The 57,145-nt window shown below is 73.8% G+C and carries 49 protein-coding genes and 1 riboswitch (2 of these 50 cut by a window edge); of the genes, 35 read left to right on the forward strand and 14 right to left on the reverse strand.

All coding sequences use genetic code 11. The annotated features are described in order from the left end of the window. From rpe to SYYSPA8_RS19215, 9 genes are all read left to right on the forward strand, one after another. Window positions 1–302: the final stretch of a ribulose-phosphate 3-epimerase gene (gene rpe, locus SYYSPA8_RS19175; RefSeq protein ID WP_323448435.1), read on the forward strand. Its footprint begins 373 nt before the window's first position; 302 of the gene's 675 nt are visible here — the last part of the coding sequence; its start codon lies beyond the left edge, outside the window; the stop codon is at window positions 300–302. Between the two features lie 107 nt (window positions 303–409). Next, entirely contained in the window at window positions 410–1,444 is a 1,035-nt protein-coding gene (locus SYYSPA8_RS19180) for a sugar-binding transcriptional regulator (protein ID WP_323448518.1), read from the forward strand. Between the two features lie 628 nt (window positions 1,445–2,072). Further along, window positions 2,073–2,804 carry a helix-turn-helix transcriptional regulator gene (locus tag SYYSPA8_RS19185; protein ID WP_323448436.1) on the forward strand — a complete coding sequence of 244 codons (732 nt, stop codon included), beginning with the start codon at window positions 2,073–2,075 and terminating at the stop codon, window positions 2,802–2,804. A 62-nt stretch (window positions 2,805–2,866) separates the two neighbouring features. Continuing rightward, a complete protein-coding gene (locus tag SYYSPA8_RS19190; RefSeq protein ID WP_323448437.1) occupies window positions 2,867–3,373 on the forward strand; it encodes a hypothetical protein in 507 nt (168 codons plus the stop codon). Next, window positions 3,366–4,586, forward strand: coding sequence for an MAB_1171c family putative transporter (locus tag SYYSPA8_RS19195; protein WP_323448438.1), 1,221 nt, complete (start codon window positions 3,366–3,368; stop codon window positions 4,584–4,586). The genes SYYSPA8_RS19190 and SYYSPA8_RS19195 overlap by 8 nt, the downstream gene beginning before the upstream one ends. Before the next feature lie 81 nt (window positions 4,587–4,667). After that, window positions 4,668–5,462, forward strand: a complete 795-nt coding sequence (locus SYYSPA8_RS19200) for an oxygenase MpaB family protein (protein WP_323448439.1) — start codon at window positions 4,668–4,670, stop codon at window positions 5,460–5,462. A gap of 132 nt (window positions 5,463–5,594) precedes the next feature. Beyond that, the gene (locus tag SYYSPA8_RS19205) at window positions 5,595–7,040 is read left to right on the forward strand and encodes a GuaB1 family IMP dehydrogenase-related protein (RefSeq protein WP_323448440.1); all 1,446 of its coding nucleotides are present in this window, start codon (window positions 5,595–5,597) and stop codon (window positions 7,038–7,040) included. Between the two features lie 217 nt (window positions 7,041–7,257). Further along, a complete protein-coding gene (locus tag SYYSPA8_RS19210; RefSeq protein WP_407706029.1) occupies window positions 7,258–8,127 on the forward strand; it encodes an RNA polymerase sigma factor SigF in 870 nt (289 codons plus the stop codon). Between the two features lie 175 nt (window positions 8,128–8,302). Next, window positions 8,303–8,758 (forward strand): Lrp/AsnC family transcriptional regulator, encoded by a 456-nt coding sequence (locus tag SYYSPA8_RS19215; RefSeq protein WP_323448441.1) that lies wholly within the window; start codon window positions 8,303–8,305, stop codon window positions 8,756–8,758. Window positions 8,759–8,778: 20 nt separating this feature from the next. On the opposite strand, the gene SYYSPA8_RS19220 is transcribed toward SYYSPA8_RS19215, so the two are convergent. After that, entirely contained in the window at window positions 8,779–9,387 is a 609-nt protein-coding gene (locus tag SYYSPA8_RS19220) for a Repetin (protein WP_323448442.1), read from the reverse strand. A gap of 426 nt (window positions 9,388–9,813) precedes the next feature. Here SYYSPA8_RS19220 and SYYSPA8_RS19225 point away from each other — a divergent pair, with 426 nt between their 5' ends. Both SYYSPA8_RS19225 and SYYSPA8_RS19230 read left to right on the forward strand, forming a co-directional pair. Further along, window positions 9,814–10,611 (forward strand): carbon-nitrogen hydrolase family protein, encoded by a 798-nt coding sequence (locus SYYSPA8_RS19225; RefSeq protein ID WP_323448443.1) that lies wholly within the window; start codon window positions 9,814–9,816, stop codon window positions 10,609–10,611. A gap of 55 nt (window positions 10,612–10,666) precedes the next feature. Next, window positions 10,667–12,358: a flavin monoamine oxidase family protein gene (locus SYYSPA8_RS19230; protein WP_323448444.1), complete on the forward strand. Its 1,692-nt coding sequence runs from the start codon at window positions 10,667–10,669 to the stop codon at window positions 12,356–12,358. 87 nt (window positions 12,359–12,445) lie between these two features. On the opposite strand, the gene SYYSPA8_RS19235 is transcribed toward SYYSPA8_RS19230, so the two are convergent. Both SYYSPA8_RS19235 and SYYSPA8_RS19240 read right to left on the reverse strand, forming a co-directional pair. After that, window positions 12,446–13,096, reverse strand: coding sequence for a DUF5995 family protein (locus SYYSPA8_RS19235; RefSeq protein WP_323448445.1), 651 nt, complete (start codon window positions 13,094–13,096; stop codon window positions 12,446–12,448). Window positions 13,097–13,168: 72 nt separating this feature from the next. Further along, window positions 13,169–14,623: a uracil-xanthine permease family protein gene (locus tag SYYSPA8_RS19240; protein ID WP_323448446.1), complete on the reverse strand. Its 1,455-nt coding sequence runs from the start codon at window positions 14,621–14,623 to the stop codon at window positions 13,169–13,171. A 181-nt stretch (window positions 14,624–14,804) separates the two neighbouring features. Here SYYSPA8_RS19240 and SYYSPA8_RS19245 point away from each other — a divergent pair, with 181 nt between their 5' ends. Further along, window positions 14,805–16,103, forward strand: coding sequence for an alginate lyase family protein (locus tag SYYSPA8_RS19245; RefSeq protein WP_323448447.1), 1,299 nt, complete (start codon window positions 14,805–14,807; stop codon window positions 16,101–16,103). 1,060 nt (window positions 16,104–17,163) lie between these two features. Here the strand turns inward: SYYSPA8_RS19245 and SYYSPA8_RS19250 are convergent. Further along, window positions 17,164–18,372, reverse strand: coding sequence for an MFS transporter (locus tag SYYSPA8_RS19250; protein WP_323448448.1), 1,209 nt, complete (start codon window positions 18,370–18,372; stop codon window positions 17,164–17,166). 111 nt (window positions 18,373–18,483) lie between these two features. Here SYYSPA8_RS19250 and SYYSPA8_RS19255 point away from each other — a divergent pair, with 111 nt between their 5' ends. The 11 genes from SYYSPA8_RS19255 (at window position 18,484) to SYYSPA8_RS19305 (ending at window position 28,973) form a co-directional block, all read left to right on the forward strand. Beyond that, window positions 18,484–19,677 carry an ROK family transcriptional regulator gene (locus tag SYYSPA8_RS19255; protein WP_323448449.1) on the forward strand — a complete coding sequence of 398 codons (1,194 nt, stop codon included), beginning with the start codon at window positions 18,484–18,486 and terminating at the stop codon, window positions 19,675–19,677. Between the two features lie 237 nt (window positions 19,678–19,914). Further along, window positions 19,915–20,045: riboswitch (FMN riboswitch) on the forward strand. 172 nt (window positions 20,046–20,217) lie between these two features. Then, window positions 20,218–21,351 carry a bifunctional diaminohydroxyphosphoribosylaminopyrimidine deaminase/5-amino-6-(5-phosphoribosylamino)uracil reductase RibD gene (gene ribD, locus SYYSPA8_RS19260; protein ID WP_323448450.1) on the forward strand — a complete coding sequence of 378 codons (1,134 nt, stop codon included), beginning with the start codon at window positions 20,218–20,220 and terminating at the stop codon, window positions 21,349–21,351. Next, window positions 21,352–21,990, forward strand: a complete 639-nt coding sequence (locus tag SYYSPA8_RS19265) for a riboflavin synthase (protein ID WP_323448451.1) — start codon at window positions 21,352–21,354, stop codon at window positions 21,988–21,990. It begins immediately after the preceding gene. Next, window positions 21,987–22,631: a nicotinamide mononucleotide transporter family protein gene (locus tag SYYSPA8_RS19270; protein WP_323448452.1), complete on the forward strand. Its 645-nt coding sequence runs from the start codon at window positions 21,987–21,989 to the stop codon at window positions 22,629–22,631. The genes SYYSPA8_RS19265 and SYYSPA8_RS19270 overlap by 4 nt, the downstream gene beginning before the upstream one ends. A 41-nt stretch (window positions 22,632–22,672) precedes the next feature. Then, entirely contained in the window at window positions 22,673–23,977 is a 1,305-nt protein-coding gene (locus SYYSPA8_RS19275) for a bifunctional 3,4-dihydroxy-2-butanone-4-phosphate synthase/GTP cyclohydrolase II (protein ID WP_323448520.1), read from the forward strand. A gap of 53 nt (window positions 23,978–24,030) precedes the next feature. Continuing rightward, on the forward strand, window positions 24,031–24,516 hold the full coding sequence (gene ribH, locus SYYSPA8_RS19280) for a 6,7-dimethyl-8-ribityllumazine synthase (RefSeq protein ID WP_323448453.1): 486 nt from the start codon (window positions 24,031–24,033) through the stop codon (window positions 24,514–24,516). A gap of 34 nt (window positions 24,517–24,550) precedes the next feature. After that, window positions 24,551–24,823, forward strand: coding sequence for a phosphoribosyl-ATP diphosphatase (locus tag SYYSPA8_RS19285; RefSeq protein WP_323448454.1), 273 nt, complete (start codon window positions 24,551–24,553; stop codon window positions 24,821–24,823). Between the two features lie 71 nt (window positions 24,824–24,894). Then, entirely contained in the window at window positions 24,895–25,743 is an 849-nt protein-coding gene (hisG, locus tag SYYSPA8_RS19290; protein WP_323448455.1) for an ATP phosphoribosyltransferase, read from the forward strand. A 10-nt stretch (window positions 25,744–25,753) separates the two neighbouring features. After that, window positions 25,754–26,218, forward strand: coding sequence for a PH domain-containing protein (locus SYYSPA8_RS19295; protein ID WP_323448456.1), 465 nt, complete (start codon window positions 25,754–25,756; stop codon window positions 26,216–26,218). A gap of 263 nt (window positions 26,219–26,481) precedes the next feature. Beyond that, window positions 26,482–27,888, forward strand: coding sequence for a hemolysin family protein (locus tag SYYSPA8_RS19300; protein WP_323448457.1), 1,407 nt, complete (start codon window positions 26,482–26,484; stop codon window positions 27,886–27,888). Continuing rightward, a complete protein-coding gene (locus tag SYYSPA8_RS19305) occupies window positions 27,885–28,973 on the forward strand; it encodes a hemolysin family protein (protein WP_323448458.1) in 1,089 nt (362 codons plus the stop codon). The genes SYYSPA8_RS19300 and SYYSPA8_RS19305 overlap by 4 nt, the downstream gene beginning before the upstream one ends. 47 nt (window positions 28,974–29,020) lie before the next feature. Here the strand turns inward: SYYSPA8_RS19305 and SYYSPA8_RS19310 are convergent, their stop codons facing one another. Together SYYSPA8_RS19310 and SYYSPA8_RS19315 are read right to left on the reverse strand one after the other, a co-directional pair. Continuing rightward, complete coding sequence (locus SYYSPA8_RS19310; protein WP_323448459.1) at window positions 29,021–30,958, reverse strand: AAA family ATPase; 1,938 nt, start codon at window positions 30,956–30,958, stop codon at window positions 29,021–29,023. Window positions 30,959–31,386: 428 nt separating this feature from the next. Next, window positions 31,387–32,022, reverse strand: coding sequence for a hypothetical protein (locus SYYSPA8_RS19315; RefSeq protein WP_323448460.1), 636 nt, complete (start codon window positions 32,020–32,022; stop codon window positions 31,387–31,389). 371 nt (window positions 32,023–32,393) lie between these two features. Here SYYSPA8_RS19315 and SYYSPA8_RS19320 point away from each other — a divergent pair, with 371 nt between their 5' ends. The 4 genes from SYYSPA8_RS19320 (at window position 32,394) to SYYSPA8_RS19335 (ending at window position 36,433) form a co-directional block, all read left to right on the forward strand. Then, window positions 32,394–33,746, forward strand: coding sequence for a peptidase C39 family protein (locus SYYSPA8_RS19320; protein ID WP_323448461.1), 1,353 nt, complete (start codon window positions 32,394–32,396; stop codon window positions 33,744–33,746). Between the two features lie 173 nt (window positions 33,747–33,919). Then, window positions 33,920–34,069: an SCO1431 family membrane protein gene (locus tag SYYSPA8_RS19325; protein WP_323448462.1), complete on the forward strand. Its 150-nt coding sequence runs from the start codon at window positions 33,920–33,922 to the stop codon at window positions 34,067–34,069. A 104-nt stretch (window positions 34,070–34,173) separates the two neighbouring features. Continuing rightward, window positions 34,174–34,872, forward strand: a complete 699-nt coding sequence (locus tag SYYSPA8_RS19330; protein ID WP_407706030.1) for a TetR/AcrR family transcriptional regulator — start codon at window positions 34,174–34,176, stop codon at window positions 34,870–34,872. Window positions 34,873–35,260: 388 nt separating this feature from the next. Next, complete coding sequence (locus SYYSPA8_RS19335; RefSeq protein WP_323448463.1) at window positions 35,261–36,433, forward strand: acyl-CoA dehydrogenase family protein; 1,173 nt, start codon at window positions 35,261–35,263, stop codon at window positions 36,431–36,433. 370 nt (window positions 36,434–36,803) lie between these two features. Here SYYSPA8_RS19335 and SYYSPA8_RS19340 read toward each other — a convergent pair whose 3' ends face one another. After that, window positions 36,804–37,202: a hypothetical protein gene (locus tag SYYSPA8_RS19340; protein WP_323448464.1), complete on the reverse strand. Its 399-nt coding sequence runs from the start codon at window positions 37,200–37,202 to the stop codon at window positions 36,804–36,806. A 203-nt stretch (window positions 37,203–37,405) separates the two neighbouring features. Between SYYSPA8_RS19340 and SYYSPA8_RS19345 the strand changes: the two genes are divergently transcribed. The 4 genes from SYYSPA8_RS19345 (at window position 37,406) to fxsA (ending at window position 41,540) form a co-directional block, all read left to right on the forward strand. After that, the gene (locus SYYSPA8_RS19345) at window positions 37,406–37,846 is read left to right on the forward strand and encodes an Lrp/AsnC family transcriptional regulator (RefSeq protein ID WP_323448465.1); all 441 of its coding nucleotides are present in this window, start codon (window positions 37,406–37,408) and stop codon (window positions 37,844–37,846) included. A gap of 42 nt (window positions 37,847–37,888) precedes the next feature. Next, window positions 37,889–39,526 (forward strand): amidohydrolase, encoded by a 1,638-nt coding sequence (locus tag SYYSPA8_RS19350; protein WP_323448466.1) that lies wholly within the window; start codon window positions 37,889–37,891, stop codon window positions 39,524–39,526. A 593-nt stretch (window positions 39,527–40,119) separates the two neighbouring features. After that, window positions 40,120–40,908: a polyprenol monophosphomannose synthase gene (locus SYYSPA8_RS19355; RefSeq protein ID WP_323448467.1), complete on the forward strand. Its 789-nt coding sequence runs from the start codon at window positions 40,120–40,122 to the stop codon at window positions 40,906–40,908. Between the two features lie 35 nt (window positions 40,909–40,943). After that, on the forward strand, window positions 40,944–41,540 hold the full coding sequence (fxsA, locus tag SYYSPA8_RS19360; protein ID WP_323448468.1) for an FxsA family membrane protein: 597 nt from the start codon (window positions 40,944–40,946) through the stop codon (window positions 41,538–41,540). A 437-nt stretch (window positions 41,541–41,977) separates the two neighbouring features. Here the strand turns inward: fxsA and SYYSPA8_RS19365 are convergent, their stop codons facing one another. The 4 genes from SYYSPA8_RS19365 to yczE all read right to left on the reverse strand — a co-directional run bounded on the left by SYYSPA8_RS19365 (window position 41,978) and on the right by yczE (window position 45,671). Continuing rightward, the gene (locus SYYSPA8_RS19365) at window positions 41,978–42,352 is read right to left on the reverse strand and encodes an RNA polymerase-binding protein RbpA (RefSeq protein ID WP_003959706.1); all 375 of its coding nucleotides are present in this window, start codon (window positions 42,350–42,352) and stop codon (window positions 41,978–41,980) included. Window positions 42,353–42,618: 266 nt separating this feature from the next. Then, a complete protein-coding gene (locus SYYSPA8_RS19370; protein ID WP_323448469.1) occupies window positions 42,619–43,986 on the reverse strand; it encodes an MFS transporter in 1,368 nt (455 codons plus the stop codon). Window positions 43,987–44,052: 66 nt separating this feature from the next. Beyond that, window positions 44,053–44,817, reverse strand: coding sequence for a glycerophosphodiester phosphodiesterase family protein (locus SYYSPA8_RS19375; RefSeq protein ID WP_323448470.1), 765 nt, complete (start codon window positions 44,815–44,817; stop codon window positions 44,053–44,055). Next, on the reverse strand, window positions 44,814–45,671 hold the full coding sequence (gene yczE / locus SYYSPA8_RS19380) for a membrane protein YczE (protein WP_323448471.1): 858 nt from the start codon (window positions 45,669–45,671) through the stop codon (window positions 44,814–44,816). Before yczE ends, SYYSPA8_RS19375 begins: the two co-directional genes overlap by 4 nt. A 101-nt stretch (window positions 45,672–45,772) precedes the next feature. Between yczE and SYYSPA8_RS19385 the strand changes: the two genes are divergently transcribed. After that, window positions 45,773–47,272: an SCO1417 family PLP biosynthesis transcription factor gene (locus SYYSPA8_RS19385; protein ID WP_323448472.1), complete on the forward strand. Its 1,500-nt coding sequence runs from the start codon at window positions 45,773–45,775 to the stop codon at window positions 47,270–47,272. A 174-nt stretch (window positions 47,273–47,446) separates the two neighbouring features. Here SYYSPA8_RS19385 and SYYSPA8_RS19390 read toward each other — a convergent pair whose 3' ends face one another. Both SYYSPA8_RS19390 and SYYSPA8_RS19395 read right to left on the reverse strand, forming a co-directional pair. Further along, a complete protein-coding gene (locus tag SYYSPA8_RS19390; protein ID WP_407706031.1) occupies window positions 47,447–49,072 on the reverse strand; it encodes a hypothetical protein in 1,626 nt (541 codons plus the stop codon). A 138-nt stretch (window positions 49,073–49,210) separates the two neighbouring features. Continuing rightward, on the reverse strand, window positions 49,211–49,405 hold the full coding sequence (locus tag SYYSPA8_RS19395; RefSeq protein ID WP_323448473.1) for a hypothetical protein: 195 nt from the start codon (window positions 49,403–49,405) through the stop codon (window positions 49,211–49,213). 422 nt (window positions 49,406–49,827) lie between these two features. On the opposite strand from SYYSPA8_RS19395, the gene SYYSPA8_RS19400 reads away from it, so the two are divergent. The 3 genes from SYYSPA8_RS19400 to SYYSPA8_RS19410 all read left to right on the forward strand — a co-directional run bounded on the left by SYYSPA8_RS19400 (window position 49,828) and on the right by SYYSPA8_RS19410 (window position 56,274). After that, window positions 49,828–50,220 (forward strand): ankyrin repeat domain-containing protein, encoded by a 393-nt coding sequence (locus SYYSPA8_RS19400; protein WP_323448474.1) that lies wholly within the window; start codon window positions 49,828–49,830, stop codon window positions 50,218–50,220. 619 nt (window positions 50,221–50,839) lie between these two features. Further along, complete coding sequence (locus tag SYYSPA8_RS19405; RefSeq protein ID WP_323448475.1) at window positions 50,840–52,258, forward strand: HEAT repeat domain-containing protein; 1,419 nt, start codon at window positions 50,840–50,842, stop codon at window positions 52,256–52,258. Between the two features lie 284 nt (window positions 52,259–52,542). Then, complete coding sequence (locus SYYSPA8_RS19410) at window positions 52,543–56,274, forward strand: hydantoinase B/oxoprolinase family protein (protein ID WP_323448476.1); 3,732 nt, start codon at window positions 52,543–52,545, stop codon at window positions 56,272–56,274. 255 nt (window positions 56,275–56,529) lie between these two features. Here the strand turns inward: SYYSPA8_RS19410 and SYYSPA8_RS19415 are convergent, their stop codons facing one another. Then, window positions 56,530–57,145 carry the 3' portion of a 5-oxoprolinase subunit C family protein gene (locus SYYSPA8_RS19415; RefSeq protein ID WP_323448477.1) on the reverse strand. It continues 251 nt past the right edge of the window, so the window shows 616 of its 867 coding nt (coding positions 252–867); its start codon lies off the right edge, out of view — the gene reads right to left on this strand; the stop codon is at window positions 56,530–56,532.

Consider the following 57,145-nt stretch of genomic DNA (forward strand, 5'->3'; position numbering starts at 1 on the left):
TGCTGCCCGAGCTGGACATGCTGCTGATCATGACGGTCGAGCCCGGCTTCGGCGGCCAGGCGTTCCTGGACATCATGCTCCCCAAGATCCGCCGCACCCGGGAGCTGATCTCCAAGCACGGTCTGGAGCTGTGGCTCCAGGTCGACGGCGGGGTCTCGGAGAGCACGATCGAGCGGTGCGCCGAGGCGGGCGCGGACGTCTTCGTGGCCGGCTCGGCGGTGTACGGGGCGGATGACCCGGCCGCGGCGGTCCGCGCGCTGCGCGAGAAGGCCGGCGCGGTGTACGGGGCCTGCCACCACTGAGGCGCGGCCGGGGCGGGAGCGCCCCGGATGGGAACAACCCAGCGGACTCGGCCCATTCGGGCTGATCAACAACGGTCGGATCTGACAGGATGACGGGTCCGGAGTGTGTGTACAGCAGTGAGGAGATCGCGGTGTCGACGGGCCGGTCAGCTGCGCGGATGGGACCCGCGGAGCTGGTGCAGGCGGCGGCCATGGCCCGCCGCTTCTATCTAGAGGGCAAATCCAAGATCCAGATCGCGGAGGAGTTCGGAGTCAGCCGCTTCAAGGTCGCGCGCGTCCTGGAGACCGCGCTGGAACGGGATCTCGTACGGATCGAGATCCGCGTCCCGGCCGAGTTGGACGCGGAGCGCTCCGACGCGCTGCGTGCCCACTTCGGGCTGCGCCACGCGGTGGTGGTGGAATCCCCGGCGGAGGCGGCCGAGGAGTCCCCCGACCCGGAGAACCTGGGCGAGGTGGCCGCCGATCTGCTCGGCGAGCTGGTGGCCGAGGGCGATGTGCTGGGGCTGGCCTGGGGCCGGTCCACGATCCACATGGCCGCCGCGCTCGACCGGCTGCCGCAGTGCACGGTCGTCCAGCTCACCGGGGTGTACGACGCGGGGACCGCCGAGCGCGGCTCGGTGGAGGCCGTGCGGCGGGCCGCGCAGGTCTCCGGCGGCGACGCCCACCCCATCTACGCGCCGATGCTGCTGCCCGACGCGGCGACGGCGACGGCGCTGCGCCATCAGACGGGCATCGCCCGCGCCTTCGACTACTTCGACAAGGTCACCGTCGCGGCGGTCTCCATCGGCTCCTGGGAGCCGGGGATCTCGACGGTCCACGACATGCTCAGCGAGGAGGAGCGGGCCCGCTACGCCTCCTACGGCGTCGCCGCCGAGATGTCGGCGCACCTCTTCGACCGGGACGGCCGGCGGGTCGGCCGGGACCTGGGGGAGCGGTGCATCACGGTCGAGGCGGACCGGCTGCGCCGGATCCCCGAGGTCGTGGCGATCGCGGGCGGTCAGCGCAAGGCGGACGCCATCGGGGCGGTCCTCCGCTCCGGTCTGGTCACCAGCCTGGTGACGGACACGGCCGCCGCCGACCAGCTGCTCGCGGGGCCGCCGGCGCCGCGTCCGGCCCTGGACCGGGCCGACCCGGACGACTGACCCCCGGCGGGCCTCCGCCGTACGACGAACCCGCGGCGGGTGTCCGTCGTACGCACGAACGAAGGACGCGGGCCCCCGGCACTCCCGGGGGCCCGCGTCCTTCGTCCGCGGGGACCGCGGGCGCTCAGCCCGGGTCCCAGGAACCCAGGCGGCAGGCGCCTGCGACTCCGGGGGCCGGCCGCCCCCCGCTGCGGACGTCTGTGTGCCGGGGGCCGCGGGTGTCCTGCGCCCGCCCCCGTCCGGCGGCTCGGTGATGTGACATGGGACCGACCTCACAACGCGGTGGTGTCCTTCGCCCCTCTGCGCGAGCCGGCGAACAATGCCCCGCGCTCCGGACCCCAAGCCGTCCATCGCGTACCGGACATACGGCACCCCGTGCACAGAGACCTGTCTCGCTGCTGCGGGAGCCCCCTTTCCCCGATGGGTCAACAATTCTTTACCCTGCCCGCCAGGGTCCCATACGGGCGGCAACCACACTCCGGGTACAGGATCATGACGGTGAGTCAGCTTTTCTTGACCCTCCGGGGGTGCGTCCGCATACTGCTGCCGTCGGGTGCTTGCGCGCGGGGAGGCGACCGCCGGACCGAGGCCCCCCACCCGGCGGTACCGCGATACGGAGGCCCTGGCCATGACCGAACTCCCCGCCGCGGCGGAGCTGCCGCAGCGCGTGGCGGCCCGGCTGAACCTGCTCTTCGCGGTGATCAGACCCGCCGCCCTGAAGCGCCCGTGGACCAGCGCCGAGGTCGCCGACCGCGCCGGGGTCGATCCGGCGTACGTGGAGGGCCTGCGGGCGGGCACCCTGGCGCCGCCCGAGGTGGATCCGGCGATCGACGAGCGACGGCGGGAGCGGCTGTTCGCCCAGCGGCTGGAGTGCCTCTTCCGCACCCGGCTCTCCCCCCGCACCGGGAAGCGGGTGACGCAGACCGAGGTCGCCGAGGCCCTCAAGAGCAACAAGCAGCACGTCGGCAACCTCCGCAACGGGAAGAACAACCCCTCGATCGTCCTCGCCCAGAAGTACGCCGACTTCTTCGGCGTCGACGTGGGGTACTTCAGCGCCGCGCCGCTCAGCGCCGTCGCCGCCTGCTTCGGACACAGCCGGGACTTCCTCGTCCTCCCCGACGACGACCCCCATGTCGTCCAGGCCACCGCCAATCTGCGGCTGCTGCGGGCCATGGCCGACCGGCGGGTGCGCAGCGTCGTCGGCCGGCTCGTGGACCGGTACGAGGCATCCGCCGCCCCCGCCGCCCCCGCCGCCCCCGCCGCCCCCGCCGCCCCCGCCGCCCCCGCCGCCCAGGAGACGGACCCGGCGGACCCGGACGGCGGGACCCGGCGCGACGCGGCCCCCGGCGGCGGTGCGTGACCCCCGGCGCCTTACCCCCGCGGCCCGTCCTGTGCCGATGGCATCTCCCGGAAGGTGACGACATGCGTTCCCTGGCCCTGTGGTGGATGCGCTGGCGGTGGGCGCGTCGCATCAGGACCGAGCTGTCCCTGCCCGAGGCGCCCTCGCTCCAGGAGGCCGTCGACGCGGTCGCGGCCCGCAGGGGCCGCCCCATCCGGCTCGTGGTCGAACCCCTGGAGCTGCGGGTCTCCGGCTACTGCGCCCAGTCCGACACCACCGACTACATCTTCGTCGACGCCCACGCGGGCCCCCTGCTCCAGTACCAGGTCGTCTGCCACGAGCTGATCCATCTCCACCGGGGCCACCGCCCCGCCGACCACGACACGATTGACGACGACGTCGCCGAGGCCCTGTTCTCCACCGTGAGCCCCGACATCGTCCGGCTGGTGCTCGGCCGGGACGCCTACGACGAGGAGGCGGAGCTGGAGGCCGAGGTCATCGGCACCGTCCTGCTCCAGTGCCTCGATCTGTCCCGGCGGACCAACACGGCCCTCTCGGCCTCCTTCGAGCTGGGGAGCACCGGTGTCTGAGGACGCCTACGACCTCGTCTACCTCACGGTCAGCGCCGCCGCCTCCGTCATGGTCGTGGTGCGGCTGGTCCGGCTGCGGGTGGCGGCGTCCGCCCCGCTGGCGCTCACCACCGTCGCCGTCTTCTGGGGCGCCACCGCGTTCGCCTTCGGCGCCCCGACCGTCTACCGCGCCGTGGGGGAGACCACCGGCGTCCCCAACCTCGGCACCCTCCTCGTCTACACCTCCGTCGTGATCTACGGCGGGCTCGCCCAGGCCATGGCCCTGATGTGGACACCGACCGAGCACGCGGGGGCTGATCGGGAGCGGCCCCGCATCCGGGGGCCGATCGTCCGGCACACCCTGCTCGCCGCCCTGCTCGTGCTCCTCTTCCTGCTCGGCCGCCCCGAGGGCCCCGAGACCCCGCTCACCTTCGACGTCGACCAGGCCGGCGACCCCGTCCTGCTCGTCTTCCTGCTGCTCTACCAGACCGGCTGGTTCACCGCCTGCCTCTCCGTCGCCGCCGTCTGCCGGGGCCATCTGCGCCGGGTCGGCCCGCACGAGGGGCGGGTGCGGCGCGGGCTGCTCTGCGTCACCACCGGCACCCTGATCTGCTCCACCTACGGGATCACCAAGGTGATCGCCATCCTCGGCGCGGCCACCGGCGCCTACCGCGTCGACGTGCTGAGCAACGTCGTCGGGCCGATGGCGTCCGCGCTCGGCGCCCAGGTGATCGTGGCCGGCTTCTGCTACCCCGTCCTCGCCAAATGGCTCACCGACCGCAGGGACTACCGGCAGCTCGCGCCGCTGTGGCGGGCGATCGTCCGCGACCACGCGCCCCGGCAGGTGCTGGCCCCCGCCGGGCCGCTGCTGGGACGCGTCGCCCTGGGCAGCACCGGCTTCCTGCTCACCCGCCGGATCATCGAGATCACCGACGCCCAGCGCTCGCTGCACCCCTACCTCTCCCCGGCCGAGGCGGCGGCCGTCGCCGGTGGGGCGGAGCGCCACCGGCTCTCCGGCGCCGATCTGCGGGCCGCGCAGGACGCGGCCGGGCTGCTCGCGGCGGCGGACCGGGCCCGGACCGGCGGGGCCCGCGCCGCCCGGCCCCCGGGCCCCGCCGGCCCCGGGCTGCTCGCGACCGACGCCGACGCCCGCGTGGAACGCGACCACCTGGTGCGGATCGCCCGGCACCTGGACCACCCGGCGGTACGGGAAGCCGCGGGGCGGCCCGGCTGACGGACCGACCCGACCCACCCCGGCCCGTTCCGGCCCCGTACCCGATCCGCCCGTACCCCGATCCGAAGGCAGCCCTCAGCCGTGCACGAACCGGACACCCCCCGCGCCCCCTCCGCCGAGCGCCCCTGGACCGCCTACCGCGATCTGGTCCACACCCACCCCAGGACCCTCAGATTCGGCCTCAACCTCGCCTTCTACCGCTGCTTCGCGATCCCCGGGATAGCCGCCGTCCTCGCCCGCTCCGGCGCCATCGCCGGCGACCCGCTCGCCCGCGCCAAGGCCACCGGCCTGCCCCTCTTCCGGATCCTCGCGACCGGCTTCGACGACCCCGGCGCCCGCGAGAGCGTCGAGCGGCTGCGCCGGGTCCACCACGGCCTCCCGGTCGGCGACGACGCCTTCGTCTACGTCCTGGGCCTGTTCTGCGTCCATCCGCTGCGGTTCCTGGACCGCTGCGGCCCCCGCCCCGCCACCGCCGCCGAACGGGACGCCGCCCACACCTTCTACGCCGCCCTCGGCGACCGCCTCGGCGTCACCGGCGTCCCCGGGAGCCACGACGGCCTCGCCGCCTTCACCGACGCCTACGAGGAACGCTTCTTCCGCTCCACCCCCGAGGGCCGGGCCCTGTGGCGCTCCGCCCGCTCCGTCTTCGCCCGCCGGCTGCCCCCACCCGTCGCCGGGCTCGGCCCCTTCGTCGCCGAATGCCTGATGGACCCCGCCATGGGGGCCCTCGGCATACCCCGGCGCCCGGCCCCCCTGCGCCGGGCGACCACCGCGCTGCTCCGCCGCCATCTGGCCCGCGACCGCCCCGCCGCACCCGGCCCCGTACCCGCGTCCGCGTCCGTGTCCGGAACCGGCGGATTTGGAGGATCCGCTTGATCGCCCCCCACCGCACTGGAGCTTTCTCCCACCCCATTCGGACAGGGGGCCATGGGAGAATGAAGTACGTGCGTTTTCCCCGGCACGGCACACCTGCCGGGGCCAACTCCAATCGACTGGGATGTTCAGCACGTGCGTTTCCTCAATGATCAGCAGCCGCCGTACGACCTGACCTACGACGATGTGTTCATGGTCCCCAGCCGCTCGGCGGTCGGCTCCCGCCAGGGTGTGGACCTCTCGTCCCCCGATGGCACCGGCACCACCATTCCGCTGGTCGTCGCCAACATGACCGCCATCGCCGGCCGCCGGATGGCCGAGACCGTCGCCCGCCGCGGCGGCCTGGTCGTCATCCCCCAGGACATCCCCATCGAGGTCGTCGCCGACGTCGTCTCCTGGGTCAAGACCCGCCATCTGGTGCTCGACACCCCCATCGTGCTCGCCCCGCACCAGACCGTCGCCGACGCCCTGGCGCTGCTCCCGAAGCGCGCCCACGAGGCCGGCGTGGTCGTGGACGCCGACCACCGCCCCATCGGCGTGGTCACCGACGCCGACCTCACCGGGGTGGACCGCTTCACCCAGCTCGCCGAGGTCATGTCCGGCGACGAGCTGCTGATCCTGGACGCGGACATCGACCCCCGCGACGCCTTCAACCGGCTCGACCACGCCAACCGCCGCTACGCCCCCGCCGTGGACGCGGACGGCCGCCTCGTCGGCATCCTCACCCGCAAGGGCGCCCTGCGCGCCACCCTCTACACCCCCGCCGTGGACGACCAGGGGCGCCTGCGCGTCGCGGCCGCCGTCGGCATCAACGGCGATGTGGCGGGCAAGGCCAAGCAGCTCCTCGAAGCCGGTGTGGACACCCTCGTGGTGGACACCGCCCACGGCCACCAGGAGTCGATGATCGCCGCGGTCCGCGCGGTCCGCGGCCTCGACCCGAAGGTCCCGATCGTCGCGGGCAACATCGTCGCCGCCGAGGGCGTGCGCGATCTGATCGAGGCCGGCGCGGACATCATCAAGGTCGGTGTGGGCCCCGGCGCCATGTGCACCACCCGCATGATGACCGGTGTCGGCCGGCCGCAGTTCTCCGCCGTCCTGGAGTGCGCCGCCGAGGCGAAGAAGTACGGCAAGCACGTCTGGGCCGACGGCGGGGTCCGCCACCCGCGCGACGTCGCCATGGCGCTGGCCGCCGGCGCGTCGAACGTGATGGTCGGCTCCTGGTTCGCCGGGACGTACGAGTCCCCGGGCGACCTCCAGCAGGCCGCCGACGGCCGGCTCTACAAGGAGTCCTTCGGCATGGCGTCGGCGCGCGCCGTGCGCAACCGCACCAGCGAGGAGTCGGCGTACGACCGCGCCCGCAAGGCGCTGTTCGAGGAGGGCATCTCCACCTCCCGCATGTTCCTCGACCCGGCCCGTCCGGGTGTCGAGGACCTGATCGACTCGATCATCGCGGGTGTCCGCTCCTCCTGCACCTACGCGGGTGCCGGTTCGCTGGCCGAGTTCGCCGAGCGGGCCGTCGTCGGCGTCCAGAGCGCCGCCGGGTATGCCGAGGGCAAGCCGTTGCACGCCAGCTGGAACTGACCCCCGCGACCGCCTGCCCTGTCCGGCCCCGCCGCCCCGGTGGGGCCGGACGTGTTTCCCGGCCCGGGGCCCTCCCCGCCTTCTTTATTGTCCCTTTGCCATATTTTTGCGGCCTCTTTCTGGCCCGATCGAGGATCCGCAGAAAATCCAGGGGAATGGAAGGAGTGCTTCAGGGTAGGCGCCTCTCTGCACTGACCACGGAGCAGGGGAGGACGAAGTGTCCACGGCGAGCCAGGTCACGACCGAACTCATCGAGGGAACACGGTGCCCGAGCCCGGAACTCGATCTTCCGGAGGTGATCGACCCCGGCCAGGTGGCACCCCGGGACGCACGCGAGATCTCCAGAGTCTTCTTCGACCGGCTCGCCGTGCTGGAGGAGGGGACGCCCGACCACCAGTACGTCCGCAACACCCTCATCGAACTGAATCTCGCCCTGGTGAAGTACGCCGCCGGCCGGTTCCGCAACCGGGCCGAGCAGATGGAGGACATCATCCAGGTCGGCACCATCGGCCTGATCAAGGCGATCGACCGGTTCGAACTGAGCCGCGAGGTCGAGTTCGCGACCTTCGCCGTCCCGTACATCGTCGGTGAGATCAAGCGGTTCTTCCGGGACACCAGCTGGGCCGTCCATGTGCCCCGCAGGCTCCAGGAGCTGCGGATCGACCTCGCGAAGGCCACCGACGAACTCTCCCAGCGGCTGGACCGCTCGCCCACCACCCGCGAGCTGGCCGCCTATCTCGACCTCGACGAGCAGGAAGTCATCGAGGGCGTCGTCGCCAGCAACGGCTACACCGCCGGCTCGATCGACATGCCGATGGAGGACTCCTCCGACCACGGCGCCGCCCCGCTCTCCGACCGCCTCGGCGCCCCCGACGCCGATCTGGAGATCGCCGAGAACGTCCAGGCGCTCAAGCCGCTCATCGAGGAACTGGACGACCGGGACCGCCGGATCCTGCGGATGCGCTTCGGCGACGAGCTGACCCAGTCCGAGATCGGCGCCGAACTGGGCGTCTCCCAGATGCATGTGTCCCGGCTGCTGTCGCGGATCACCACCCGGCTGCGCGAGGGGCTGCTCGCCGTCGAATGACCCCGGTCCGGCTCCGGCCCCGGGCCCCCGCTCCGGCCCCGCGCCGGTGCACCGGTTCACCCCCGTGGACCCGGTGCACCGGCGCGGGGCCGCGCTCGTGGTCTACTGCGGTGGCGGCCCAGCGGCCGCTCCCGTCCCCCGGCCCCGGCCGCCGCAGAGAAGTGATCCGTCCGTAGTGCGACTGAACGACCTCGACGAACGCATCGTCCACGCCCTCGCGGAGGACGCCCGCCGCTCCTTCGCCGACATCGGCTCCCTGGTCGGCCTCTCCGCCCCGGCCGTGAAGCGCCGGGTGGACCGGCTGCGCGCGGCCGGCGCCATCACCGGCTTCACGGTCCGGGTGGACCCGGCGGCGCTGGGCTGGGAGACCGAGGGGTTCATCGAGCTGTACTGCCGCAGCAACACCTCGCCCGAGGCGATCGAACGCGGCCTCAAGCGCTACCCGGAGATCGCGTCGGCCTCCACCGTCACCGGCGAGGCCGACGCCATCCTCCAGGTCTTCGCCTCCGACATGCGCCACTTCGAACGCGTCCTGGAGCGGATCGCGGGCGAACCCTTCGTGGAGCGCACCAAGTCCGTCCTGGTGCTCTCGCCGCTGCTGCGCCGCTTCTCCTCGGGCTCGCCCGCCTGACCCCGGGCCCCCGGCGGCCGTCACAGCTTCGGCTGCCAGGGGAGCACCCGGAAGTCGCCGGTGCCCGCCCTGACCTTCTCGAACGGCGCGGAGCTGACACACGGCGCCAGCGGGTTCCTGCTGTCGAGGGGGCTCGCCGCCCAGCTGTAGCCCAGCCGGTCCCCGTCGGGCCGGTCGTGGACGGTGACGCCGACCCGCCTGCCCTTGGCGCCCTTCAGATCGGTCCGGACGACGACGCCGGTGACGACGGCGACCTTGTCGCCGGTGATCAGGCAGTCCACCTCGGCCTCGGCCCACGCGCCCTCGCCCTTCGCATAGTGGCTGAAGCGGAAGGTCCCCTTGGCCTTGCGGGGGTCCTTCGTGTCCTTGGCGGCGAGCCGCGCGTCGAAGGAGAACGTGATGTCGTCGCCGAGGGAGCGGTACAGCTTCGCCCTGCCGGTCAGCGCCGCCGCGTCCCGCGGTGCCTTCGCCGCGGTCCCCTTCGCCGCACTCGCCGCAGTGGCCGCCTGCGCGGCCGGGGCCGCGGCCGCCGAATCCCCGTTCTGGGCGGCGACCGTCGCGGACCCCCCGACCAGCAGGGCGGCGGTGAGAGCGGCGAGCGTGACGCGACGGGAGGGGGTGAGCTTCATGACGGCCCTTTCAGCAGGTGAGCGAGGGTGACCGACCGGGCCGGCCGGACATCCCCCACTCTTTCGCGCGCGGCCGCCCGGGACATCGTGCCCCGGGTGGCACCCGCTCTCCCCCATCCGGCGGAGAGCCCTCCGCCCCGCTGCCACCCCGGGTGGACGGCCCCTCCGCCGGACCGCCCACCCCGCCCGCCACCAGCGGTTCCACCCACCGGAACGGCGCCTTCCACACCCGTACGCAACAAATCGCCGCATCCGGCACCGAACGCGCAACACATCGCCCATCGGCGCGCAACGGACGCGCCTTGTCCCGGTACCCGCCCGGACCATACGGTTTTGAACGGCTTCTCCGCCGCCTCCCGCCTCGCCACGTCCACCCCCGGACGCCCGCACCCGGCGGGCCGCCGTCCCTTCTGCCCGAGGTCAGACATGTCGTCGTCGCGCATCGCCCTGCTCCAGAGTTCCGGCCGCCCCGGGTCGGTCGCCGCGAATCTGACGGCGCTCGACGAGGCCGCCGCCCGCGCCGCCGAGGCGGGCGCGCAGCTGCTGGTGACCCCGGAGATGTTCCTGACCGGGTACGCGATCGGCGACCGGGTGCCCGAGCTGGCCGAGCCCGCCGACGGCCCCGGCGCCACGGCCGTCGCGGAGATCGCCGTACGCCACCGGCTCGCCGTCTGCTACGGCTACCCCGAGCGCGCGGGCGAGCGGGTCTTCAACGCGGCGCAGCTCATCGGCCCCGACGGCACCCGGCTCGCCAACTACCGCAAGACCCACCTCTTCGGCTGCTTCGAGCAGCGCTGGTTCACCCCCGGCACCGAGCCGGTGGTGCGGGCCGAGCTGAACGGCCTCACCGTCGGCATGCTGATCTGCTACGACGTGGAGTTCCCGGAGAACGTCCGGGCGCACGCCCTGGCCGGGACCGATCTGCTGCTGGTGCCCACCGCGCAGATGCACCCCTTCCAGTTCGTCGCCGAGTCGCTCGTCCCCGTCCGCGCCTTCGAGAGCCAGCTCTACATCGCGTACGTGAACCGCGTCGGCGCGGAGGGCGAGTTCGAGTTCGTCGGGCTGAGCACCCTGGCGGGCCCCGACGGGATCGCCAAGGCGCGCGCGGGCCGCACCGAGGAACTGGTCACCGCGGACGTGGACCGGGCCTTCCTGGACGCCTCCCGCGCGGCCAACCCCTACCTCCGCGACCGCCGCCCGGACCTCTACGGCGCCCTCGGCTGAGCCGCCCCCACCCCCCACCCGCTTCCCAGAACGTTCCGTCCAAGGAGTCCGCGCCATGACGTCCACGGTGCCCCCCGCCGCCCAGCACACCGACGCCCAGCCGCCGATCACCATGTTCGGCCCGGACTTCCCGTACGCGTACGACGACTTCCTCGCCCACCCGGCCGGGCTCGGGCAGATCCCCGCGACCGAGCACGGCACCGAGGTGGCGGTCGTCGGCGGCGGGCTCTCCGGCCTGGTCACCGCGTACGAGCTGATGAAGATGGGGCTCAAGCCCGTCGTCTACGAGGCGGACCGCATCGGCGGCCGGCTGCGCACCGTCGGCTTCGAGGGCTGCGACGACTCCCTGAGCGCGGAGATGGGCGCGATGCGCTTCCCGCCCTCGTCCACGGCGCTCCAGCACTACATCGACCTGGTGGGGCTGACGACGCGGGCGTTCCCCAACCCGCTGGCCCCCGGCACCCCCTCGACGGTGGTCGACCTCAAGGGCGAGACCCACTACGCGGAGACCATCGACGACCTGCCCCAGGTCTACCGCGATGTGATGAACGCCTGGAACACCTGCCTGGAGGAGGGCGCCGACTTCTCCGACATGAACCGGGCCATGCGCGAGCGCGATGTGCCGAGGATCCGGGAGATCTGGGCCCGGCTGGTGGAGAAGCTGGACAACCAGACGTTCTACGGGTTCCTCTGCGACTCCGACTCCTTCACGTCCTTCCGCCACCGGGAGATCTTCGGCCAGGTCGGCTTCGGCACCGGCGGCTGGGACACCGACTTCCCCAACTCGATCCTGGAGATCCTGCGGGTCGTGTACGCGGAGGCGGACGACCACCACCGCGGCATCGTGGAGGGCAGCCAGCAGCTCCCGCTGCGGCTCTGGGAGCGGGAGCCGGGGAAGATCGTCCACTGGGCCCCGGGCACCTCGCTGGCCTCCCTGCACGGCGGCGACCCCCGGCCGGCCGTGACCCGGCTCAACCGTACGGCGGGGAACCGGATCACGGTCACCGACGCCTCCGGGGACATCCGCACCTACCGGGCCGCCGTCTTCACCGCCCAGTCCTGGATGCTGCTGTCCCAGATCGCCTGCGACGACGAGCTGTTCCCGATCGACCACTGGACCGCGATCGAGCGCACCCACTACATGGAGTCGTCCAAGCTCTTCGTCCCCGTCGACCGGCCGTTCTGGCTGGACAAGGACGAGACCACCGGCCGCGACACCATGTCCATGACGCTGACCGACCGGATGACGCGGGGCACGTACCTGCTGGACGACGGCCCCGACCGGCCGGCCGTCATCTGCCTCTCGTACACCTGGTGCGACGACAGCCTCAAGTGGCTGCCGCTCTCCGCGAACGAGCGGATGGAGGTCATGCTGAAGTCGCTGGGCGAGATCTACCCCGGGGTCGACATCCGCAGCCACATCATCGGCAACCCGGTCACGGTCTCCTGGGAGAACGAGCCGTACTTCATGGGCGCGTTCAAGGCGAACCTGCCCGGCCACTACCGCTATCAGCGACGGCTCTTCACCCACTTCATGCAGGACCGGCTGCCCGCGGACAAGCGGGGCATCTTCCTGGCGGGCGACGACATCTCGTGGACGGCGGGCTGGGCCGAGGGCGCCGTGCAGACCGCGCTGAACGCGGTGTGGGGCGTGATGACGCACCTCGGCGGCGGGACGGACCCGTCCAACCCCGGTCCCGGGGACGTGTACGACGAGATCGCGCCGGTCGAGCTGCCGGAGGACTGACCCGGGCGGTACGGGCGTCCAGGAGCGGTCAGCGGCGGGGGACTCGGCGGCGGAGGAGCCGGCGACCGGTGCTCAGCGGCGGGGGGCTCAGCGGCGGGGCACGAGGAGACAGCGCCCGACCAGGCCGGTGTCACCGGCCAGCCGCGTACGGAACTCCGCCGCCAGCGGGGGGTGCTCCCGGACCCGCCACAGCAGCCGCGCCGCCGACCAGGCGCTGTCGCAGGCGCGGACCGGACTCCAGGTGCCCAGCAGATGGGCGAGCGGATCGGTGATCTCCAGCGGCTCCGGGCCGGGCAGCAGCTCGTCCCGGGCCCGCTCCTCCGCGAGGGCGAGCAGATCGCCCAGCCGGTCGAAGGCGGTTTCCAGCCGGGCCGGTTCCCACTCCAGGGCCGCGCAGGCGTCCACCGACGCGAGCACCAGATCGTGCCCGACATGGGCGTTGAGACCCGCGAGGGCGAACTGCGCCGGATGCACCCGGGGATGGTGGCGGTACTGGAGGACGGGCCGCCAGGGCGCCGGGGGCCGCTCCGCCGCCAGCGCCGCGAGCGAGCGGCGCACGGCGAGCGCCCCGAGCGTGCCCGGGGCGCCGGCCGCTCCGGGGCCGCCCAGGTCCGCCGCGAGTGCCAGCAGGAGACGGCGGCAGACGGCGACGCCGTCCACGGCCGGGCGGCGCGCGTCGGGCGCGCGCCGGGCCGGGGGAGCGGCGACGGCCGTCGGGGCTGCGTGCTGTGGCGCCATGGGGGCAGGGTCCCAGCCGTGGCGGCGCTTTCGCGCCCCGGGCCGGGGACCTCACCCGAACGGGTGACCCTGTCAGTCCTTGTCGCCGCCGTGCCCGGCGTGCTTGTCCTGCCCGTCCCGTCCGTCCCGCCCGTCCTGCTGGTCGGCGGGGGCGTTTCCGCTGTCGTACGCCGAGGTGCCCGAGTCGAGGAGCGGCTCCTGCTCCTTCATATGGGCGGGGGCGAAGGCCCGCAGCACGTGGTAGCCGGTGATGACGACGATGGTGCCGAGGGCGATCCCGCCCACCTCGAAGTCGTCGCTGATCTTCAGGCTGACCCCGCCGACGCCGATGATGATGCCGGCGGCGGCCGGGACCAGGTTCAGCGGGTTGCGCAGATCGACCTTGGCGTTGATCCAGATCTGGGCGCCCAGCAGGCCGATCATGCCGTACAGGATCACGGTGATCCCGCCCAGCACACCGCCGGGGATCGCGGCCACGACCGCGCCGAACTTCGGGCAGAGACCGAAGAGGAGGGCGAAGACGGCGGCGGCCCAGTAGGCGGCGGTCGAGTAGACGCGGGTGGCGGCCATGACGCCGATGTTCTCGGAGTACGTGGTGTTCGCCGGGCCGCCCACGGCCGTGGAGAGCATGGACGCGGCGCCGTCGGCGGCGATCGCGGTGCCCAGCTTGTCGTCCAGCGGGTCGCCGGTCATCTCGCCGACGGCCTTCACATGGCCGGCGTTCTCCGCGATGAGCGCGATGACGACGGGGAGGGCCAGCAGGATCGCGGACCACTCGAAGCTGGGTCCGTGGAACGTGGGCAGCCCGATCCAGTCGGCCTTGGCGACACCGGAGAGGTCCAGCCGCCAGTGGTCGACGGCCTCGCCGCCGGCGACGGGGGAGTGGATCTTCCCGAAGACGCGGTCCAGGACCCAGGAGAGCGCATAGCCGAAGAGCAGCCCGAGGAAGATCGCGATCCGGGAGAAGAAACCGCGCAGACAGACCACCGCGAGCCCGGTGAAGAGCATCACCGCGAGCGCCGTCCACTGGTCCTGGGGCCAGTAGGTGCTGGCGGTGACCGGGGCCAGGTTGAAGCCGATCAGCATGACCACCGCGCCGGTCACGATCGGCGGCATGGCGGCGTGGATGATCCGGGCGCCGAAGCGCTGGACGGCGAGACCGGCCAGGAAGAGCGCGGCGCCGACGACGAAGACGGCACCCGTGACGGTGGCGCTGTCGCCGCCGCCCGCGCGGATGGCCACCGCCACGCTGACGAAGGAGAGCGAACATCCCAGATAGCTGGGGACCCGGCCCCGGGTCGCCAGCAGGAAGATCATGGTCGCGATGCCGGACATCATGATCGCGAGATTCGGGTCGAGCCCCATCAAAAGGGGCGCGACGAACGATGCTCCGAACATGGCCACCACATGCTGGGCGCCGAGCCCGGCCGTCCGTGGCCACGACAGCCGCTCGTCGGGGCGTACGACGGCGCCAGGAGCGGGTGTCCGCCCATCGCCGTGCAGGGTCCAGCGCACGCCGAGGTTCACGGGCCGCTCCTCATCTCTTTACCGGGGGTTCGATCGATCGATCGGCGCAATGGTAGTGCGAGTTTCGGCCATCGGTTCCCCTCTGGCCGTATCCACGCGGGTTGTCACCCCCGGTCCGGCCGCCCTACGCTCGCACGGTCCGGTTCATGAATCTCGTTCACATACCTGATAGGAGTGTTCGATGGCCGGAACCCCCTCAGGGCGCTGGGGCGCCGGGCTGACATCGGCCGCCGTCGCCGCCGCCCTGCTCCTCCCGGCGGCACCCGCCGCCTCCGTGGCATCCGTGGCATCCGTGGCACCCGATCGGGTGCCGAACACCGTCGTCATCAAAGGGAAGCGGCTCCAGCAGGCGAAGCAGAAACTCCGCGCGGGCGATCCCGCACTGCGCCGGGCGGCCGGCGAACTGGTGGCGAAGGCCGACCGTTGGCTGGGACAGGGCCCCTGGACCGTCACCGACAAACCCCGGCCCGCCCCCAGCGGCAACCCCCACGACTACCTCAGCCAGGCCCCCTACTGGTGGCCCACGAAACCCAGGACCCCCGAGAACCCCTGGGGCTGCCCGTACGTCCAGCGCGACGGCGAACGCAACCCCGAAGTCGACACCGGCACCGACCGCCCCGACATCGGCAACGTCGTGAACTCCGTCACCACCCTCGCCCTGGCCTGGTACTACACCGGGCGAAACGCCTACGCGGAGCACGCGGGACGGATCCTGCGCACCTGGTTCCTCGACCCGGCCACCCGCATGAACCCCCACCTCGACCACGCCCAGTTCATCCCCTGCCGCTTCGACGGCCGCGCGATCGGGATCATCGACTTCTCCCAGATGTACACCGGCGTCCTCGACGCGATCGCGATCCTCGACACCGGAGCCCCCGGCTGGCACGCCGCCGACCGCGCCGCCATGCGCTCCTGGAACACCGCCTTCCTGAACTGGCTGCGCACCAGCGCCTTCGGCAAGGAGGAAGCCGCCGCCACCAACAACCACGGCACCTTCCACGACATGCAACTCGCCGCCCTCGCCGCCGCCACCGGCGACCGCGCCCTCGCCAGGACCGTCGTCCGCGAGGCCCGCGCCAAGCGGATCGACCCCCAGATCGCCCCCGACGGCAGCCAGCCCCAGGAACTGCGGCGCACCCGCAGCTGGCACTACTCGACCTTCTCCCTCGTCGCCCACCTCCGGCTCGCGGCCATCGGCCGACAGCTCGGGGTCGACCTGTGGGCCCACCGGGGGCCCCGGGGGCAGAGCCTCGCGGGAGCCGTCCGCTACCTCCTGCCGGCGGCGACGGCGGCGGCCCCCTGGACCCATCCGGAACTGGACTTCCGGCGGTACGCGGCCACGGATGTCGTGCATGCGGCGGCGGATGCGGGGGACGCGGGGGCGCGTGAGGCGGTGCGGGGGCTCGAAGCTCCACCGGGGGGTGACCTTTGGGCCTTGCGGCCCGCTGCCGAACAACTGGACTCGATCGCGGGCGGCTGACCCCCTCCCCCGGCCCGGGGTACGGGCCGCCCGCGCCTGCACGGGTTCGGCCTTGCGCTGTCCGCCCGTGTCGGTACGGGTGGGGTGTGCTCGTCCTCGGGCCCGCGCTGTCCGACCCGTGTCGGTACGTGTGCGGTGCGCTCGTCCGGGGCCCGGCCCGCCCGGCCCGCGTCGGTACGGGGTCCCGCACCCCTTCTTTCCCCCCGCCTGGGGTACTGGCCGCCCTCCGGCTGGTCCGTGGGTGGGGGTGCAGGGTCGCCCCCGCAGGGGATCGGCGGAGGCCGACCCGCACCGGACCTGGTGAGCACGCTCGCCGACCCCGAGGAGGTGAGCCCGGAGGCCCCGCCAACCCGCACCACCACCCGGGCCGGGTCGACCCGCACAAACCCGCCCCGTCAACGTCGCCCCGCACAAATCCGCCTCGCCGTCGACCCGAGCAAAATCCAGCCTCTTGGGGGTCCCCCCGGACGGAGTCTGGGGGAGTTTGAGGCGCGGGGGCTCGGGGGCTGGCTCCCGACGATGGCCCGCACATGCCGTGTGCCCGGGGGCCTGTCCGCCCCTGTGGCAGCCCGGAAAGCCCAGCCTGGCCCGCGATGAGCCCGCACAAATCCAGCCTCGCCGACGATCACCCGGCAAAAATCAGCCCCGCCGGCGATTGAGGCGCAGGGGTTCGGGGACTGGTCCCCGACGAGGGCCCGCAGGTTCGCCTGTGCGGCGGGGCAGGGTGCTGGGTCCGTCCTCAATCGCCGGACGGGCTGGATTTGTTCGGGTGGTCCCGGGGCCGGGTGTGGTGCGGGTTGGTGGTGGCCTCCGGGCTCACCTCCTCGGGGTCGGCGGACCGAAGGCCCACGGTCAGCGCACGCCGGACTTCCCGCCGATCCCCTGCGGGGGCGACCCTGCACCCCCCACCCACGCAACATGCCCGGATGACCGGTACCCCGAGCCGGGGGAAAAGGGGTGCGGGACCCCGTACCGACACGGGCGGGCCACCGGAACCCCGGACGAGCGCGACGTTCTCGTACCGACGCGGTCGGGCAGCGCAAGGCCGGACACGGAGGTGTCAGGTGGAGGTGTCCGGGGCTGCCCCGGGTGGAGTCGGGCCACCCCGGGCCGAGCGGAGGACACCCGCCGCCAGGATCAGGCCGAAGGCCAGCACCGTGACCAGGGTGAAGGAGAAGACCAGGCTCGTCAGGTCCGCGATCCCCCCGATCAGCGACGGCGCGACCAGCCCCGACGTGTAGGTGATCGTCGCGACGCCCGCGATCGCCTGCGCCGGCCGGGGCCCACTGCGCGCGGCCGCCGCGAAGGCGAGGGGGACCACGACCGCGACCCCGAGTCCGAGGAGGCCGAAGCCGGTCATCGCCGTCGCCGGGTGTGGCGCGAGTACCACCATGAGGCCGCCGGCCGTGGCCAGTACCCCGCCCGTGCGGACCGTGCGCACCGCGCCGAAGCGGTCCACGATCCGGTCGCCCGCGAGCCGTGCGATGGCCATCATGAGGGCGAACGCCGTCGTGGACGCGGCGGCGAGCCCGGCGGATGTGCCGAGTTCGTCGCGGAGGTAGACCGCGGACCAGTCCAGGCTCGCGCCTTCCGCGAAGACCGCGCAGAATCCGACCGCGCCGATGACGACCGCCGAGCGGGGCGGCAGCGCGAACCTGGGCGGCGGCTCCTCGCCGGGTTCGCTCCGCAGGTCCAGGACGCCCTGGCAGGCGGCTATGCCGAGCAGGGTCAGCACGGTCGCGGCGATCGCGTGGTGCACCCGGGCGTCCGTCCCCAGGTGCGCGGCGAGGGTGCCGCCGGCCGATCCGAGCAGCGCGCCGACGCTCCACATGCCGTGGAGTCCGGACATGATGGAGCGGCCGAGCCGGTTCTCGGTCTCCACTCCGAGCGCGTTCATCGCGACGTCCGACATGCCGGAGGTGGCCCCGTACACGAAGAGCGCGGCGCAGAGCGTGAGCAGCCCGGGCGCGAGTGACGGCAGCAGCAGCGAGAGGGTCCACAGGGCGAGCAGCCCGCGCAGGGCGGTGCGGGCGCCGAAGCGGTGGCTGAGCCAGCCCGCCAGCGGCATGGCCAGGGACGCGCCGATCGCGGGGAAGGCGAGGGCGAGGCCGAGTTGTCCGGCGCTGACCCCCGCGTGGTCCTGGATCCAGGGGATGCGGGTGGCGAAGCTGCCGGCCACCGCGCCGTGCGTACAGAAGATCATGGCCACGGCCACCCGTGCCTGGCGAAGTGGCTGTTTCGTGTGCCCGAAGGCGGTGTCGTCCGCCATGCCGGCGCCCCTCCCTGTCGTGCTGGCTCGTTCGGTCCGCGTAAACTATCAGGAACCTTGCCTGATAGTTAGTGGTCATCGAGGGGACAATCGATCTGAAAGGATCCCGGCATGGCCGCATCTCCGAGCACCGCCCGGGTCATCAACGACCGTCTCGCCCTCCAATTCCTGCAGGACGAGGGGCCGTTGACGGCGGGACAGCTGAAGGCCATGACCGGCCTCTCCCGGCCCACTGTCGCCGATCTGGTCGACCGGCTCCAGGTCTCGGGGCTGGTCAGGATCGTCGGGGAGGCGGGCGCCCAGCGGCGCGGACCCAACGCCCGGCTGTACGGGATCGTCGCCGACCGCGCCCATCTCGCCGCACTCGACATCCGTACCCAGGGGGTCTCGCTGGTCGTCGCCGACCTGCTCGGGGCCACGCTCGCCGAGGCCTCCCTCCCCATCGGCGACGACACCGCGACGGAGTCCGCCGTGGAGCGGGCCGCCGCCCTGCTGGAGCGGACCGTGCGGGACGCCGGCGCCACCCGGCTGCACAGTGTCGGCGTCGGCGTGCCCGGTCTGATCGACCCGGCCACCGGAGAGCTGCGCACCGTCCGGGGGCTGCCCGCCTGGCACCGGCGGCTCGTGGCCGCGCTCCAGGAGCGGCTGTCCGCCCGTGTGGTCCTGGAGAACGAGACCAATCTCGCCGCCGTCGCCGAACAGCGCGCCGGGGCCGCCCGCGACCGGGACACCTTCGTCTTCGTCTGGCTGGGGCACGGGGTCGGCGCGGGCGTCTTCCTCGACGGGCGGCTGCGCCGGGGGGCCGCGGGCGGCGCGGGCGAGATCGGCTTCCTGCCGGTGCCGGGGACCGGGGGCCTGCCCTCCGCCGTCGAGTGCGGCGGCGGCTTCCACACCCTCGTGGGCGCCGAGGGGATCCGCCGGCTCGCGGCGGAGCACGGCCTGCCGGTGCCCGGCGGGGACGGCCCGGGTGCGGCCGCCGCCATGGCGTCGGTCGTGGCGGGGGTGGTCGCCTCCGGTGGCGGCGGCGCGGCCGGATTCCTGGACGAGCTGGCCCAGCGGATCTCGCTCGGCGCGGCGGCGGTGACCGCGGTCCTGGACCCCGGCTGTGTGGTCCTCGGCGGTGAACTCGGCCTCGCGGGCGGGGCCGCGCTGGCCGAGCGGGTCGAGAGCCGGCTCGCCGGGCTCACCCCGATGGCCACCCAGGTCCGCCCGGGGGAGCTGGGCGGCTCCGCCGTGCTGCGGGGCGCCCTGCTCATCGCCCGCGACCACGCGCAGGACGACCTGTTCGGCCCCGGCGCCGCCTGACGGCGCGATCGCCGGGGGGCAACGCCCGGCGGCGGCAAGGGCCGGGACTCCGCCGCCGGACGTCGGTCACCCCGCGCTGCGGAGTGCCGGTGAGCCTAAAAGGACTAGACCAACGGGGTCAATACCACGGGATCACGCGGCGATCGGGGTGCATCGCCGCATTCCTGTGATCCAGGCCACATATGACCACCCGCGTGGCGCAGAGTCGACCGTGGCAGACTGGCCCTGTATCAGCAGCAGCGCACTCCGGGGTCGGTGCAATTCCGAACCGGCGGTTACAGTCCGCGACCCGTCCGCCGCCAGCGGTCGGTTGACCAGGTGAAATTCCTGGACCGACGGTGAAAGTCCGGATGGGAGGCAGTGCGCGGCGGGCGGCCCTGTGCGGCACGTCGGCCGTCGGCGGCGGCTGGTCGCCCCCTGTCGTGGGCGACCGGTGTGTCCGTACGCCGGTCCCGGCGTTCCCCGTGCGTCATCGGTGTCCCCGCTCTCTGTCGTCATCGACAGCCCCGGAGTCCGTGCCCGAACAGGCAGGAGGACCCGGTGGCCACCGCAGCCGACACCGCCGCCATGCGCCGAGCCGTCTCGCTCGCCGCCCGCGGCCTCGGCTCCACCAGCCCCAACCCGGTCGTCGGCTGTGTCATCACCGACGCCGCCGGAGAGATCGCCGGAACCGGCTACCACCAGCGCGCCGGCGGCCCGCACGCCGAGGTGCACGCCCTGCGCGCGGCGGGCGGGCGCGCCCGGGGCGGCACCGCGTACGTCACGCTCGAACCCTGCGACCACACCGGCCGCACCGGCCCCTGTAGTCAGGCCCTCGTCGCCGCCGGGATCGCCCGGGTCGTCTACGCGGTCGCCGACCCCACCCCGCAGGCCACCGGCGGCGCCGGCACCCTCAGGGCCGCCGGGGTCCGGGTGGAGTGCGGACTGCTCGGTCCCGAGGCCGAGGCGGGCAACACGGCCTGGCTCACCTCCGTACGCCTCGGCCGCCCCCACGTCCTGTGGAAGTACGCCGCCACCCTCGACGGCCGGATCGCCGCCGAGGACCGCACCAGCCGCTGGATCACCTCCCCCGAGTCCCGCGCCGACGTGCACCGGCTGCGGGCCGGGGCGGACGCCGTCGTCGTGGGCTCCGGCACCCTCGCGGCCGACGACCCCCACCTCGCCGTCCGGGGCGTCGCGGACGCCGTCCAGCCGCTGCGGGTCGTCGTCGACACCCGCGCCACGATCACCCCGGCGGCCCGCGTCCTGGACGGTGCCGCGCCGACCCTGATCGCCGTGGGCGCGGACGCCGACACCCGCCACCTGCCCGGCGTGGACACCGTCGTCCTGCCCGCGGGAGCGGACGGCGGCCTCGACGTCCACGCCCTCCTCGCCGAACTGCACGCCCGGGGCGTCCGCTCCGTCCTGCTCGAAGGCGGCCCCACCCTCGCGGGGTCCTTCGTCGCCGCGGGCGCCGTCGACAAGGTCGTCGGCTATCTCGCCCCCGCCCTGCTGGGCGCGGGCCCCGCCGCCCTCGGGGGCGCCGGAATCTCCACGATCGGCGGAGCGTTCCGGCTCGACATGACCGAGTTCACCCGGCTCGGCCCCGATCTGCGGATCACCGCGGTCCCCGTACCCGTACTCGTACCCGCCGTCGACGCCGCAGGCGCCGTACCCGTCTCCAAGGAGAGCTGAGTGTTCACCGGAATCGTCGAGGAACTGGGCGAGGTCACCGCCGTCGAGCGGCTCGGCGACTCGGCCCGCTTCCGACTGCGCGGCCCCCTGGTCACCGACGGCGCACGGCACGGCGACTCCATCGCCGTCAACGGCGTCTGCCTCACCGTGGTCGAGACCGGCGAGGGGGAGTTCACCGCCGATGTGATGGCCGAGACGCTCAAACGCTCCAGCCTCGGCGCCCTCGCCCCCGGGGACCGCGTCAACCTGGAACGCCCCACCCCCGTCGGCGGGCGGCTCGGCGGCCATGTCGTCCAGGGCCACGTCGACGGCGTCGGCACCATCCTGGACCGCGCCCCCGCCGAGCACTGGGAGATGGTCACCGTCTCGCTCCCCGCCCCGCTCGCCCGCTATGTGGTCGAGAAGGGCTCCATCACCGTCGACGGCGTCAGCCTCACCGTGGTGGACGCGGGCGACGACCGCTTCACCGTCAGCCTCATCCCGACGACCCTCGCCCTGACCACCCTCGGGGTGAAGAGCGGCGGGGACACCGTCAACCTGGAGGTCGACGTGATCGCCAAGTACGTCGAGCGGCTGCTCGGCGCCCGCGCGGCCGGCGCCCCGGACGCCCCCGGGCCGGGCCCGGAGCCGGTCCGATGAGCGCCCTCTCCACCCTGAACTCGGTCGCCTTCACCGCCTTCGGCCAGGACATCAAGTGGTCCGACATGGTCGGCAACGTCATCGGACTGATCGGCCTCGCCCTCGGCTGGCGCCGCTCCATCTGGACCTGGCCCGTCCAGCTCTTCTCCGGCCTGGTGCTGGTGGCCGCGTACGCCTCCGCCGACCTCGCCGGCGGCGTCGGCAAGCAGCTCCTGGTCATCGGCGTGGCCGTGTGGGGCTGGCGGCAGTGGAGCCTGGGCAGCCGGCAGGCCCGCGACGGCTCCGTCGCCGTCCGCTTCGCCTCCTGGAAGGAACGCGGCCTGCTCGCCGGCGGCGCCGCCCTCGGCACCGTCGCCGTCGCCGGCCTCTTCCTCGCGTACCCCTCGCTCTCCTGGAGCCCCTGGGCCGACGCGTACATCTTTGTCGGCACCCTCGTGGCGATGATCGCCCAGGCCCGCGGTCTGGTCGAGTTCTGGTTCGCCTGGCTGCTGGTCGACCTCGTCGGCGTGCCCCTCGCCTTCAGCAGCGGTCTCGCCTTCTCCGGCATCGTCTACGTCGTCTACTTCGGACTGGTCCTGTGGGGCCTGCGGGACTGGTGGCAGCGCTCCCGTACCCCGGCACTGAATGGAGTCCCCGCGTGAACACCGCACCGCCCCAGGCCGCGACCGGCGAACTGCCCGAACTGACGGCCCCCACCTGGTACTCCACCGACAACCGCGAGGACCTCGCCCTCGACCCCGTCGAAGCGGCCATCGAGGACATCGCCGCCGGCCGCCCCGTCGTGGTCGTGGACGACGAGGACCGCGAGAACGAGGGCGACCTCGTCATCGCCGCCGAGAAGGCGACCCCCGAGATCATCGCCTTCATGATGAGCGAGTGCCGGGGCCTGATCTGCGCCCCCATGGAGAGCGGGGAACTGGACCGGCTCGCCCTCCCGCAGATGGTGGAACGCAACACCGAGTCCATGCAGACCGCGTTCACCGTCTCCGTCGACGCGAGCCCCGCCCACGGCGTCACCACCGGCGTCAGCGCCGCCGACCGCGCCACCACCCTGCGGCTGCTCGCGGGCGGCGAGGCCGCCCCCGGCGACTTCGTCCGCCCCGGCCATGTCTTCCCGCTGCGCGCCAAGCCCGGCGGTGTCCTCGTGCGCAACGGCCACACCGAGGCCGCCGTCGACCTCGCCCGCCTCGCCGGACTGCGCCCCGCCGGGGCCATCGTGGAGATCGCCGGCGAGGACGGCCGCATGCTGCGGCTGCCCGAGCTGATCCCCTTCGCCCGCCGCCACGGACTGACGATCATCTCCATCGAGGACCTGATCGCCCACCGCCGGGCCACCGAACCGACCGTCGCCCGCGCCGCCGCCGCCGACCTGCCGACCTCCTTCGGCCGTTTCACCGCGTACGGCTACCGCTCCACCATCGACGGCGTCGAGCACATCGCCCTCGTCCACGGCGACCTCGGCGACGGCGAGGACGTGGTGGTCCGCATCCACTCCGAGTGCCTCACCGGCGACATCTTCCACTCGCTGCGCTGCGACTGCGGCCCCCAGCTGCACGCCTCCATGGAGCACATCACCCGCGCCGGCCGGGGCGTCGTGGTCTATCTCCGCGGCCACGAGGGCCGGGGCATCGGACTGCTGCCCAAGCTGCGCGCGTACGAACTCCAGGAGCGCGGCCGGGACACCCTCGACGCCAATCTGGAGCTGGGGCTGCCCGCCGACGCCCGGGACTACGCCGCCGGCGCCCAGATCCTCGCCGACCTCGGGGTCCGCAGCCTCCGGCTGATCACCAACAACCCCGACAAGATCGCCGCGCTGGTCCGGCACGGCCTCACCGTCCACGGCCGTGAGCAGCTGCCCGTCCAGGCGGGCGAGCACAACCTGCGCTATCTGCGCACCAAGCGCGACCGGATGGGCCATGAGCTGCCCGGACTCGACACGGCCCCGGCCCCGGCCGCCGGGCCCGCTTCGACCTGCGCGAACCAGTGACCCCGTAACACCGACACGGCCCCTGAACAGGAACAGAACCCCCGAGGAGAAGCGTGAGTGGCAACGGCGCACCCGAACTGTCGGTACGCAACTGCGGTGACCTCCGAGTCGCCGTGATCGCCGCCCTGTGGCACGAGAAGATCATGGACGGGCTGGTCGACGGCGCGCTGCGCGCCCTGCACGAGCTGGGCATCGACGAGCCGACCCTGCTGCGCGTCCCCGGCAGCTTCGAGCTGCCGGTGGTCGCCAAGGTCCTCGCCGAGCGGGGCTACGACGCCGTCGTCGCCCTCGGCGTCGTCATCCGCGGCGGCACCCCCCACTTCGACTACGTCTGCCAGGGCGTCACCCAGGGCCTCACCCAGGTCGCCGTCGACACCGGGGTCCCCATCGGTTTCGGCGTGCTGACCTGCGACACCGAGCAGCAGGCACTGGACCGGGCGGGCCTGGAGGGGTCCAGCGAGGACAAGGGCCACGAAGCGGTCACCGCCGCCGTCGCCACCGCCACGACGCTGCGTTCGGTCAGCGAACCCTGGCGCTGACCGGGCCGCCCCACCCCGTACCCTGGGACCCATCATGGCGAACAAAACCTTCGAAGAACTCTTCGCCGAGCTTCAGCACAAGGCGAGCAACGGCGACCCCGCCACCTCCCGTACCGCCGAGCTGGTGGACAAGGGCGTCCATGCCATCGGCAAGAAGGTCGTCGAGGAGGCCGCCGAAGTCTGGATGGCCGCCGAGTACGAGGGCAAGGAAGCCGCCGCCGAGGAGATCTCCCAGCTGCTGTACCACGTCCAGGTGATGATGGTCGCGCGCGGGATCTCCCTGGACGACGTCTACGCGCACCTCTGAGCGGCCCTCCCCGCGACCTTCCCCGTCCGCCCCTCCCACCACCACCGTCCCAGCCGAAGGAAGTCGGTCTCATGCTGCGTATCGCCGTTCCCAACAAGGGTTCACTGTCCGGACCTGCGTCGGCGATGCTCCATGAGGCCGGCTACCAGCAGCGCAAGGAATCGAAGGAACTGGTGCTGGTCGACCCGGAGAACGAGGTGGAGTTCTTCTACCTCCGCCCCCGGGACATCGCCATCTACGTCAGCTCCGGCCGGCTCGACATCGGCATCACCGGCCGCGATCTGCTGCTCGACTCCGGGGCCAGCGCCGAGGAGATCCTCCAGCTCGGCTTCGCCCGTTCCACCTTCCGCTACGCCACCCGGCCCGGCACCGCGAAGGACGTCGCCGACTTCACCGGCATGACGGTCGCCACCTCCTACGAGGGCATCGTCGCGGCGCACCTCGCCGAGCACGGCATCGACGCCTCCGTGGTCCACCTCGACGGCGCCGTCGAGACCGCCGTCGAGCTGGGCGTCGCCCAGATCATCGCCGATGTCGTCGAGACCGGCACCTCGCTGCGGAACGCCGGCCTCGAAGTGATCGGCGAGCCCATCATGACCTCCGAGGCCGTCGTCATCCGCCGGACCGGCGCCGACGCGGAGGACCCCAAGGTGCGCCAGTTCCTCCGCCGGCTCCAGGGCGTCCTGGTGGCCCGGTCGTACGTGATGATGGACTACGACTGCCGGGTCGAGCACCTGGAGCAGGCCGTCGCCCTCACCCCCGGCCTCGAATCGCCGACGATCTCGCCGCTGCACCACGAGGGCTGGGTCGCCGTCCGCTCCATGGTCGCCGCCAAGGAGGCCCAGCGGATCATGGACGATCTGTACGAGCTGGGCGCGCGCGCCATCCTGACCACCGCGATCCACGCCTGCCGGCTCTGAGGAACCCGCCATGAGCACCACACCCGCCGCCTCCGCCACCGGTCTGCCGACCCTCCCGGTCACCTTCCGGCCCACCCGTACCCGGGTGGTCCTGCTGACCACCGGCGCGATCATGTTCGCCGTGATCACCTTCGCGGGGCTGACCCTGAACCGGCTCAACCCCGGCGAGCGGATCAGCTTCGTCTTCACCGCGTTCCTCTTCCTCGGTGTGCTCTTCCTGCTGGCCCGGCCCAAGGTCGTCGCCGACGGCGGCGGGGTCACGGTCGTCAACATCACCCGTGTCCGGCGTCTCGAATGGGCGGAGATCCTCCGGGTCAATCTCCGCACCGGCGATCCCTGGGTCTTCCTCGACCTCAGCGACGGCACCAGCCTCCCGGTCCTCGGCATCCAGCCCGGAATCGCCCGTGAGCAGGCCATCAGCGACGCCCGCGCCCTGCGCGACCTGGTCGAGGTGCACGGCGGCGTCGCGTCGTAGCCCCCGCCCACGGGCCCCGGCCGGGGCCCGTGGGACGGACGGCGGGGGACAGCCCCGGCGCTTCCCCCGCCCCCCTGCGGCCCCGGTGCTTAATCTGGTGCCGGTGGCGCCGAGCGCGCCCCGTCCCCTTCCCGGTGCCCCCGCGCCCCCGTGTGCGGCGAGGCACGGCCCGGGGGACACCTGCGACCAGGGGAGTGACACCCTCCGGCCATGGACGGACCGTCCGGCAGTACCCCCGCCGCCCCCTCCCGGGAGGCGGCCGCATGATCTCAGCCGTGGTGCCGCTCAGCGCGGCCTGTGCCCTGATCCTCGCCAACGGATTCTTCGTCGCCGCCGAGTTCGGACTCGTCACCGTGGAACGGCCGGACGCGGAACGCGCCGCCGCCGCCGGTGACCGCCGTGCCCGCCGGGTCGTCGAAGCCCTCCGCGAACTCTCCTTCCAGCTGTCGGGCACCCAGCTCGGCATCACCCTCACCTCGCTGGCCACCGGCATGCTCGCGCAGCCCGCGCTCGGCGGACTGCTCGCCGGGCCGCTGACCGCCGCCCGGGTGCCCGCCGGGGCCGTCCCCGGGATCGCGGTCGTCACCGGGATACTCCTCGCCGCCGCCGTCCAGATGGTCGTCGGCGAACTGGTGCCCAAGAACTGGGCCGTCTCCCGGCCGCTCCAGGTGGCCCGGTTCACCGCTGGCCCGCAGCGGCTGTTCGCCGCCGCCTTCCGCCCCCTGATCACCCTCCTCAACGCGGCCGCCAACCGGGCCGTCCGGCTCTTCGGCGTGGAGCCCGCCGACGTACGGGAGTCCGCCCGCACCCCCGGGGAGCTGGTCGCCCTCGCCCGCCACTCGGCCCGCGCGGGCGCCCTGGAGCAGCGGACGGCCGACCTCTTCGTGCGGACGCTGTCGCTCGGCCGGCTCACGGCCCAGCAGGTGCTGACCCCCCGCGTGCGCACGGTCGCCCTGCACGCCGACGCCACCGCCGCCGATGTCCTCAACCTCACCCGCGCCACCGGGCTCTCCCGTTTCCCCGTCTACCGGGAGGGCATCGACGACGTCATCGGCATCGCCCACCTCAAGGACGCGCTGGCGGTGCCCGCCGCCGACCGTCCCCGTACCCCCGTCGCCGTCTTCGCCGCCCCGCCGCTGCTCGTCCCCCGCACCCTGCCCGTCGAACGCCTGCTGGAGCGGCTGCGCGCCGAACAGCCCCTCGCCGTGGTCGTGGACGAGTACGGGGGCACGGCCGGGGTCGTCACCCTGGAGGACATCGTGGAGGAGCTGGTCGGCGAGGTCCGCGACGAGCACGACACCGCGTTCGGCTTCGACGGCCAGTGCGAACTCGCCCCGCTGGCACCGGAGGACGGCCGCCCGGTGTGGGAGGCCGACGGCAGCTGCCGGGTCCTGACCCTGCGCCGGATGGGGCTCGACCTGCCCGACGGCCCCTACGAGACGGTCGCGGGGCTCGTCGCCGACCTGCTGGGCCGCGTCCCCGCCCCCGGCGACCGGGCCGAGGTGCCCGGCTGGCGGCTCTCCGTCCGGCGGGTCGGGCGCTACCGGGCCGAACGGGTCCGCCTGGTCCGCGCCGCCACCTCCGGTACGGGCATCTCCGGTACGGATACCTCCTGCGGGGACCTCTCCGGCGCGGTCGCCGCCGTCACCGCAGCGGAGGCCGCCCGGTGAGCGCCCTCCAACTCCTCCTCGCCGCCCTGCTCGTCCTCGCCAATGGCTTCTTCGTCGGCGCCGAGTTCGCCCTCGTCTCCGTCCGCCGCAGCCAGATCGAACCGCTCGCCGCGCAGGGCTCGGCCCGCGCCCGCCGGGTCCTGTACGGGGTGGAGCACCTGCCCCGGATGATGGCGGCCGCCCAGTTCGGGATCACCGTCTGCTCGCTCACCCTCGGGGCCGTCGCCGAACCCGTCGTCGCCCGGCTGCTGGCACCCCTCCTGGACGCGGCCGGCGCCCCCGCCGGGCTGATCCACCCGCTCGGCTGTGCGGTGGCCCTCGCCGCCGTGGTCGTGCTCCACCTGGTCGTCGGGGAGATGGTGCCCAAGAACCTCGCCCTCGCCGCCCCGGAGGCCACCGCCCTGTGGCTCGGCCCCGGCCTGGTCGCCTTCGCCCGGCTCTGCCACCCGGTGACGGCCGCGTTCGACGCCCTCGCACGGGCGCTGCTGCGGCTGTGCGGGGTCGAGTCCCGCGAGGAGGTCGAGGCCGTCTTCACCCGCGCCCAGCTGGGGCGGCTGGTCGAGGACGCGGGCCGGGCCGGGCTGCTCGGCCCCGACCAGCAGGAGCGCCTGGCGGACGCCCTGGCACTCGGCAGCCGCCCGGTCAGCGAAGTCCTCATCGACCGCTCCGCGCTGGTGACCGTCGACCCCTCCATCACCCCCCGCCGGATCGAGGAGCTGACCGTACGCACCGGCTACTCCCGCTTCCCGGTCCGGGGCGACGCCACCGGCCCCTACCTCGGCTATCTCCACGTCAAGGACATGCTCGACCTGGACGAGCGGGAACGGGCCGTGCCCGAGCGGGCGTGGCGGCCCATGACCACGCTCGCCGCCGAACTGCCCCTGGACGAAGCCCTCGCGGTGCTGCGGCGCGCGGCCGTCCCTCTCGCGCAGGTCGCCGACCCCGGCGGGCGGGTGCTGGGGCTGGTGGCGCTGGAGGACGTCCTGGAGACCCTGGTGGGAGAGGTCCGCGACCCGGCGCACACCGCCGGGGCCCTCGCCTCGCCCACGGCCCGGACCACCGGGGACATCGCCCTCGTCAGCTGAACCCCGCCCGAACCCCTCCTGAACCCCGCCACCTTCCGAAGGAGCCTTCAGAGCGGGGGATCCTGCGGGCCGCGCTCCAGCGGACCCCGGCCCGACAGGACCTCCCCGTACGCCTGCATCAGATCCGGCAGCCGCAGTGTCGCCAGATCCTCCCGGGTCGGGGTGCCCGGGTACTGGGAGAGCCGCAGATCGCGATAGGCGCAGCTCTTCTCGTACAGCGTGCGCAGGAACCGCCCGTTGCCCAGTTCGTCGATCCAGCGCTGGTCCACCACATGGCCGCTGATGGACCGCAGCTCCTCGACGGCCTCCTCGTCCCAGCCGTCCCCGTTCTGCGCGGCCAGCACCTCGCCGATCGCGGTCAGCTCCAGCGGACGGTACGAGGGGAAGTCGACCCGGGTGGTGAAGCGCGACGTCAGCCCGGGGTTGGCGGCGAGCAGCCGGTCCATGCCCTCCGGGTGCCCGGCCAGGATGACCACCAGGTGGTCGCGGTTGTCCTCGGCGCGCTTCAGCAGCACCTGAAGGGCCTCGTCGCCGTACGCGTCCCCCTTGGAGTAGCCCGAGTTGGCCAGGGAGTACGCCTCGTCCACGAACAGCACCCCGCCGAGCGCCGAGTCGATCAGCTCATTGGCCTTCACCGCGGTCTGCCCCAGATACTCGCCCACCATGTCCGAGCGCTGGGCCTCCACCAGATGGTCGCCGCCGAGCAGCCCCAGGGCGTAGAAGACCCGGCCCAGGATCCGCGCCACGGTGGTCTTCCCCGTGCCCGGCGGCCCCGAGAAGACGAAGTGGCGTTTCGGCGGCTGCACCGGCAGCCCCTGCCCCGCCCGCAACCGGGCCATCTCCAACTGCGCCGACAACGCCTTGACCTGCCGTTTCACCGGATCCAGGCCCACCATCGACTCCAGGGACGACAGGGCGTCCGCGAGCAGCGCCGGATCGGTGGGGCCGGCCGGGAAGAGCGCGCGGTCGCCCCCGCCGGACACCCGCGCCCGCCGCCGGGGCGGGCCGGCGAGCGGGCCCGGCGCGCCCGCACCGGGCGGCACCGACTGCGGATCGGGTCCTGAGCGGGCCTCCGCCGGGCCGGCGGTCTCGCTGTCGGCGCGCTCCTCGCCGCTCTCCTGGCCGAAGCCCGCCAGCGAGACCGCGAGCCCCGCCGGCCCGTCGCCGCCGTCCACCCCGTCGAGTCCGGCGGCGCCGTCCACGCCGTCCAGTCCCTCTATGCCGTCGTACGCGGAGATCGCCGCGAGCCGGGCCGCGGTGTCCATGAACGCCGGGTCGATCCGGTGCACCGCCCGGTACAGCGGCAGCGCCGCCGCGCTGCGGCCGGTTCCCTCGTGCGCCCGCGCCAGCCAGTAGCGCAGCTCCTTGCGCTGCGGCTGCTCACTGCGGCAGCGCATCAGCGCCGCCGACAACAAGGGCTCCGCCTGCCCGTACATCTCCAGCCGCACCCGGGCCATACCGCCGAAGAGCCCGGCCTCGATCCCCAGCAGCGGATCGTCGACCAGGGGCTCCGTGTGCCGGACCAACTGCTCCCAGTCCTTGACGAGATAGGACCGGCAGGCGTGCAGGAACCGCACCTGGGGGTCGGCGTCGATCGGCGGCAGATGCGCCAGCGCCCGGTCCAGCTCGGCCACATGACGGCCGTCGAGCCAGTGCGAGGCGTGCGCGAGCAGCAGATCGCGCGGGGTCTCCAGGACCGGCTGGACCCACCAGCCCAGCCAGTACCAGGAGTTGAGGGTGCGGCGGTGGCGGGTGCGCTGCTCGCCGAAGCGGTCCCGGGCCCGGTACATCCGCAGCAGCGCGTCGGTGGTGTCCACCCGCAGCGCGTGCAGGCCCAGCCAGCCGTCGGCCATCTGGGGGTCGAGCCGTACGGCGGTGCGGAACTCGTCCTCCGCCTGGGGGTAGGCCCCCATCGTGTAGGCGTCCACGGCGCGCACCCAGGCCAGGTCGGCCGGGTCCGGCACGCCCTGTGTGCCGATGTCCATCAGGTCCCCCACCAAGTGCCGCCTGCGCCCTGTCCGGCCGGTCCGGCCGTGCGTCCGTCGGGGGGAATGCTCTTCCCGGGTCCCGCCGCCGGGCGGCAGGTCGCCCGGATCCGTGCCGAACCACCGTGCCGAAAGCGGGAATTGACCCCACAGAAGGGCATCGTACCCGCGCGGGCACGGACAGCCTAAGAGTGCCGGGGCGCGGGCCGGGTCGTGGTGACCGAGGGTGAGAGGCCCGGGGGTACGGGGGGCGTGACCGGAGGCAGAACGAAGCCCCCGGTCACGGGGGAACAACCGGGGGCTTCGTGTCTGTGGCAGCTCAAAAGCCGCACATTGAGAACGTAATCCCGCTACGCCCCCTCGGTCAAGCAGAGTTCGGGCAGTCCTGCGGCAGATTTCCGACTGGTCGGTTTGAGGGGGGAGTAAGGTCACTGAGGGTAAGGAAATGGCTCTCGCCTGCGGTTGTCGCCGGAGGTGCCGGGGGCCGTCCCCGGGCCGGCGGTCACCCGGTATCCCTCGGGGCACTCCCGTACCAGGGCGTCGGCGAAAGGGCGCGACGGATCGGCGGAGAAATGGCGCGTCTCCGCCACTGTCCACTCGTCCCAGAAGGCGTCCAGCGCGGCTCCGTCCCGCCGCCGGCCCCGCCGCCAGGAGTCCTCGGCGTCCCGCTCCATCCAGAGCAGCGCCGCGAGCAGGGGCCGAAGGGCCCGCCGGCCCGCGCCGACGCCCTCGACGACGACGGCGGGCGCGGGGGCCAGGGCGCGGGGCGGGCTGAACTGCCGCGCGTCCCAGTCGTACGGCGCGTAGTACGCGGTCCTGCCGCCGGAGAGCGGCCGGGCCACCTGGGCGAGCAGCCGGCCGGTCCAGTCGAACAGCTCCGCGTGGCTGGCCAGGTCGTCCAGGTGGAGGACGGGCGCGCCGCCGGGGGCGAGGGCCGCCGCGAGCCGGGCGGCGAAGGTGCTCTTGCCCGAGCCCGCGTGCCCGTCCACGGCGATCAGCCGCACCGGCCCGCAGGAGGGCGGCAGCGCGCGCAGGGTCCGGGCCAGCCGGTCGAGGTCGTCCACCGGGCCAGCGTACGCACCGGGCCGCAGGGGCCACCGGGCCGGCGGGAGTAGCGGGAGTAGCGGGAGTGACGGGAGTGATGGGGGCGGCTTGCGTGACGGCCCATCGGCCGGATGCGCCACGACGGGATGGACGGGCGGGCCGGTGGGTACGCGTGTGGGCGCGGACCCCGGCCGACCCCGGGCGTTCCCGGCGCAGTGCGCGGTCACCGGCCCCGGTCACCGACCGCCACCGGGACCGCCCCGACCTGCCGGGGCCCGTCACGATCAGCAGCCACGATCAGCAGCCACGAACAACAGTCACGACCCAGCAGTCACGAGCAGCAGTGACGACCGAGACCGAGCCGGCCGACCGCCGGTGACGAGGGGAAACCATGCCCACGACGCGCAGAACCGTGCTCTCCGCCGCCATCGGGACCGTGGCGGGGGCCGGTGTCCTCACGGCGGCCCCCGCAGGCGCCCGCCCCGCGGCCCGCCCCCCGCGGAACCCGCTGGTCGACAACCGCTTCTGGACCTCGTACGGCGACTGGCGCCGGGGCACGGCGGACGGTGTACGGGCGCTGCCGGGCCCGCGCCCCGCACTGCTGATCGGCCGCCCGGCGGGGCGGACGGAGTACACCGACCCGCACACCGGCCGGACCACCGCGTGGGAGTACGCCACCTGGACCTCGCCCGTGCACCGGACCCGGACGGCGGCGACCGAGATCATCGCCTCCTGGAACGCGTCCACCCCGCCCGGGACCTGGCTCCAGGCGGAGCTGAGCGGCGACTACGCCGACGGGGGCCGCACCCCGTGGTTCGTGATGGGCCGCTGGGCGTCCGGCGACGGCGACATCCGGCGGGCCTCGCTGGACGGCCAGGGCGACGGCCGGGCGAGCGTCTGGACGGACACCCTCGCGGTGGACGACCCGGCCGGCGGGACCCGGCTGGTCGCGTACCGGCTGCGGCTCACCCTCCACCGCAGGCCCGGGACCCGGCTCACCCCCGTCGTCCGGCGGGCCGGGGCCATGGCCTCCGACATCCCCGACCGCTTCACGGTCCCCGCCACCGTCCCCTCTCTCCTCGGACCGGGCCGGGAGCTGACCGTGCCCCGGTACTCGCAGAACGTCCACATCGGCCGCTACCCGGAGTACGACAACGGCGGTGAGGCGTGGTGCAGCCCCACCTCCTCGCAGATGATCGTCGAGTACTGGGGGCACCGGCCGTCGGCGGCGGACCTCGCCTGGGTCGACCCCGGCTACAGCGACCCCCAGGTCTGCCACGCGGCCCGCGCCACCTACGACCACCAGTACGAGGGCTGCGGCAACTGGGCCTTCAACGCCGCCTACGCCGCGACCCACCCCGGGATGAACGCGGTCGTCACCCGCCTCGGCTCGCTGACCGACGCGGAACGGCTGGTCCGGGCCGGGATCCCGCTGATCACCTCGCAGTCCTTCCGGGAGGAGGAGCTGACCGGGGCGGGGTACGGGACGGCGGGCCATCTGATGACCGTGACCGGGTTCACACCCGGCGGCGATGTGATCGCGGGCGATCCTGCGGCGCCCGGGAACGAGGCGGTGCGCAGGGTCTACCGCCGCCGCGAGTGGGAGAACATCTGGCTGCGGACCAAGCGGTACGCCGCCGACGGGCGGACCGTCTCCGGTACCGGCGGGGTCTGTTACCTGTACTGGCCCGAGGAGGCGACCGCGCTCCAGCGCCGGGCCCTGAAGAGCCTCGGGATCCGCTGAGCCGCCGCCGGCCCGCGCGTCCCCGTGCCGCCCCGGGCGCCCGGGGACGCGGCCGGCCCGGGGGAGTGACCTGGCTCTCTACCCCCGGGGCCGGGTTCCTGGCACTGTGGTCGGGTCACCGGTGCGTCCGCCCCGGCGGCGCGCACCAGCCGACCGAACGAACGAGCGCGATCATGACCACCACCGCACTGCCCCCAGCCGCCACCCGCACCCGCACGGGCGGGCCCGACGACGACCGCCGCTCCGAGCTGGTCGAGCACCTCGCCGGCTGGGCGCTGGTCGTGGTGATCGCCATGCTGGTCACCCGGCTCGGCCTGCTCTGACCCCGTTCCGCCCCTCGGTCCCGGCCGCTGGGACGGGCCCTGTGGCGGCCCCGGACTCTGCCATACTGCGGATTTCCTGTGTCCCCCCGAAACAAGGGTCTGCATTGCGCAAGGACGAGCGGAACAACGCGAACGGGGCGCCCCGGGATTGCGACGCGAACGGGGCACCCCAAGGCCGCCGTGCCGAACTTCTCTCGATCGGCCGGAAGTTGTTCGCCCACACCTCCTACGACGCGCTGTCGATGGACGACATCGCCCGGCAGGCGGGTGTCGCGAAAGGGCTCATCTACTACTACTTCGCCAGTAAGCGCGGCTATTACCTCGCCATTGTCGAGGATTCGGCGGCGGAGCTGCTCTCCCTGGCCGCCGCCCGCCCCGAACTGCCGGGCGCCGAGCGGGTCCTGCGTACCGTCGACGGATATCTGCGGTACGCGCAGAACAATGAGGCCGCATTCCGGACCATCACCAGCGGAGGGGTCGGTTTCGACACCGAGGTGCAGTCCGTCCGGGCCGCCGTCCGCGAGGAGTTGGCGGGCGCGATCGCCGAAGGCGCCTACGGCTCCCGGGAGATCCCCGCGACCACCCGGCTCGCCCTGGTCGGCTGGCTCGGCTCGGTCGAGCAGATCGCCCTGGACTGGCTCGGCCATCAGGGGGAACCGGGCCGGGAGCGCGTCGCCGAGCTGCTGACGCGGCTGCTGGGGGCGACCCTCGCGACGGCGGGGGAGTGCGATCCCGGCTGCCCTCCGCTCTCCCCGGAACTCCTCGCTCCGCCGCTGTCGGCGGACCCCGCCCCCGCCGGATAGCCCCGCGCGGCACCCCCGTACCTGTGCCCGTACCCGTAGCCGTAGCCGTATGCGTTTTACAGGTCTGGACCAATTGTCGGGCCGGTCGCGGGCCGTGGGGGAAGGCGCCCCGGATTTCCCGGGACGCCCTTCCCGGTTTCTCCGGCGCCGCGCCCCGCCGCCCTCCCGCCGGACGGGCGAATCGGCCGTACGGCGGGTACGAATAACCGATTTCCCCACCTGACCCGTGACGAAGGTCTGTTGATCGGGCATACTCGACGCGCCACCGCCGCACATCCGTCCCACCGCGATCCGGAGGACGGCGAGCGGTACGGCGGAAAGCACGGCGGAACGCGCCCCGACCCTTCGCGCGCGACGCCCACAGCCCGACAGGGAGGAGAGCGCCGCAATGTCCGACCGCGTTTCGCAGCCGGTGGACCGGGAACTGCCCACCGAGGAATCCCGGGAACTCCTCGCGCTGGTGCGGGAGATCGCCCAGCGTGAGATCGCCCCCGGTGCCGCGGCCGAGGAGGAGGCGGGCCACTTCCCCCGCGACGTCTTCCGGCTGCTGTCCGAGTCCGGGCTGCTCGCGCTGCCCTACCCCACCGAGTACGGCGGCGGCGACCAGCCGTACGAGGTCTACCTCCAGGTCCTGGAGGAACTGGCCGCCGCCCGGCTGACGGTGGGCCTCGGGGTCAGCGTCCACACCCTCGCCTGCCACGCCCTGGCCGGCTACGGCACCAAGGAGCAGCGGGCCGCATGGCTGCCCGCCATGCTGGGCGGCGGACTCCTCGGCGCCTACTGCCTCTCCGAGCCCTCCTCCGGCTCCGACGCCGCCTCGCTGCGTACCCGGGCCGTCCGCGACGGCGACGACTGGGTGATCGACGGCACCAAGGCGTGGATCACCCACGGCGGGATCGCCGACTTCTGCACGGTGCTCGCCCGCACCGGCGGCGAGGGGCCCCGGGGCGTCACCGCCTTCCTGGTCCCCGGCGACGCGCCCGGACTGACGGCGGCGGCCCCCGAGCGGAAGATGGGCATGAAGGGCTCGCCCACCGCCCAGCTCCACTTCGACGGGGTACGGGTGCCCGACGCGCGCCGCCTCGGCGAGGAGGGGCAGGGCTTCGCGATCGCCCTCTCCGCGCTGGACTCCGGCCGGCTGGGCATCGCCGCGTGCGCCGTCGGCATCGCGCAGGCGGCCCTGGACGAGGCCGTCGCGTACGCGACCGGGCGCCGCCAGTTCGGGCGGGCCATCGCCGACTTCCAGGGGCTGCGGTTCATGATCGCCGACATGGCGACCCGGGTCGAGGCGGGCCGCGCGCTCGTGCTGGCCGCCGCCCGGCGGCGGGACCGGGGGCTCCCGTTCTCCCAGCAGGCCGCCATGGCCAAGCTCTTCTGCACCGACGCGGCGATGGCGGTCACCACCGACGCGGTCCAGGTGCTCGGCGGCTACGGCTACACCGCCGACTTCCCGGTCGAGCGGCTGATGCGGGAGGCCAAGGCGCTCCAGATCGTGGAGGGCACCAACCAGATCCAGCGGATGGTCGTCGCCCGCCGGCTGCTGGGGCCCGAGACCCGCTGAGCGGGAGCCACCGAGGCCGGGGCGGTGCCGTAACCGGGTCCGCCCGCGGGCCCGGGAAGCGGACCGCCGCCCGCGCGCCCCGCCCCGCCCGTCCTGCTCGTCCCTGCGTCGCAGGCCTGCCCCGCTCGTACGGTGCCGACGGCCGCCGTCCCGTCCCGTGTGGTCCCGCCGGACCGGGTGTCTCCGGTGGGCGTGCCCGCCGGGGTCATGCGCGTCATCCGTGTGTCCGCCCGCCCGTGTCTTGCCGGGACCGCCCCGCCCGTGGTCGCCCGGGCGCCGCCGGAGAGGACCGGACTGCGGACCACAGGCGGACGCCCCGGCTCCGCACGGGGCCGGGGCATTTCGTCGGGGTGTCCGCCGCCGGGGCGGCTCAGGCCGCGCGCTTGCGCAGTGGCTGCGACCCCGGGCCGCCGACGTGCGAGAACGGCTGCATCCGCCAGTCGAGCCCCTGAGGCAGCGTCAGCAGCAGCCCCATCTCCTGCTCCTGCGGGCCCTCCCCCTCGTCGGCCGGGCGGGCCTGCCCCGCCGGGCGGCCGGTCCCCGTGCACACGGTCAGCCCGAACGGATTCCACGGGGTGGGGCACAGCGCGTGCTCCGGGAGGACGTCCTCGTCCGCGAGCAGCGCGATGGGCTGGCTGCAATCGGGGCAGACGACGCGGTACATCTCGAAGGTGTCGTACGCGTCCAGCTCCTCGATCTCGATCTGATCAGCCTGATCGGCCGGATCAAGAGGCTCCGATGCGGTACGGATATTCCTGACATTCTGCATGGGTTCTCCCCCTCGGGTGGGCCAACCAGGCTCGTGTGGCCTCGACCACACCAAGCACTTCCCATCGCGATCGGCGGGTAACCGTCGGGTTACGGGTCAGGGCCCGTCACTTCTGTGGCGTTCGTCACATGTTCCGTCCGGTGGGCCCCGGTGCGGTCCCTCCCGCTGTGCCGGATGCCACCCGGGCCCTTAAGTTGATCCACATGGAGGACCTGGATCGTCAGATCGTTGAATTGCTCGTCAGGGACGGCCGCATGAGCTACACCGACCTGGGCAAGGCCACCGGCCTGTCCACGTCGGCGGTGCACCAGCGGGTCCGCCGGCTGGAGCAGCGCGGCGTCATCCGCGGCTACGCGGCGGTCGTCGACCCCGAGGCGGTGGGGCTGCCGCTCACGGCCTTCATCTCGGTGAAGCCCTTCGACCCGAGCGCCCCCGACGACATCGCCGAACGTCTCGCCGGAGTCCCCGAGATCGAGGCGTGCCACAGCGTCGCCGGGGACGAGAACTACATCCTCAAGGTGCGCGTCGCCACCCCGCTGGAGCTGGAGCACCTGCTCAGCCGGATCCGTTCGCTGGCCGGCGTCTCCTCCCGTACGACGGTCGTCCTGTCCACCCCCTACGAGGCCCGCCCGCCGCGCATCTGAGCCACTGCCGAGGGCCGCGGCGGCGCAACCTAGGGTGGTGTCATGACCGAGAGCACCGCCCCCGCCGGCGAGCACCGCACCACGCTGCTGCGCGGCGGAGAAGTCCACAGTCCCGCCGACCCCTTCGCCACCGCGATGGTGGTCGAACGGGGCCACGTCGCCTGGGTCGGCTCCGAGGGCGCGGCCGACGCCTTCGCCGCCGGTGTGGACGAGGTCGTCGACCTCGACGGAGCGCTGGTGACCCCGGCGTTCACGGACGCGCATGTGCACACCACGGCCACCGGGCTGGCCCTGACCGGACTGGAGCTGTCCGGTGCCGGGAGTCTCGCCGAGGCCCTGCGCCGGGTACGGGAGCACAGCGCCGCCCACCCGGCGGACCGGGTGCTTCTCGGCCATGGCTGGGACGCCGCCCGCTGGCCGGAGCGGCGCCACCCCACCCGGGCCGAGCTGGACGAGGCCACCGGCGGCCGGCCGCTCTACCTCACCCGGATCGATGTCCACTCGGCGGTCGTCACCACCGCCCTGCTCGACCTGGTTCCGCAGGTCAGGGGCATGACCGGCTACCACCCCGAGGGGCCGCTCACCGACGCCGCCCACCACGCCGTCCGGGCCGCCGCCCACGCCGCCGTGACCCCGGCCCAGCGTGCGGCCGCCCAGCGGGCCGCCCTGGAGCGGGCCGCCTCGCTGGGCATCGGCACCGTCCACGAGTGCGCGGGACCCGAGATCTCCGGCGAGGACGACCTCACCGGCCTGCTGGCGCTCGCCGCGGCCGGCGAGGGCCCCCGGGTCGTCGGCTACTGGGCCGAGGCGATCACGGACGCGAAGGGCGCCGACCGGATCCGCGAGCTGGGGGCCGTGGGCGCGGCCGGCGACCTCTTCGTGGACGGCTCCCTCGGCTCGCACACCGCCTGTCTGCACCAGCCGTACGCCGACGCCGACCACACGGGCGTCTCCCACATCGACGCGCGGACCATCGCCGCCCATGTCACCGCCTGCACCCGGGCCGGGCTCCAGGCGGGCTTCCACGCCATCGGCGACGCCGCCGTCAGCGCCGTGGTCGAGGGGATGCGGGCGGCCGCCGAAGCCGTCGGCCTGGACCGGGTGCGCGCCGCCCGGCACCGGGTCGAGCACGCCGAGATGCTGACCGGCGCGCATATCGCCGCCTTCGCCGAGCTGGGCCTCACCGCCTCCGTGCAGCCCGCCTTCGACGCGTACTGGGGCGGCGAGGACGGCATGTACGCCGAGCGCCTGGGCGTGGCGCGGGCCCGTACCCTCAACCCGTACGCGGCCCTGCTCCGGGCCGGGGTGCCGCTCGCGCTGGGCTCCGACGCCCCGGTGACCCCGCTGGACCCCTGGGGCACCGTCCGGGCCGCCGCCTTCCACCGCACCCCCGAGCACCGGATCTCCGTCCGGGCGGCCTTCACCGCGCACACCCGGGGCGGCTGGCGGGCCACCGGCCGGGACGACGCAGGGACCCTGGTGCCCGGGGCCCCCGCCGACTACGCCGTGTGGCGCACCGGTGAGCTGATCGTGCAGGCGCCCGACGACCGGGTCGCCCGCTGGTCGACGGACCCGCGCTCGGGCACCCCGGGACTGCCCGACCTCACCCCGGGGGCCGAACTGCCGGTCTGTCTGCGGACGGTGGTCGCCGGACGGACCATCTGGACAAACCGCATGTGAGCGGCCGAACGAGTGACGTACGGACCTTTCGTGTCGCGGGCTGCCTCCGGGAGCGGTCGGCCGCGACCTGCGGATCTTCTCCGGAGAACCGGCTGAATTGGGCAAACCGCGCAGATCGCACGACTGTTGACATGGAGCGCCCGGTGGCCGGTAGGTTCGGCCGCGTCCACCACAGGACGTCCGACCGGCAGACCTCCGCGCCCCCGTCGAACGCCGCTGGGCCATGGGGCTGTGCGCCGCACCGGGGCACGGCCACTGGGAGCCAGGCCCAGCGACCGCGAGCCGGGGGCGAGGGAAGGTTTTTGCCGGACGGCAGGTGCGACCCGGACGGGGTCCGGCGTTCAACAGACAACGGCTCTCGGTCGACCCGCAGCCAGCGGGTTCCAGGTCGGCCCGAAGGAGGCCGGACCCCTCCGCGCTCCCTGTCCGCCCGCTGCCCCGGGGCGGCCCCCGCCCCGCCCGCGCCAGCACCGGCCGGTGCGCGGGAGCCCCGGCCGGGGCCCGTCCGCGCGGCCCCGTACCCGTGCCGACGTGGTCATGCCCCCGACGATCGCTAAGGTGGACCCTGAGTACGGACATCAAAGGGGCCAGCAGTGAACGACGTCGCCAGGGACAGCGAAGCAGCCCAGGGGAAGCGGTACGGGCCGCTCGGCAGATCCTTGGTGATCATCCCGACCTACAACGAGGCCGAGAACATCGAGGCGATCGTCGCCCGGGTGCGTACCTCGGTGCCCGAGGCGGACATCCTGGTCGCCGACGACAACAGCCCCGACGGCACCGGCAAGATCGCCGATGAGCTGTCCGCCGGCGACCCCCAGGTGCACGTGCTGCACCGCAAGGGCAAGGAGGGGCTGGGCGCCGCCTACCTCGCGGGCTTCGCCTGGGGCATGGAGCGCGACTACGGCGTACTGATCGAGATGGACGCCGACGGCTCCCACCAGCCGGAGGAGCTGCCCCGGCTGCTGACCGCGCTGAAGAACGCCGACCTGGTGCTCGGCTCCCGCTGGGTGCCCGGCGGCCGGGTGGTCAACTGGCCCAAGTCCCGCGAGATCCTCTCCCGCGGCGGCAGCACCTACTCCCGGCTCTTCCTCGGGCTCTCCATCCGCGACGTCACCGGCGGATTCCGGGCCTTCCGCGCCGAGACCCTGCGCGGTCTGGGGCTCGACCGGGTCACCTCCCAGGGCTACTGCTTCCAGGTCGACCTCGCCCGCCGGGCCGTCGCCGCCGGATATCACGTGGTCGAGGTCCCGATCACCTTCGTCGAGCGCGAGCACGGCGACTCCAAGATGAACCGCGACATCGCCGTCGAGGCGCTGTGGCGGGTGGCCGGCTGGGGCGTCACGGATCGCGCCAACCGGCTCCGGGGCCGCCAGACCCCCTGACGGCGTCCGTACGGACGTCCAGGCACACTGGGAGCATGACGACCGGTGCCATGCCCCCGACCGCCCCCGGCCCCCGGCGCTCGCGCGCCCGCAGACTGCTCCCGCTCGGCGTCGCCGCCTGGCTGGTCCTGGAGATCTGGCTGCTGACCCTGGTCGCGGGGGCGGCGGGGGGACTGGCCGTGCTGGCCCTGCTGGTCGGCGGCGCCGTCGTGGGCGGCGCCGTGATCAAGCGGGCCGGGCGCCGGGCCTTCGCCAACCTCACCGAGACCCTCCAGCGCGCCCAGGCCGGGCAGCCCCCGGCCGCCGGGGAGCGCGCCGGCGGCGGTAACGGCTTCCTCATGCTCGCCGGGCTGCTGCTGATGCTGCCGGGACTGATCTCCGACGCCGTCGGGCTGCTCCTGCTGCTGCCCCCGGTGCGCGCGCTGGTGAAGCGCCGGGCGGAGCGCTCCCTGGAGCGCCGGATGCGCCAGGCGGCCCCCGGCGGCCTCCAGGACGCCTTCCAGCAGGCCCGCATCCACCGGCCGGACGGGAAGGTCGTCCCGGGCGAGGTGATCCGCCAGGACGGCCCTGCGGGCGCCTCCGGCGGCGGCTCCGCCCCGGACGAGGGCCCGCGGCCCCCGCTCACCCCCTGAACCACCACCGGGCGGCGTACCGGCGGGCCCCTGCGTGGGTCCCGTGTACGCCGCCCGTTGTCGTTCCCCTGTCGTACGTTCCCCTGTCGTACCGGTGGCCGGTACGCGACGGATGCACGCGACGGACGCACGTCACGGATGGTGTCCATGACGGATGGTGTCTACACGCACAGAGCCGCGGGCCGGTCCGCACACAAGGTGCGGACCGGCCCGCGGCTCTGATTGCCGTATGTCGCGGTACGTCGCTGTACGCGCGCCCGGGACCTCGTGCCGCTAAGGGCCTCTCGTCTGGATCTTGCTGGGGCTCGCGTGCCCTGGCACCGCACCTCGCTGCGTTGTCGTCAATCGCCAATGCTCCGCAGTGGCTCAATCCTCCGCCTTGCGATGCACGGCACCAGACCCCGCTCCCTCGCCCAGCCTGATCCAGACGAAAGACCCTAGGCCGATTTCCTGCTGTCCCGCGGATGCACGGCGATGTTCATGGCGCCGGAGCGCAGGACCGCCAGCCTCTCGGCCAGCACCTCCTCCAGCTCTTCGCGGGTACGCCGCTCCATGAGCATGTCCCAGTGCGTGCGCGCGGGCTTGCCCTTCTTCTCCTCGGGGCCGTCCCCGTCCACCAGGAGTGCCTGGGCGCCACACGCCTTGCACTCCCACTCCGGCGGAATTTCCGCCTCGACCGAGAACGGCATCTCAAAACGATGTCCGTTCTGGCATGCGTACTCCACCGCCTGGCGCGGGGCCAGATCGATGCCGCGGTCCGTCTCGTAGCTGGTAACCACGAGGCGCGTGCCGCGGAGAGCTCGCTCACTCATGAATCGTGCCTCCCGGGCTTGTCGCCCACAGGACAGGTGTCGCTGTCGTCGTCATCCGGTCAACGTCCGGTCGGCCGTAAAGATTCCCGTTCCGGGTCATGCGTCGCCCGTCGTGCCGCTGCTTTCCCAAGGTTGGGGTACCCACCAGTGCCCGGTTTGTCACATCTGACAGAAAGTGTCACCCACGGATTCCACTTGTCCCTGTGCGCAGTAACGGTCCGCCTGGCAGGCCAAACGCGTACACTACCGGCCTTTCGCTGCACCGTCTAAATCCGGTCCGGAACGGGATTGCCCGCAGCGGCCACCGCACGCCGTACGGGCACCCGCGCGAGCAGGACGAATCCCACCCCGAAGAAGATCACCAGGGAGACGATCGCGTCGCGATAACTTCCGGTGAGCTGGTAGGCGAGGCCGAAGAAGAGCGGCCCCAGCCAGCTCAGCCCCCGGTCGCTCAGCTCGTACGCCGCGAAATATTCGGCCTCCTTGCCGCGCGGCACCAGATGGGAGAAGAGGGACCGGGAGAGCGCCTGGCTGCCGCCCAGCACCAGGCCGATCGCCGCCGCCAGCGCGTAGAACCACCCCGGGGAGGCGGCCGGCAGGAAGAACCCGGTCACCAGGATCACGATCCACACCACCAGCGAGCCGAGGATGGTCCGTTTCGCGCCGTGCGTCCGGGCCAGCCTGGCCATCAGCAGCGCCCCCGCCACCGCCAGCAGCTGCACCAGCAGCACCGCCGTGATCAGCGTGGTCTGGTCGAGGTCCAGTTCCTCGGAGCCGTAGATCGACGCCTGGGAGATCACGGTCTGGACGCCGTCGTTGTAGAAGAGGTAGGCCAGCAGGAAGGAGAGGGTCAGCGGGTGCCGGCGCATGTCGCGGAGGGTCGCCGCGAGCTGCCGCAGCCCCCCGGCGCCCCGCGGGGCACCTGCCCGGGCGGGGCCGGCCGCCCGGTCCCGCAGCCGCCGCAGCGGGATCACCGTGAACGCGCCCCACCACAGCCCCGCCGAGGCCAGACAGATCCGTACCGCCTCCGACTCGGAGAGCCCGAAGCGCGCGTGTCCGCTGTAGAGCACCAGATCGGCCACGAGCACCAGCGCGCCCGACGAGTAGCCGAAGGCCCAGCCCCGCGAGGAGACCCTGTCCCGCTCCGCCGGGCCGGCGATCTCCGGCAGATAGGCGTTGTAGACCACCATCGACACCGCGAGCGAGGCGTTCGCCACGATCAGCAGCCCGGCGCCGAGCAGATAGCGGTCGCCGCCGACGAGGAACATGCCCGCCGTCGCCGCCGCCCCGGTGTACGCGGCGGCGGCCAGCAGCGGCTTCTTCCGGCCGGTCCGGTCGGCCCAGGCCCCCGCCAGCGGCATCAGCAGCACCGCCAGCACCACCGATGCCGACACCGCGTACGCGAAGAGGGAACCCGCCCGCACCGGGATCCCCAGCGGGTGCACATAGCCGTCCGCGTCCGCCGCCGCCCTGGCCACCGAGGTCAGATAGGGCCCCAGGAAGACGGTGACGACGCTGGTCGAGTAGACGGAGCAGGCGAAGTCGTAGAAGTACCAGCCGCGTTGTTCGCGGACACGCTCACGGTCGCCGTCCGGCCCGGTCGTCGTGATGTCGCCCGCGGCATCGGCGGTCATCCGAGCCTCCCCCCCCCAGCCCGGCGCGGGCCCGCCCGCGGACGGCGGGCCGGCCGCGGTCGCGGATCAGACCCAGGCCCCCCGCTCGGTCAGCACCGCGCGCAGCGTCTCCAGATGATCGGTCATGATGCCATCAGCGCCCAGGTCGAGGAGCGCGCGCATCCGCTCGGGGTCGTTCACCGTCCAGACGTGGACCTGGAGCCCCCGCGCGTGGGCCTCCCGCAGGAAGCGCCGGTCCACCACGCGCACACCGCCGAAGCGCTCGGGCACCTGGGCGCAGACGGCGCCCGCCCGGGCCGCCGCCGGGAGCCCGAGGGAACGCAGCCGCAGGCCCAGGACCCCCCGTACCCCGTACGAGGTCGCCAGGCGCGGGCCCGCGAGCCGGGCGGCCCGTGCCACCCGGGGCTCCGCGAACGAGCCGACGCAGACCCGGTCCCACGCGCCGGTCCGGCGCACCAGCTCCACCAGGGGGGCCACCGCCGCGTCGCTCTTCACATCGACGTTCCAGCGGGCCGTGGGGAACTCCTCCAACAGATCAGCGAAGAGCGGCAGCGGTTCCCGGCCGCCGATCCGCGCCCGCCGCACCTCGCGCCACGGCAGCCGCGCGACGGGTCCGCGCGCGTCGGTGACCCGGTCCAGCGTGGTGTCGTGGAAGGCCACCAGGGCGCCGTCCGCCGTGGTGTGCACATCGGTCTCGAAGTAGCGGTAGCCGAGGAGAGCGGCGCGGCGGAAGGCCGCGGCCGTGTTCTCGATGCCGTCCGCCGCGCCGCCGCGATGGGCGAACGCGAGCGGCGCGGGGTGGTCGAGGAAGGGATGGGGCGCACGGGTCACCGCCGCAGTATCGCCCCTCCGGGTACGGCGGGTGCCTCCTCGTCCGGGGTAGTCGCCGACGTGGTGGCCGAGGCCACGACCCTGCTGCCGCCTTCGGTGCCCGTGCTGCTGTTGTCGCTGTCGGCGGTGACGTTGTTGGCGGTGTCGCTGTCGGCCGGTACGGCGAAGAGCCGCAGGGCGAGCTGCGCCAGCGGGCCGATGGCCAGCGCGTACAGGACCGTCCCGATGCCGACCGAGCCGCCGAGGGCGAAGCCGGTGGCCACCACGACCACCTCCAGACCGGTGCGGACCAGCCGGATCGAGCGGCCCGTGAGCCGGTGCAGCCCGGTCATCAGCCCGTCGCGGGGGCCGGGGCCGAAGCGCGCGGCGATGTAGAGGCCGGTGGCGATCCCGTTGAGCACGACACCCGCGACCAGCGCCGGGATCCGCACCCCCAGACCGGTCAGCTCCGGGAGCAGCAGCAGCGAGGCGTCCATCGCCAGACCGATGACGACCACATTGGAGACCGTGCCCAGTCCCGGGCGCTGCCGGATCGGGATCCAGAGCAGCAGCACCGCCGCGCCGACCAGGATCGCCATGGTGCCGATGGAGAGCCCGGTCAGCTCGGACAGGCCCTGGTGGAGCACGTTCCACGGCTCCAGGCCGAGCCCGGCGCGCACCAGCAGGGCGGAGCTGGCGCCGTAGAGGACGAGACCCGCGTAGAGCTGGAACAGCCGGCGGGGCAGCCTCCGGGGGACGCGGCGGGCCGGGTCCCGGGGGTCGGCTCCACCGGCCGCCGCCGTGGAGCCAGCCGGCGCGGCTCCCGCCGGGCCGGGAGTGACGGGCGGGATCGGGGCTGCGGATCCTGTGGACATCGAGGTGGCTCCCTCTGGCGGCTCTGGACTGACTCATGACACTCTGTGGCTACGGAACAGATGCCAACCATGGCCAATTCCGGGAAGGTGGACTGTTTTCCATGGCGGAATGGACATCGGCAGTGGGTGCTGCCCAGCTCGCCCGGCAGCTCCGGTCCCAGCAGCCGCTCCCGGCGGGCCCCGGCAGCCGCAGACCGCCCGCGTACCGGGCGCTCGCCGACGGCGTACGCCTGCTCGTCCTGGAGGGCCGGATCCCGGTCGCCGCCCGCCTGCCCGCCGAACGGGAACTGGCCCTCGCGCTCTCCGTGAGCCGCACCACCGTGGCCGCCGCCTACGAGGCCCTGCGCGCCGAGGGATTCCTGGAGTCCCGCCGGGGCGCCGGCAGCTGGACCGCCGTCCCGGCCGGAAACCCCCTGCCCGCGCGTGGCCTGGAACCGCTGCCGCCCGAATCCCTCGGCTCGATGATCGACCTGGGGTGCGCCGCACTGCCCGCGCCCGAGCCCTGGCTCACCCGCAGCATCCAGGGCGCGCTGGAGGAGCTGCCCCCGTACGCCCACACCCACGGCGACTACCCCGCCGGCATCCCCGCGCTGCGCCGGATGCTCGCCGACCGGTACACCGAGCGCGGCATCCCCACCATGCCCGAACAGATCATGGTCACCACCGGCGCGATGGGCGCGATGGACGCCCTGTGCCACCTCTTCGCCGGGCGCGGCGAGCGGATCGCCGTGGAGTCCCCCTCGTACGCCAACATCCTCCAGCTGATGCGCGAGGCCGGGGCCCGGCTGGTCCCGGTGGCCATGGAACCGGGGCTCGAAGGGTGGGACATGGCCCGCTGGCGGCAGGTGCTGCGGGACGCGGCGCCCCGGCTGGCGTACGTCGTCGCCGACTTCCACAACCCGACCGGGGCCCTCGCCGACGAGGACCGCAGACGGGCCATGGTCGACGCGGCGCGCTCCGCCGGGACGGTCCTCGTGGTGGACGAGACCATGACGGAACTCCATCTCGACCCCGATCCCTCCCTGCCCCGGCCGGTCTGCGCCTTCGACCCGGCGGGCTCCACCGTGGTGACCGTGGGGTCGGCGAGCAAGGCGTTCTGGGCGGGGATGCGGATCGGCTGGGTACGGGCCGCGCCCGACGTCATCCGCTCACTGGTGGCCGCGCGCGCCTACGCCGACCTCGGCACCCCGGTCCTGGAGCAGCTGGGCGTGCACTGGCTGATGCGGACCGGCGGATGGGAGCAGGCCGTCGCCGTCCGCCGGGAACAGGCGCGGCAGAACCGGGACGCGCTGGTCGCGGCGGTCCGCCGGGAACTGCCCGACTGGGAGTTCGCCGTGCCCACCGGAGGGCTGACGCTGTGGGTGCGGACCGGGGGGCTCTCCGGGTCCCGGCTCGCCGAGGTCGGCGAGCGGGTGGGGGTACGGGTGCCGTCCGGGCCGCGTTTCGGGGTCGACGGGGCCTTCGAGGGCTTCGTCCGGCTGCCCTTCACCGTGACCGGGCCGGTCGCCGACGAGGCCGCCGTGCGGCTGGCCGCCGCCGCCCGGCTGGTGGCGAGCGGGGCGTCGACGGGGACGGACGCACCCCGGACGTTCGTGGCCTGACCGGGCCCCGGCCGCCCGGTTGCCCCGGGGGCTTCATGGCTGTTTTCGGCCGTCCGCGGCGTGGCGTGGCCGGGTGGCGGTCCCAGCCGTCCGCGCGGTGGGTCGGCTCTGCGGCCGCCCCGGGGGCTCCATGGTCGTTTTTCAGCCGTCCGCGACCGGGGCTCCGCAGCGGTCTCAGCCGTCCGTCACCGGCGTTCCGGTCAGCTCGCGCGCCGTGGCGGGCGCCTTGGTGACGGACAGCGGCGTCGCCCCGGCGGGCCGCGCCGCCCGATGCGCCGGAACGCCGTCCTCCGCTGCCGGGCGGCCGGGCAGCAGCTCCAGCACCGCCCGCCGGTGCGCCTCGTGCGCGGCGTCCTCGTACGGATCCGGAGTGGCCGGCACCTGGAGCCGCAGCACCGGCCCGGTGCCCAGCCGGGCGTAGCCGCGCCCCGGGGGCACATCGGGCGCCGGCGTGGTGGGCGAGGCCGCGCCGAGGACGTCCGCGATCTCCTCGGGCCCGGCCGTCCCGAGCACCACCCGCGCCCGCGTGTGGCTGCGTACCGCCTCACTGAGCGCGTCCACCGCGTCGGACTGCTCCGCCACCACGACCGTCACGGCCGCCGCCCGGCCGTGCCGCAGCGGCACCTGGAGCAGGGACTGCGGATCCTGGTGCCCGTCGGCGGCGGCCAGATGACCGAGGACGGCGGGCCGGTCCACGAGGATCCACAGCGGCCGCCGGGTGTCCTCGGGCGCGGGCCGCCCCGCCTGCCGGGCGCGGTTCATGGCGATCAGCCGCCGCTCGGTCTCGTGCGCCGCCCACTCCAGGCTGCTCAGCGCCCCGGCCGGCCCGCACTCGACCGCCAGCACGCCCGCCCGGCCGGTCAGACAGGCGTACTCGCCGGTCCCGCCGCCCTCCACGATCAGGACGTCGCCGTACGGGAGGACCTGGAGCGCGATGGAGCGCAGCAGGGTCGTGGTGCCCGCGCCGGGCCCGCCGACGGCCAGCAGATGGGGTTCGGTGGAGCGGGGGCCGGTGCGCCAGATCACCGGGGACGCGTCCCAGGTCTCCTCGCCGTCCGTCACCGGCACCGTCCGCTGCACCGCGTCCGGGTCGGTGAACCCGAGCACGGTCTCGCCGGGCGCGGTGACGAAGCGCTGCGCCGCGATGGCGGTGGAGAGCGCGGGCAGCACCCGCAGCAGCAGCTGGTTGTCCTCCTCGTCCCAGCGGAAGCGGTACTCGCGGCCCCGGCCGGACTTGGTGTGCAGGACCTTCTCGATCCGGGCCCGGGACGCGGCCTCGCCGTCGGTGAAGTACGCCGGGTAGGAGATGCGCAGATCGGTCAGCCGTCCGTCGCCGTCGAACACGGGATCGCGGAAGACGGCGTTCCAGGCTCCGCCGTGGGTATAGAGCGGCGCGGGGTCGTCGGGCACCGAGAAGTACGGCACCAGGGCCTCGTACAGCGCCTGGAGCCGGGCGGTCTCGGCCGGGTCGGGGCCCGTCTTCACCGGGGTGCGCTCCCGTCCGGCCCACCCGGCGGCGGCCATCAGGGCGATCAGGGCCAGGCCGGGGCCGAAGGGCACCAGGGCGACCCCCAGGACGCAGCCGGCCACCAGGAGGAGCGTGGGGCCGCGCCGGTCCTTCGGGGTCGCCGACCAGGACCGGCGGGCCCGGCCGGCGAGGCGCCGCAGCCCCCGGCCGACCGTGATCAGGGGCTGGAGGACGTCGGTGGCGCCGTCCGCCGCCGTACGCGCGAACTCCCGGGTGCGGGCGAGCTGTGCGGTTCCGCCCCGCAGCAGGCGGGGAAGCGGGCGGCGGGCCACGTCGGTCTCCTGGGGCGTCGGGGTGAGGTCGGTGGGGGCGGACGGGAGGTACGGGCAGGGGGTCCGGTCCGGGGCCCGTCGGGTCGGTCCGGGGCCTGTCGGGTCGGTCCGGGGGCTGTCCGGTCCGGGGTTGGCGGGTCAGAACTTGATGCCGCCCAGCAGGCTGGCCAGGCTCTGGGTGCCCGCGTCGATGCTGGGGGCGATCGCGGTGCCCGCGAGGAAGAAGCCGAAGAGTGCGCAGGCCACGGCGTGGGACGCCTTGAGCCCGCCCTTGCGGAAGAACAGGAAGACGATGATCGCGAGCAGGACCACGCCTGACATGGAGAGGACCATGAGTTTTCTCCTGGGTGAGGGGACAGTCACCATCAGTCCTTCCAGCCTCACAGGAAGTACCCATGCGATAAAAGGTGCAAATGGGTGAAAAGTCCTGCATGTCACTGGAATGGAGGAGGGGGTTCCGCTCAACGGCCGTCACCCGGTGGGATGTCTCCTCCGCCGGGGAACGCTCCGGGGCGGACCGCGGCCGGCCTCCCGCGCGGCCGTCCGATCTGATCATTTTCCGGCCCGTACGAACACGTACCTCCGGGTGCCGGGCCGTCCCCCCGGCGGCCGCCCGCGCCCCACCGGCCCGGAACGCGACCGGTGGGACAGGGTGGGGCAGTACCCTGACCCGGTTCACCCGTACGGCCGCGCCCGCCATGCGAGCCCCAGGTCAACGCGGTACACCTCGAACCCAGCGAAAGGCGGACCCCCCGATGAGCGAGGCCCCGGACCCCGAAGTCATCGCGCTCGCGACCAAGGTCTTCGACCTCGCCCGACAGGGGGAGGCCGAGAAACTGGCCGCGTACGTCGACGCCGGCGTCCCCGCCGATCTCACCAACGACCGCGGGGACACCCTGGTCATGCTCGCCGCCTACCACGGGCACCCCGCCGCCGTCGAGATCCTGCTCGCGCGTGGCGCGGACCCCAACCGCTCCAACGACCGGGGGCAGACCCCGCTCGCCGGGGCCGTCTTCAAGGGCGAGGACGCCGTCGTCCGCACTCTGCTCGCGGGCGGGGCCGACCCCGGGGCCGGAGCCCCGTCCGCCGTGGATACCGCGCGGATGTTCGGGAAGACGGAGCTACTGGAGCTGTTCGGCGAGCGCTGACCGGCGGCTGTCCGGCGGCTGTCCGCCGTTTGTCCGCCGACTGTCGGACGATCGGCTGTCGGTCGACGGGACGCTGCCGCACAGCGGTCGTCCGCCCGCGTACCGGCGGACACCTCCAGTACACCGATCGACCCCCGGGACACCACGGGAGCGCCTGCCAAAGGGCGTCGTAAATGTGGTCGCGGTGGCGATATGGGTGGGTCATGATGACGTACGGCCCTGTCCCGGACATCACCGGGAGTTCCCCTGGGGTCACCGACGAGAGGCAGGAAAATGCTCACCACCAAGCGCATGACGCATATGACGACGCTCGGCCCCGTCCGCTGCTGCGCGGCCGCCTAGGGCCTGTCGTCCGGATCAGCCTGGAACAGCGGGCGGCATCTGGTGACGCGCGTCGCAGGGCGGAGCACGGAATCCGGACGGTGGGCACTCCCACCCCGGCCACCGGGCCCGCCGTCGGAAGCACCTCCCATGCCATCGGGCACAGGAGGCCATCGGCGACCGACGACAACGCGACGGGACGCGCTGCCAGGGCACGCCAGTCCAGCAGGATCCGCGAGACAGTGCCTGGACACCCCAGTCCCCGGTTGCGTCGAGAGCTTGATGTGAGGCTTTCCCCATGTTCGATCCAGTCATAGCGCCGAGCGGCACGTTGCTCGGCCTGCTCCAGAGGGGCCGCGGCGACGGCACGCTGCACGCCCTCGCCGCCCCACGCGCCGAGGCGCTCGCCGCCCTCAACCACTGCGTGCTGAACGACCCCCGTCACGACTGGCAGGTCGAGAACCGCTCCCTGTACTACGCACGCCTGTACCTGGACCTCCACGGCGGTCTGGCGGAGATCGAGCGGCACCTGAGCGATCCCGATGACCACCTCGACACCGACGAGAACCGTACCGGTCTCGCCCTGTCGGTCCTCGGCCACCTCGCCGCCTACGGCCGCCACGACGCCCTCAGGCTGCTGCGCGGCTACGCCGCCACCGGCGCCAACTGGGCGTGGGCCCTGGACGAGCTGGCGCTGCGCGACGACGACGCGGGGCTGCGCGCCCTCGCCGGGGCGGTCCTCGCCCGCTTCCCCGCGACCCCGGAGGGCGACGCCGAGCTGGCCGTCACCGTACGGGACGCCTTCGAGCCCCGGCCCTGGCGGCTGTGGGCCGACGACCCCCGCCCCACCGTGGGCGCCCGGGTGCGCGCCGCGCAGGAAACCGGATCCTTCGACCGCTGGCAGCGGCAGATGCGCCCCACCGGGCCCCGCCCCGACTGGAGCGTCCGGTCCGTCCTCGACTGGGCGGACGAAGGTCTGGAGCGCGGCACTCCGCTGCATGTGCCCGCCGCCCGCTGCCTGTCCGCCGTCGCCGGGCCCGACGACCGCGACACCCTGGTCGATGTCGCCCGCCGGGGCTCCGACGGAGCGCGCTGCACCGCCCTGCACTACCTCGCGCAGATCTCCGACCCCGCCGCCCTCGACCTGATCGAGACCGCCGTCGGCACCGGGTCCGCCACCGTCACCGAGGCCGCCGTCTCCGCCTTCGAGCGGATGTGCGGCGAGGCGGCCGTCGACCGCGCCCGCGGCTGGGTGCACCGGCCCGACGCGCTCGGTGCCTCCGCCGCCGGGGTCCTCGCCTGCCGGGGCGGCGCGGGCGACGACAAGCTGGTCCTGGGCGCCCTGCGCGAGACCGTGCGCGCCCAGGGGCCCGACGCGCCGCCGCTGTGGACCCTCGTGGACGGCGCCGGACGCCTCGGCATCGGCTGCGCGGCCCCCGTACTGCGCCATGTCTACCGCGAGACCGCCTCCTCCCATCTGCGGGGACGCGCCGCGCGGGCGCTCGCCGCCACCGACCCCTCCTTCGCCACCGGCTTCGCCGTCGAATGCCTCTGGGACTGCGAGGAGACCACCCGGGAAGTGGCCGCGCTGCACGCCGAGACCGGGGACGTCCGGGTCGCCGAGCGACTGCGCCGGCTGGCGGCGGACCCGGCGGAGGAGGCCGAGGTCCAGACCGCCGTGCGCAGCAGGATCGGCCCCGACCACCCGGTGGGCTGAGGCCGGGGACCGGGAGCCGGACGGCTGACGCCGGGGGCCGGGGGCCGGGGCCAGGCGCGCCGGGGCCGGGGGCCGTGCGCCCCCGGCCCGGTCTGCCCGGTGCGCTCTTCCCGGCCCGGTCTGCCCGGCCTGGGGGACCTGCACGGCCGGCCCGCTCCCGTCGTCCCGCCGGCCCGCTCCCGCCGGCCCGTCGTCCCCGTCTTCTTGTACGGGGGCGGCTCCGCTTCCGGTACGGGCGGCTCCGCCACCGGGCCCCCGCGCCCGCCGCTTGCCAGAATGGAGGGATGAGCGGGCGCTGGGAGTTCTGGATCGACCGGGGCGGCACCTTCACCGACATCGTGGGCAGACGCCCCGACGGCCGCCTCGTCACCCGCAAACTCCTCTCCCACGACCCCACCGGGGACGACCGCGACCCCTCCGGCCACCACCGGGACCCCGCCGTCGCCGGCATCCGGCAGCTGCTGGGCCTCGCGCCGGACGCCCCCGTCCCCGCCGACCGGGTCGCCCGCGTCACCATGGGCACCACCGTCGCCACCAACGCCCTGCTGGAGCGGCGCGGCGAACCCACCGTCCTCGCCGTCACCGAAGGCTTCGCGGACGCGCTGCGCATCGCCTACCAGAACCGCCCCCGGATCTTCGACCGCCGCATCGTCCTCCCGGAACCGGTCTACGAACGGGTCGTGGAGATCCCCGAACGCGTCGCCGCCCGGGGCGGGATCGTCCGCCCCCTCGACCTGGCCGCCGCCACCGAACGCCTCGCCGCCGCCCACGCCGACGGCCTCCGCTCCGTCGCCGTCGTCCTGATGCACGGCTACCGCCACCCCGACCACGAACGGCGCGTCGCCGAGGCCGCCCGCGCCCTGGGCTTCACCCAGATCAGCTGCTCCCACGAGGTCAGCCCGCTGATCAAACTCGTCCCCCGGGGCGACACCACCGTCGTGGACGCCCATCTCTCGCCCGTACTGCGCCGCCACGTCGACGCGGTCGCCGCCGAACTCGACGGCATCCGGCTGCTGTTCATGCAGTCGAACGGCGGACTGCGGGAGGCCGCCCACGTCCGGGGCAAGGACTCGGTGCTCTCCGGCCCCGCCGGCGGGGTGGTCGGCATGGTCCGCACCGCGGCCCGCGCCGGATACGACCACGTCATCGGGTTCGACATGGGCGGCACCTCCACCGATGTGTCCCACTACGCCGACGAGTTCGAACGCGAGACGGGGACCCAGGTCGCCGGGGTGCGCATGAGCGCGCCCATGCTGAGCATCCACACCGTCGCCGCAGGCGGCGGCTCCGTCCTCCACTTCGACGGGCGCCGCTACCGCGTCGGACCCGACTCGGCGGGCGCGGACCCCGGCCCCGCCTGCTACCGGCGCGGAGGGCCGCTCACCGTCACCGACGCCAACGTCATGCTGGGCCGGATCCAGCCCGCCCACTTCCCCGCCGTCTTCGGCCCCGGCGGCGACCTGCCGCTCGACGCGGCGACGGTACGGGACCGCTTCGCCGCGCTCGCCCGCCGGGTCACCCGCGAGACCGGGACCGGGCACACGGCGGAGGAGGTGGCCGCCGGCTTCCTGGAGATCGCCGTCCTCAACATGGCGGGCGCCGTCAAGAAGATCTCCGTACAGCGCGGCCACGACATCACCCGCTACGCGCTCAACTCCTTCGGCGGCGCGGGCGGACAGCACGCCTGCGCGGTCGCGGACGCCCTCGGCATCGACACCGTCCTCGTACCGCCGCTCGCCGGGGTGCTCTCCGCCCTCGGCATCGGGCTCGCCGACATCACCGCCCTGCGCGAACAGTCCGTCGAGGCGGAGCTGACCGGGCCCACCGCCGACCGCGTCCGCGCGCTCTGCGACCGGCTGGCCGAACGGGTCCGCGCCGAACTCCGGGCGGACGCCGTCCCCGACGCCGCGATCACCGTCCGGTCCCGGGTGCTGCTGCGCTACGCGGGGACCGACGCCGCCCTGCCCGTACCGCTGGACACGGCCGGTGCGATGCGGGACGCCTTCACCGCCGCCCATCGCGCCCGGTATGCGTTCACGATGGAGAAACCGCTGGTGGTCGCGTCCGTCTCGGTGGCGGCCGGTGGCACGACGGGTGACCCCGGCACGATCCTGGACCCTCGCTCCACCGATGCCGGCACCTCTGGTCCCGAGGTGGGGAGGCCGCCTCCCGCCCGGGTCACGATGTTCACGGACGGCGCCCACCGGGAGGTCCCTCTGCACCGGAGGGCGGACCTGGCCCCCGGCGACACCGTCGAAGGCCCCGCGATCGTCGCCGAGCCCGACGCCACCACCGTGGTCGACCCCGGCTGGCGCCTTTCCGCGCACCCGGCCGGCCATCTCCTGCTGGAGAGGACCACCCCCCGCCCGGCCAGGGTCGCCGTCGGCACCGAGGCCGACCCCGTGCTCCTGGAGGTCTTCAACAACCTCTTCATGTCCATCGCCGAGCAGATGGGCGTACGCCTGGAGAACACCGCCCACTCCGTCAACATCAAGGAACGGCTGGACTTCTCCTGCGCCCTCTTCGACCCCGAGGGCCGTCTGATCGCCAACGCGCCCCACATCCCCGTCCACCTCGGCTCCATGGGCGAGTCGATCAAAGAGGTGCTGCGCCGCCGCACCGGCGGGGAGCTGCGCCCCGGGGACGTCTACGCCGTCAACGACCCGTACCACGGCGGCACCCATCTGCCCGATGTGACCGTCGTGACCCCGGTCTTCGGCGACGACGAGAACGGCGGTGGCGGCAGCGACGGCGCGGGTGGCGGTGGCGGTGGTGGCGATCGTGGCGGCGGTGGGCTGCGGTTCCTGGTGGCCTCCCGGGGTCACCACGCCGAGATCGGCGGGATCACCCCCGGCTCCATGCCCGCCTTCAGCCGGACCATCGACGAGGAAGGGGTCCTCTTCGACAACTGGCTCCTCGTCCGTGACGGGCGGCTGCGGGAGGCCGAGACCCGTGCCCTCCTCACCGGCGCCACCCACCCCTCGCGCGCCCCGGACGTCAACATCGCCGATCTGCGTGCCCAGATCGCCGCCAACGAGAAGGGCATCGAGGAACTGCGCCGGATGACGGACCGGTTCGGCCTGGACGTGGTGCACGCCTATATGCGGCACGTACGGGACAACGCCGAGGAGTCCGTCCGCCGCATCGTCGCCGGGCTGCACGACGGCTCCTACCGGTACGAGACCGACGGCGGCGCGGTCATCCAGGTCGCCGTACGGGTCGACCGGGCCGCGCGGAGCGCCGTCCTCGACTTCACGGGCACCTCGCCCCAGCGGCCCGGCAACGACAACGCGCCCACCTCCGTCGTGACGGCCGCCGTCCTCTATGTCTTCCGCACCCTCGTCGGCGAGGACATCCCTCTCAACAGCGGCTGCCTGGAACCGCTGACGGTCGAGGTCCCCGAGGGATCCATGCTCGCCCCCGTCCACCCCGCCGCGACCGTCGCGGGCAACGTCGAGACCTCCCAGGCCGTCACCGGGGCCCTCTACGCCGCCCTCGGCGTCCAGGCCGAGGGCTCCGGCACCATGAACAACCTGACCTTCGGCAACGACCGGGTGCAGTACTACGAGACCGTCGCCAGCGGCTCCGGGGCGGGCGACGGCTTCGACGGCGCGGACGCAGTCCAGACCCATATGACCAACTCCCGGCTCACCGACCCCGAGGTACTGGAGTGGCGCTACCCCGTGCGGGTCGAGGCGTTCTCCATCCGCACCGGCAGCGGCGGTACCGGCCGCTGGCACGGCGGCGACGGCGTCGTCCGCAGGATCCGCTTCCTGGAACCGATGACCGTCACCCTCCTGACGGGACACCGCAGGATCGCGCCGTACGGGCTCGCCGGCGGCGGGCCCGGAGCCCTCGGCCACAACTCCGTGGCCCACCCCGACGGCACTGTCACTCCCCTCGCCGGAGTCGACTCGGTGCCGGTCGCGCCGGGCGATGTGCTGATCCTGGCCACCCCGGGCGGCGGTGGCTACGGCCCGCCCCCACCCCCCGACGCCCCCCGGCCAGAGCCCTGACCCGACCCGGTGACCCTGCCTGCCGGCCCACCGCACCAGTACGGCCATCCGTCGCCGTCGCCGTCGCTGCTCATGCCGCTGCCGCTGCCGCTGCCGCTGCCGCTCGGCCAGCCGGCCGTCCGGCTCCGGTGGGCCCGGCTCCGGCACGTCCGTCCCGGGGCCCGGACGCCGTGCACGCGACCCGGCGCCGTACGCGTACGACAGCCATCGCGTACGACAGCCATTGCGCACGGCGACCATCGCGTACGACATCCCTCAGCCGATCGGGACGAAGCGCAGCGGGGTGCCCGGGGGCGCCTGCGCCATGGCCGGGAGGTCGCGCCCGTCCACGACCGCGATCACCGGATAGCCGCCAGTCGTCGGATGGTCGGCGAGAAAGACCACCGGGCGGCCGTCCGGCGGCACCTGCACGGCGCCCAGCACCAGGCCCTCGCTGGGCAGTTCGCCGCCGCGTGCCCGCTCCAGCGCCGGGCCCTCCGTCCGCAGCCCGATCCGGTTGCTCGCGGCCGACACCCGGTAGCGCCCCCGCGCGAGCGTCCGCGGCGCCTCCCCGGTGAACCAGTCGGCGCGCGGCCCCAGCCGCACCCGCAGCACCAGCTCCCGGGGCGGCGCCAACCAGGGCAGCGCCCCGTCCACCCGGGCCGGCGGCCCGGCCGGCGGACCCAGCGGCAGCACCATCCCGTCCGCGAGCGGCGGCGGCCCCAGACCGGAGAGCAGATCGGTGGCACGGCTGCCCAGCACCGGATCGACCGCTATCCCGCCCGAGAACGCGAGGTAGCTCCGCACACCCGCCACCACCCGTCCCGCTTCGAGCAGCGCGCCCGCCGGCACCGCCACCGGCGCCCCCCAGGGTGCCGGCCGACCGTCGACA

Source organism: Streptomyces yaizuensis, from assembly GCF_034961445.1.
GTDB lineage: Bacteria > Actinomycetota > Actinomycetes > Streptomycetales > Streptomycetaceae > Streptomyces > Streptomyces yaizuensis.

Coding starts and splice junctions, on each gene's coding strand:
- SYYSPA8_RS19225 (WP_323448443.1), top strand. CDS start 9,814: ATGTCGTCGTCGCGCATCGCCCTGCTCCAGAGTTCCGGCCGCCCCGGG.
- SYYSPA8_RS19340 (WP_323448464.1), bottom strand. CDS start 37,202: ATGCAGAATGTCAGGAATATCCGTACCGCATCGGAGCCTCTTGATCCG.
- SYYSPA8_RS19335 (WP_323448463.1), top strand. CDS start 35,261: ATGTCCGACCGCGTTTCGCAGCCGGTGGACCGGGAACTGCCCACCGAG.
- fxsA (WP_323448468.1), top strand. CDS start 40,944: ATGACGACCGGTGCCATGCCCCCGACCGCCCCCGGCCCCCGGCGCTCG.
- SYYSPA8_RS19300 (WP_323448457.1), top strand. CDS start 26,482: ATGATCTCAGCCGTGGTGCCGCTCAGCGCGGCCTGTGCCCTGATCCTC.
- SYYSPA8_RS19245 (WP_323448447.1), top strand. CDS start 14,805: ATGGCCGGAACCCCCTCAGGGCGCTGGGGCGCCGGGCTGACATCGGCC.
- SYYSPA8_RS19385 (WP_323448472.1), top strand. CDS start 45,773: ATGGCGGAATGGACATCGGCAGTGGGTGCTGCCCAGCTCGCCCGGCAG.
- SYYSPA8_RS19255 (WP_323448449.1), top strand. CDS start 18,484: ATGGCCGCATCTCCGAGCACCGCCCGGGTCATCAACGACCGTCTCGCC.
- SYYSPA8_RS19350 (WP_323448466.1), top strand. CDS start 37,889: ATGACCGAGAGCACCGCCCCCGCCGGCGAGCACCGCACCACGCTGCTG.
- SYYSPA8_RS19285 (WP_323448454.1), top strand. CDS start 24,551: ATGGCGAACAAAACCTTCGAAGAACTCTTCGCCGAGCTTCAGCACAAG.
- SYYSPA8_RS19235 (WP_323448445.1), bottom strand. CDS start 13,096: ATGGCGCCACAGCACGCAGCCCCGACGGCCGTCGCCGCTCCCCCGGCC.
- SYYSPA8_RS19220 (WP_323448442.1), bottom strand. CDS start 9,387: ATGAAGCTCACCCCCTCCCGTCGCGTCACGCTCGCCGCTCTCACCGCC.
- SYYSPA8_RS19365 (WP_003959706.1), bottom strand. CDS start 42,352: ATGAGTGAGCGAGCTCTCCGCGGCACGCGCCTCGTGGTTACCAGCTAC.
- yczE (WP_323448471.1), bottom strand. CDS start 45,671: ATGTCCACAGGATCCGCAGCCCCGATCCCGCCCGTCACTCCCGGCCCG.
- SYYSPA8_RS19405 (WP_323448475.1), top strand. CDS start 50,840: ATGTTCGATCCAGTCATAGCGCCGAGCGGCACGTTGCTCGGCCTGCTC.
- hisG (WP_323448455.1), top strand. CDS start 24,895: ATGCTGCGTATCGCCGTTCCCAACAAGGGTTCACTGTCCGGACCTGCG.
- SYYSPA8_RS19270 (WP_323448452.1), top strand. CDS start 21,987: ATGAGCGCCCTCTCCACCCTGAACTCGGTCGCCTTCACCGCCTTCGGC.
- SYYSPA8_RS19320 (WP_323448461.1), top strand. CDS start 32,394: ATGCCCACGACGCGCAGAACCGTGCTCTCCGCCGCCATCGGGACCGTG.
- SYYSPA8_RS19190 (WP_323448437.1), top strand. CDS start 2,867: ATGCGTTCCCTGGCCCTGTGGTGGATGCGCTGGCGGTGGGCGCGTCGC.
- SYYSPA8_RS19395 (WP_323448473.1), bottom strand. CDS start 49,405: ATGGTCCTCTCCATGTCAGGCGTGGTCCTGCTCGCGATCATCGTCTTC.
- SYYSPA8_RS19310 (WP_323448459.1), bottom strand. CDS start 30,958: ATGGACATCGGCACACAGGGCGTGCCGGACCCGGCCGACCTGGCCTGG.
- SYYSPA8_RS19325 (WP_323448462.1), top strand. CDS start 33,920: ATGACCACCACCGCACTGCCCCCAGCCGCCACCCGCACCCGCACGGGC.
- SYYSPA8_RS19400 (WP_323448474.1), top strand. CDS start 49,828: ATGAGCGAGGCCCCGGACCCCGAAGTCATCGCGCTCGCGACCAAGGTC.
- SYYSPA8_RS19345 (WP_323448465.1), top strand. CDS start 37,406: ATGGAGGACCTGGATCGTCAGATCGTTGAATTGCTCGTCAGGGACGGC.
- SYYSPA8_RS19185 (WP_323448436.1), top strand. CDS start 2,073: ATGACCGAACTCCCCGCCGCGGCGGAGCTGCCGCAGCGCGTGGCGGCC.
- SYYSPA8_RS19410 (WP_323448476.1), top strand. CDS start 52,543: ATGAGCGGGCGCTGGGAGTTCTGGATCGACCGGGGCGGCACCTTCACC.
- SYYSPA8_RS19230 (WP_323448444.1), top strand. CDS start 10,667: ATGACGTCCACGGTGCCCCCCGCCGCCCAGCACACCGACGCCCAGCCG.
- SYYSPA8_RS19295 (WP_323448456.1), top strand. CDS start 25,754: ATGAGCACCACACCCGCCGCCTCCGCCACCGGTCTGCCGACCCTCCCG.
- SYYSPA8_RS19370 (WP_323448469.1), bottom strand. CDS start 43,986: ATGACCGCCGATGCCGCGGGCGACATCACGACGACCGGGCCGGACGGC.
- SYYSPA8_RS19250 (WP_323448448.1), bottom strand. CDS start 18,372: ATGGCGGACGACACCGCCTTCGGGCACACGAAACAGCCACTTCGCCAG.